General features: G+C 70.9%; 51 protein-coding genes, 1 tRNA gene and 1 pseudogene (2 of these 53 cut by a window edge). 20 read left to right on the top strand and 33 right to left on the bottom strand.

Features of this window, described 5'->3' with window-relative positions; translation table 11 throughout:
- The 6 genes from ACH4VO_RS22550 to ACH4VO_RS22525 all read right to left on the bottom strand — a co-directional run.
- Positions 1–799: the 5' portion of a questin oxidase family protein gene (locus ACH4VO_RS22550; RefSeq protein WP_360992167.1), read on the bottom strand. 212 nt of this gene lie to the left of the window's left edge; only the first 799 of its 1,011 coding nucleotides appear in the window; its start codon is at positions 797–799; the stop codon falls past the left edge of the window.
- A 124-nt stretch (positions 800–923) separates the two neighbouring features.
- Complete coding sequence (gene rbsD / locus ACH4VO_RS22545; protein WP_360992170.1) at positions 924–1,313, bottom strand: D-ribose pyranase; 390 nt, start codon at positions 1,311–1,313, stop codon at positions 924–926.
- Entirely contained in the window at positions 1,310–2,239 is a 930-nt protein-coding gene (locus ACH4VO_RS22540; protein ID WP_360992172.1) for a ribokinase, read from the bottom strand. The genes rbsD and ACH4VO_RS22540 overlap by 4 nt, the downstream gene beginning before the upstream one ends.
- Before the next feature lie 31 nt (positions 2,240–2,270).
- Positions 2,271–4,232 carry a substrate-binding domain-containing protein gene (locus tag ACH4VO_RS22535; protein ID WP_360992175.1) on the bottom strand — a complete coding sequence of 654 codons (1,962 nt, stop codon included), beginning with the start codon at positions 4,230–4,232 and terminating at the stop codon, positions 2,271–2,273.
- Positions 4,222–5,760 carry a sugar ABC transporter ATP-binding protein gene (locus ACH4VO_RS22530; protein ID WP_360992178.1) on the bottom strand — a complete coding sequence of 513 codons (1,539 nt, stop codon included), beginning with the start codon at positions 5,758–5,760 and terminating at the stop codon, positions 4,222–4,224. The genes ACH4VO_RS22535 and ACH4VO_RS22530 overlap by 11 nt, the downstream gene beginning before the upstream one ends.
- Complete coding sequence (locus ACH4VO_RS22525) at positions 5,757–6,782, bottom strand: LacI family DNA-binding transcriptional regulator (RefSeq protein WP_360992180.1); 1,026 nt, start codon at positions 6,780–6,782, stop codon at positions 5,757–5,759. The genes ACH4VO_RS22530 and ACH4VO_RS22525 overlap by 4 nt, the downstream gene beginning before the upstream one ends.
- A gap of 865 nt (positions 6,783–7,647) precedes the next feature.
- Between ACH4VO_RS22525 and ACH4VO_RS22520 the strand changes: the two genes are divergently transcribed.
- The 5 genes from ACH4VO_RS22520 to ACH4VO_RS22500 all read left to right on the top strand — a co-directional run bounded on the left by ACH4VO_RS22520 (position 7,648) and on the right by ACH4VO_RS22500 (position 10,992).
- The gene (locus tag ACH4VO_RS22520; protein ID WP_360992183.1) at positions 7,648–8,091 is read left to right on the top strand and encodes a hypothetical protein; all 444 of its coding nucleotides are present in this window, start codon (positions 7,648–7,650) and stop codon (positions 8,089–8,091) included.
- A gap of 240 nt (positions 8,092–8,331) precedes the next feature.
- Entirely contained in the window at positions 8,332–8,457 is a 126-nt protein-coding gene (locus ACH4VO_RS22515) for a hypothetical protein (protein ID WP_360992186.1), read from the top strand.
- A gap of 8 nt (positions 8,458–8,465) precedes the next feature.
- Positions 8,466–9,953 (top strand): SulP family inorganic anion transporter, encoded by a 1,488-nt coding sequence (locus ACH4VO_RS22510; RefSeq protein WP_360992189.1) that lies wholly within the window; start codon positions 8,466–8,468, stop codon positions 9,951–9,953.
- A 194-nt stretch (positions 9,954–10,147) separates the two neighbouring features.
- Entirely contained in the window at positions 10,148–10,768 is a 621-nt protein-coding gene (locus tag ACH4VO_RS22505) for a DUF2975 domain-containing protein (protein ID WP_360992192.1), read from the top strand.
- Complete coding sequence (locus ACH4VO_RS22500) at positions 10,768–10,992, top strand: helix-turn-helix transcriptional regulator (RefSeq protein WP_360992195.1); 225 nt, start codon at positions 10,768–10,770, stop codon at positions 10,990–10,992. The genes ACH4VO_RS22505 and ACH4VO_RS22500 overlap by 1 nt, the downstream gene beginning before the upstream one ends.
- Positions 10,993–11,222: 230 nt before the next feature.
- Here ACH4VO_RS22500 and ACH4VO_RS22495 read toward each other — a convergent pair.
- The 17 genes from ACH4VO_RS22495 to ACH4VO_RS22415 form a co-directional block, all read right to left on the bottom strand.
- A tRNA-Leu gene (locus ACH4VO_RS22495) sits at positions 11,223–11,310 on the bottom strand.
- 297 nt (positions 11,311–11,607) lie between these two features.
- Positions 11,608–12,672 (bottom strand): sugar phosphate isomerase/epimerase, encoded by a 1,065-nt coding sequence (locus ACH4VO_RS22490; RefSeq protein WP_360992198.1) that lies wholly within the window; start codon positions 12,670–12,672, stop codon positions 11,608–11,610.
- Between the two features lie 41 nt (positions 12,673–12,713).
- Positions 12,714–14,102 carry a nucleotide pyrophosphatase/phosphodiesterase family protein gene (locus ACH4VO_RS22485; RefSeq protein ID WP_360992201.1) on the bottom strand — a complete coding sequence of 463 codons (1,389 nt, stop codon included), beginning with the start codon at positions 14,100–14,102 and terminating at the stop codon, positions 12,714–12,716.
- Positions 14,099–15,274, bottom strand: a complete 1,176-nt coding sequence (gene eboE / locus ACH4VO_RS22480) for a metabolite traffic protein EboE (protein WP_360992203.1) — start codon at positions 15,272–15,274, stop codon at positions 14,099–14,101. Before eboE ends, ACH4VO_RS22485 begins: the two co-directional genes overlap by 4 nt.
- 3 nt (positions 15,275–15,277) lie before the next feature.
- A complete protein-coding gene (locus tag ACH4VO_RS22475) occupies positions 15,278–16,126 on the bottom strand; it encodes a TatD family hydrolase (RefSeq protein WP_360992206.1) in 849 nt (282 codons plus the stop codon).
- Complete coding sequence (locus tag ACH4VO_RS22470) at positions 16,126–16,749, bottom strand: EboA domain-containing protein (protein ID WP_360992209.1); 624 nt, start codon at positions 16,747–16,749, stop codon at positions 16,126–16,128. Before ACH4VO_RS22470 ends, ACH4VO_RS22475 begins: the two co-directional genes overlap by 1 nt.
- Positions 16,743–17,606, bottom strand: coding sequence for a sugar phosphate isomerase/epimerase family protein (locus ACH4VO_RS22465; RefSeq protein ID WP_360992212.1), 864 nt, complete (start codon positions 17,604–17,606; stop codon positions 16,743–16,745). The genes ACH4VO_RS22470 and ACH4VO_RS22465 overlap by 7 nt, the downstream gene beginning before the upstream one ends.
- Positions 17,603–18,874 (bottom strand): UbiA family prenyltransferase, encoded by a 1,272-nt coding sequence (locus ACH4VO_RS22460; RefSeq protein WP_360992214.1) that lies wholly within the window; start codon positions 18,872–18,874, stop codon positions 17,603–17,605. Before ACH4VO_RS22460 ends, ACH4VO_RS22465 begins: the two co-directional genes overlap by 4 nt.
- A gap of 209 nt (positions 18,875–19,083) precedes the next feature.
- The gene (locus ACH4VO_RS22455) at positions 19,084–20,202 is read right to left on the bottom strand and encodes an inositol-3-phosphate synthase (RefSeq protein ID WP_360992217.1); all 1,119 of its coding nucleotides are present in this window, start codon (positions 20,200–20,202) and stop codon (positions 19,084–19,086) included.
- Positions 20,203–20,292: 90 nt separating this feature from the next.
- A complete protein-coding gene (locus ACH4VO_RS22450; protein ID WP_360992220.1) occupies positions 20,293–24,003 on the bottom strand; it encodes a ThuA domain-containing protein in 3,711 nt (1,236 codons plus the stop codon).
- A gap of 732 nt (positions 24,004–24,735) precedes the next feature.
- Positions 24,736–25,740 (bottom strand): sugar phosphate isomerase/epimerase family protein, encoded by a 1,005-nt coding sequence (locus ACH4VO_RS22445; protein ID WP_360992223.1) that lies wholly within the window; start codon positions 25,738–25,740, stop codon positions 24,736–24,738.
- A 12-nt stretch (positions 25,741–25,752) separates the two neighbouring features.
- A complete protein-coding gene (locus ACH4VO_RS22440) occupies positions 25,753–26,985 on the bottom strand; it encodes a Gfo/Idh/MocA family oxidoreductase (RefSeq protein WP_360992226.1) in 1,233 nt (410 codons plus the stop codon).
- Positions 26,986–27,032: 47 nt separating this feature from the next.
- Positions 27,033–28,070, bottom strand: a complete 1,038-nt coding sequence (locus ACH4VO_RS22435) for a substrate-binding domain-containing protein (protein WP_360992229.1) — start codon at positions 28,068–28,070, stop codon at positions 27,033–27,035.
- Between the two features lie 54 nt (positions 28,071–28,124).
- Positions 28,125–29,165, bottom strand: coding sequence for an ABC transporter permease (locus tag ACH4VO_RS22430; RefSeq protein ID WP_360992231.1), 1,041 nt, complete (start codon positions 29,163–29,165; stop codon positions 28,125–28,127).
- Positions 29,162–30,685, bottom strand: coding sequence for a sugar ABC transporter ATP-binding protein (locus tag ACH4VO_RS22425; protein ID WP_360992234.1), 1,524 nt, complete (start codon positions 30,683–30,685; stop codon positions 29,162–29,164). The genes ACH4VO_RS22430 and ACH4VO_RS22425 overlap by 4 nt, the downstream gene beginning before the upstream one ends.
- A 305-nt stretch (positions 30,686–30,990) precedes the next feature.
- Positions 30,991–32,172, bottom strand: a complete 1,182-nt coding sequence (locus ACH4VO_RS22420; RefSeq protein WP_360992237.1) for an ROK family transcriptional regulator — start codon at positions 32,170–32,172, stop codon at positions 30,991–30,993.
- 235 nt (positions 32,173–32,407) lie between these two features.
- Entirely contained in the window at positions 32,408–33,358 is a 951-nt protein-coding gene (locus ACH4VO_RS22415) for a beta-ketoacyl-ACP synthase III (protein ID WP_360992239.1), read from the bottom strand.
- Positions 33,359–33,613: 255 nt separating this feature from the next.
- On the opposite strand from ACH4VO_RS22415, the pseudogene ACH4VO_RS22410 reads away from it, so the two are divergent.
- The 3 genes and pseudogenes from ACH4VO_RS22410 to ACH4VO_RS22400 all read left to right on the top strand — a co-directional run.
- A pseudogene (locus ACH4VO_RS22410) lies at positions 33,614–33,783 on the top strand (Fe-S-binding domain-containing protein); the annotation flags it as partial.
- Between the two features lie 5 nt (positions 33,784–33,788).
- Positions 33,789–34,637, top strand: a complete 849-nt coding sequence (fdhD, locus tag ACH4VO_RS22405) for a formate dehydrogenase accessory sulfurtransferase FdhD (protein WP_360992544.1) — start codon at positions 33,789–33,791, stop codon at positions 34,635–34,637.
- Between the two features lie 393 nt (positions 34,638–35,030).
- On the top strand, positions 35,031–35,546 hold the full coding sequence (locus ACH4VO_RS22400; protein ID WP_360992242.1) for a hypothetical protein: 516 nt from the start codon (positions 35,031–35,033) through the stop codon (positions 35,544–35,546).
- Positions 35,547–35,611: 65 nt separating this feature from the next.
- Here ACH4VO_RS22400 and ACH4VO_RS22395 read toward each other — a convergent pair whose 3' ends face one another.
- On the bottom strand, positions 35,612–38,911 hold the full coding sequence (locus ACH4VO_RS22395; RefSeq protein WP_360992244.1) for a DNRLRE domain-containing protein: 3,300 nt from the start codon (positions 38,909–38,911) through the stop codon (positions 35,612–35,614).
- Positions 38,912–39,546: 635 nt separating this feature from the next.
- Here ACH4VO_RS22395 and ACH4VO_RS22390 point away from each other — a divergent pair.
- Together ACH4VO_RS22390 and ACH4VO_RS22385 are read left to right on the top strand one after the other, a co-directional pair.
- Positions 39,547–40,131, top strand: coding sequence for a DinB family protein (locus tag ACH4VO_RS22390; protein ID WP_360992247.1), 585 nt, complete (start codon positions 39,547–39,549; stop codon positions 40,129–40,131).
- Positions 40,132–40,531: 400 nt separating this feature from the next.
- Positions 40,532–40,819, top strand: a complete 288-nt coding sequence (locus ACH4VO_RS22385; protein WP_360992250.1) for a hypothetical protein — start codon at positions 40,532–40,534, stop codon at positions 40,817–40,819.
- 140 nt (positions 40,820–40,959) lie between these two features.
- On the opposite strand, the gene ACH4VO_RS22380 is transcribed toward ACH4VO_RS22385, so the two are convergent.
- The gene (locus ACH4VO_RS22380; RefSeq protein ID WP_360992253.1) at positions 40,960–41,340 is read right to left on the bottom strand and encodes a helix-turn-helix domain-containing protein; all 381 of its coding nucleotides are present in this window, start codon (positions 41,338–41,340) and stop codon (positions 40,960–40,962) included.
- A gap of 122 nt (positions 41,341–41,462) precedes the next feature.
- On the opposite strand from ACH4VO_RS22380, the gene ACH4VO_RS22375 reads away from it, so the two are divergent.
- Positions 41,463–42,338 carry an NAD(P)-binding domain-containing protein gene (locus ACH4VO_RS22375; RefSeq protein ID WP_360992255.1) on the top strand — a complete coding sequence of 292 codons (876 nt, stop codon included), beginning with the start codon at positions 41,463–41,465 and terminating at the stop codon, positions 42,336–42,338.
- 93 nt (positions 42,339–42,431) lie between these two features.
- Here ACH4VO_RS22375 and ACH4VO_RS22370 read toward each other — a convergent pair whose 3' ends face one another.
- The 3 genes from ACH4VO_RS22370 to ACH4VO_RS22360 form a co-directional block, all read right to left on the bottom strand.
- Positions 42,432–42,641: a DUF397 domain-containing protein gene (locus tag ACH4VO_RS22370; RefSeq protein ID WP_360992258.1), complete on the bottom strand. Its 210-nt coding sequence runs from the start codon at positions 42,639–42,641 to the stop codon at positions 42,432–42,434.
- 111 nt (positions 42,642–42,752) lie between these two features.
- The gene (locus tag ACH4VO_RS22365; RefSeq protein WP_360992261.1) at positions 42,753–42,962 is read right to left on the bottom strand and encodes a DUF397 domain-containing protein; all 210 of its coding nucleotides are present in this window, start codon (positions 42,960–42,962) and stop codon (positions 42,753–42,755) included.
- Positions 42,944–43,786: a helix-turn-helix transcriptional regulator gene (locus ACH4VO_RS22360; RefSeq protein WP_360992264.1), complete on the bottom strand. Its 843-nt coding sequence runs from the start codon at positions 43,784–43,786 to the stop codon at positions 42,944–42,946. The genes ACH4VO_RS22365 and ACH4VO_RS22360 overlap by 19 nt, the downstream gene beginning before the upstream one ends.
- A gap of 175 nt (positions 43,787–43,961) precedes the next feature.
- On the opposite strand from ACH4VO_RS22360, the gene ACH4VO_RS22355 reads away from it, so the two are divergent.
- Both ACH4VO_RS22355 and ACH4VO_RS22350 read left to right on the top strand, forming a co-directional pair.
- Positions 43,962–44,255, top strand: coding sequence for a hypothetical protein (locus ACH4VO_RS22355; protein ID WP_360992267.1), 294 nt, complete (start codon positions 43,962–43,964; stop codon positions 44,253–44,255).
- Entirely contained in the window at positions 44,245–44,526 is a 282-nt protein-coding gene (locus ACH4VO_RS22350) for a hypothetical protein (RefSeq protein WP_360992270.1), read from the top strand. Before ACH4VO_RS22355 ends, ACH4VO_RS22350 begins: the two co-directional genes overlap by 11 nt.
- Before the next feature lie 39 nt (positions 44,527–44,565).
- Here ACH4VO_RS22350 and ACH4VO_RS22345 read toward each other — a convergent pair whose 3' ends face one another.
- Positions 44,566–45,438: a LysR family transcriptional regulator gene (locus ACH4VO_RS22345; protein WP_360992272.1), complete on the bottom strand. Its 873-nt coding sequence runs from the start codon at positions 45,436–45,438 to the stop codon at positions 44,566–44,568.
- A 123-nt stretch (positions 45,439–45,561) separates the two neighbouring features.
- Between ACH4VO_RS22345 and ACH4VO_RS22340 the strand changes: the two genes are divergently transcribed.
- Both ACH4VO_RS22340 and ACH4VO_RS22335 read left to right on the top strand, forming a co-directional pair.
- Positions 45,562–46,560, top strand: coding sequence for an NADP-dependent oxidoreductase (locus tag ACH4VO_RS22340; RefSeq protein WP_360992275.1), 999 nt, complete (start codon positions 45,562–45,564; stop codon positions 46,558–46,560).
- On the top strand, positions 46,557–46,961 hold the full coding sequence (locus ACH4VO_RS22335; RefSeq protein ID WP_360992277.1) for a nuclear transport factor 2 family protein: 405 nt from the start codon (positions 46,557–46,559) through the stop codon (positions 46,959–46,961). Before ACH4VO_RS22340 ends, ACH4VO_RS22335 begins: the two co-directional genes overlap by 4 nt.
- A gap of 128 nt (positions 46,962–47,089) precedes the next feature.
- Here the strand turns inward: ACH4VO_RS22335 and ACH4VO_RS22330 are convergent, their stop codons facing one another.
- From ACH4VO_RS22330 to ACH4VO_RS22320, 3 genes are all read right to left on the bottom strand, one after another.
- Entirely contained in the window at positions 47,090–47,494 is a 405-nt protein-coding gene (locus tag ACH4VO_RS22330; RefSeq protein ID WP_360992280.1) for a hypothetical protein, read from the bottom strand.
- A gap of 205 nt (positions 47,495–47,699) precedes the next feature.
- Positions 47,700–48,236 carry a DUF2231 domain-containing protein gene (locus ACH4VO_RS22325; protein ID WP_360992282.1) on the bottom strand — a complete coding sequence of 179 codons (537 nt, stop codon included), beginning with the start codon at positions 48,234–48,236 and terminating at the stop codon, positions 47,700–47,702.
- 334 nt (positions 48,237–48,570) lie between these two features.
- Positions 48,571–49,125, bottom strand: a complete 555-nt coding sequence (locus ACH4VO_RS22320) for an SRPBCC family protein (RefSeq protein ID WP_360992285.1) — start codon at positions 49,123–49,125, stop codon at positions 48,571–48,573.
- Between the two features lie 102 nt (positions 49,126–49,227).
- On the opposite strand from ACH4VO_RS22320, the gene ACH4VO_RS22315 reads away from it, so the two are divergent.
- Positions 49,228–50,133: a helix-turn-helix transcriptional regulator gene (locus ACH4VO_RS22315; protein ID WP_360992288.1), complete on the top strand. Its 906-nt coding sequence runs from the start codon at positions 49,228–49,230 to the stop codon at positions 50,131–50,133.
- A gap of 170 nt (positions 50,134–50,303) precedes the next feature.
- Complete coding sequence (locus ACH4VO_RS22310; protein WP_360992291.1) at positions 50,304–51,293, top strand: hypothetical protein; 990 nt, start codon at positions 50,304–50,306, stop codon at positions 51,291–51,293.
- A gap of 154 nt (positions 51,294–51,447) precedes the next feature.
- Here the strand turns inward: ACH4VO_RS22310 and ACH4VO_RS22305 are convergent, their stop codons facing one another.
- Complete coding sequence (locus ACH4VO_RS22305) at positions 51,448–52,479, bottom strand: bile acid:sodium symporter family protein (RefSeq protein ID WP_360992293.1); 1,032 nt, start codon at positions 52,477–52,479, stop codon at positions 51,448–51,450.
- 219 nt (positions 52,480–52,698) lie between these two features.
- On the opposite strand from ACH4VO_RS22305, the gene ACH4VO_RS22300 reads away from it, so the two are divergent.
- The 3 genes from ACH4VO_RS22300 to ACH4VO_RS22290 all read left to right on the top strand — a co-directional run.
- On the top strand, positions 52,699–53,592 hold the full coding sequence (locus ACH4VO_RS22300) for a LysR substrate-binding domain-containing protein (protein WP_398441224.1): 894 nt from the start codon (positions 52,699–52,701) through the stop codon (positions 53,590–53,592).
- A gap of 229 nt (positions 53,593–53,821) precedes the next feature.
- Entirely contained in the window at positions 53,822–55,621 is a 1,800-nt protein-coding gene (locus ACH4VO_RS22295; RefSeq protein ID WP_360992549.1) for a long-chain fatty acid--CoA ligase, read from the top strand.
- Positions 55,622–55,757: 136 nt separating this feature from the next.
- A protein-coding gene (locus ACH4VO_RS22290; protein ID WP_360992296.1) for an aldo/keto reductase crosses the window boundary here: on the top strand, positions 55,758–56,041 show its start. Its footprint extends 550 nt past the window's final position; the window shows 284 of its 834 coding nt (coding positions 1–284); it begins with the start codon at positions 55,758–55,760; its stop codon lies beyond the right edge, outside the window.

Genomic DNA, 56,041 nt, shown 5'->3' with positions numbered 1-56,041 from the left:
CTGTCCAGGCCACTCGCAGGCTCGGCACCCACAGGGCGCGCGGCAGTGCGGGCAGGGTGCGCAGCACGGCGTTGGGGGCGGTCGCCGCGTGGACGAGCATCGTGGGTTCGCCGTGGCCGTGGGTGGCATACCGGTGGGTGGCCGCCCGTACCAGTTCGGTGAGGCGGAGCCGGGCCACGTCGGGGTCCGTGACGTCGGCCGCCCACACCGGCAGGCCCGAAACCCGTCCGAGCCGGTCGGGGAAACCGCCGGTCCGGTCGGTGAGGGGCGTCACCGCGTCCAGCGCGGCGGCGGCACTGCCGGCGCCGGGCAGCGGGGCGAGGCCGGGCACGGGCCGGTGGCGGGCGGCCCAGTAGCCGAGCCCGTGGGCGAGTTCGTCCAGGCGAGGCCCGGTCTCCCCGCCGGCCAGCAGGGTACGTACGGCGTGGCCGACCCGGATCACGGGGTGGGCCGAGCCTCCGTAGATTCCGGGCAGGAGACGCGGCCACCACCGGGCGAGTACGTCGCGCCAGGGTTGCTCGGCGACCTCGCGGGAGAAGAAGCCGATCCAGTCGGCGGCCCGGCGCGGATCACCCAGCGCCGCCCGCCAGTCGGCGGCGATGACGGGCTCGGTGCCGGACGGGAACTCCTCCAGCCTGGGGGCGTACAGGTCCAGCCACCGGTGTACGGCGTGTGCCTGGCCTCGGGCCGCGAGTGACTCGACCGCCATCGGTGCGTGGTTGGTCAGCCGCCCGAGCCGTTCCGGTCCCGATGCGTGCAGTCGCTGAAGTGCCTCGTCGAGGGTTCCTGTCCGATCCATGACCAGGACGGTAGACGGGCCGCTGCCGCGGCGTAACGGGCAGAGGTCGTACGACCGGGTGCCCGCCCGTACCACCGGCGACGTAGGCCCCGTCGGCCGGCCGGACGTCGCCGGTGTGCGGCCGTCAGAAGAACACGCCGCACCGCAGCAGCACGTTCGCGTACGGTCTCGCCTCGCCCGTGCGCACCACCAGGCGGGCCCCGGCGGTGAGGGACTTGAGGGTCTCGTGGGGGACGTGGGTGAGGCCGGGGAGGCGGGCGGTCAGGAGGCGGGCCGTCCCGGGGTTCGCCTCCCGTACCTCGTCGGCCGCTATCGCACCCTCCACGACCAGTTCGTCCAGCAGGCCGTCCAGGACCTCCGCGAAGGACGGGACGCCGGCCCGGAAGGCGAGGTCGACGACGCGGGGGCCGGCGGGGATGGGCATGCCCACGTCGCAGACCAGTACGCCGTCGCCGTGGCCCAGTGCGGCCAGGGCGCCTGCCAGGTGGCGGTTGAGGATGCCTGACTTCTTCACAGTGCGGAGACCTCCTCCGCGGTCGGGAAGGACGCCTGCGCACCCTTCCTGGTGACGGCTGCCGCACCGACGCGGACAGCGAACGCGGCAGCCTCGGGGAGGTCCTCCCCCAGGCCGAGCCGCCAGGCCAGGGCGGCCGTGAACGCGTCGCCCGCTCCCGTCGTGTCCACCGCCTCGACCGTGGGGCTCGGTACGCGCACCGGGTCGCCCCCCCGGGTGTCGGCGACCAGGGCGCCGCCCGCGCCCAGGGTGATCACCACCGAGCGCGGGCCGAGCGCGGTGAGGTCCCGTGCCCAGGACTCGGGGGTGGCTCCGGCGCCCTCACCCAGCATGAAGCGGGCCTCGTGCTCGTTGACGACCAGCGGGTCGCAGGCGGCCAGCACCTCGGAAGGGAGCGGGGCCGGCGGGGAGGGGTTGAGGACGAGACGGGTGCCGGGCGCGAGGGTGCGTGCCGTCTCGGCGACCGTGTCCAGCGGGATCTCGAGCTGGACGGAGACGACCCGGGCGGCGGACAGCAGCGGGCCCGCCGCCCGGATGTCGTGCGGGGTGAGCCGGGCGTTGGCCCCCGGGGAGACGACGATGCTGTTGTCCCCCGAGGGGTCGACGGTGATCAGGGCGACCCCGGTGGGGGCTCCGCCGACGAGGACTCCGCCGGTGTCGACGCCCGCCGCCCGCTGCGATTCCAGCAGCAGCCGGCCGTGGGCGTCGTCGCCGACCCGGGCCAGCAGAGCCGTACGGGCTCCGAGGCGGGCGGCGGCGGCCGCCTGGTTGGCGCCCTTGCCGCCCGGGTGGACGACGAGGTCGGAACCGAGCACCGTCTCCCCCGCCGCGGGGCGGCGGTCGACGTCGACGACCAGGTCGGCGTTGGCGGAACCGACGACCAGGAGGTCGTACCGGGTGAGGGCGGAGTCCTCGTTCTCGTACATCAGTACTACTGCCTTCCGTGGGCCTGTGCGGTCAGGAGAAGTCGGCGACGTTCTGCCGGGTGACGACCTTGACCGGCACCTTCACCATGCTGTCGACCTTCTTGCCGTCGGCCGCCCGCACCGCGTTCTGCACGGCGATCCTGCCGAGTTCCTTCGGCTGCTGGGCGACGGACGCGTAGAGCGTGCCCACGGCGACCGCCTTCAGCCCGTCGGGGGTGCCGTCGAAGCCGACGACGGAGACGGACTTCCCGGCCTTGGAGCCGAGGGCCTTGACCGCGCCGAGTGCCATCTCGTCGTTCTCGGCGAAGACGCCGGTGATGCCGGGGTGGCCCTGGAGCAGGTTGGTCATGACGTCCAGGCCCTTGGTGCGGTCGAAGTCGGCAGGCTGGGTGGCCACGACCCTGATGCCCGGGTACGCCTTGATGCCCTGGGCGAAGCCCGCACCGCGCTCACGGCTCGCGGAGGTGCCCGCGGTGCCCTGGAGGACGACGATGTCCCCCTTGCCGCCGAGCTTGTCGGCGAGCGCCTTCGCGGCGAGCTTGCCGCCCGCCACGTTGTCGGAGGCCACGAGCGTGGCCGTGTCCGCCTTGTTGACGCCGCGGTCGGCGGCGACGACCGGGATGCCGGCCTTGTCGGCGCTGCGCACGGCAGGCCCCACGGCGTCGGAGTCGACCGGGTTGACGATGATGGAGTCCACCTGGGAACTCGTGAAGTTCTGCAACTGGTTGGCCTGCTGCGACGCGTCGTTCTGGGAGTCGGTGACCGTCAGATCGATCCCTGCGGCCTTGGCCTCCGCCTGGGCGCCCGCCTTCATCTGGACGAAGAAGGGGTTGTTCAGGGTAGAGAGCGACATGCCCACCTTGGTGGTGGTACCGGAGGAACCGGAGTTGAAGAAGGAGACCGCGGCGACGACGGCGGCCACGACGACCACCGCGAGGCCGGCCTTCGCGGCCCCCTTGCGCCCCGATCCCGGCGCCCCCGGTGAGGCGGAGCCGGTGGAGGCCGCGGCTCCCGAACCGGCCTTGCGGCGCAGGGTGTCCAGCAGCACCGCGAGGGCGATGACGACACCGATGACGACCTGCTGCCAGAACGCGGACACCGACAGGAGGTTGAGGCCGTTGCGCAGCACGGCGAGTATCAGGGCGCCGATCAGGGTGCCGGAGGCCTTGCCGACTCCGCCCGCGAGGCTGGCGCCGCCGATGACGACCGCGGCGATGGCGTCGAGCTCGTATCCCTGCGCGGCCTGCGGCTGGGCGGAGACCAGGCGGGAGGCGAGGACGATGCCCGCGACGGCGGCGAACAGGCCGGAGAGGGCGTAGATGGCCAGCTTCTGCTTCTTGACCCGCAGCCCGGAGAGCCGGGCCGCTTCCTCGTTGCCGCCGATGGCGTACATCGAGCGGCCGATGTAGGTGCGGGCGAGGATGAGCGCCGTGATCAGGCCCATCGCGATCATGACGAGGACCGGGACGGGGAGCCAGCCGCCGAGCGTGTCACCGAGTACGGAGACGGAGTCGGGGAAGGCGATCGGGCTGCCCTGGGAGATCACCAGGGACAGGCCGCGGGCGACCGAGAGCATGGCCAGGGTCGCGATGAACGACGGCAGCTTCCCGTACGCGACGAGTGCGCCGTTGACGAAGCCGCAGGCGATGCCGGTGGCGACGGCGAGGATGACCGCCAGCCAGACGGGGACCCCGGCGGACGTCGCCGACCAGGCGAGGACGGTCGCGGAGAGCGCGGCGACCGAGCCGACGGAGAGGTCGATGCCCGCGGAGACGATGACGAAGGTGACGCCGAACGCGAGGATGGCGGTGACGGCCGCCTGTACGCCGACGTTCAGCAGGTTCTGGGTGGTGAGGAAGTCGCCGGAGAGCAGCGACATCGCCACCAGGAGGACGACCAGCGCCGTGAGGGCGCCGTTGTCGAGCAGGAGGCGGCGGAGGGTGTGTCCGGCGCCGCCCGCGGCCGCCTTGCTCGGATGCGTGTCAGTGGCCACGGGGGCTCTCCTCTGCGTTCTCGGTGGGTGCGGTGGCGGACGGTGCGCTGACGGCGAGGGCCATCACGGCGTCCTGGGTGGCTTCGTGGGCGGTCAGTTCGCCGGCGATCCGGCCCTGCGCCATGACGAGGACCCGGTCGCTCATGCCGAGGACCTCGGGCAGATCGCTGGAGATCATCAGGACCGCGTGGCCGGAGGCCGTCAGCTCGTTGATGAGCTGGTAGATCTCGACCTTGGCGCCGACGTCGATCCCGCGGGTCGGCTCGTCGAGGATGAGCACACGGGTGTCCGCGAGCAGCCACTTGCCGATGACGACCTTCTGCTGGTTGCCGCCGGAGAGGGTACGGACGTGCTGGCCGAGGCCTGCCATCCGTACGCCGAGCTGCTCGGCGATCCCGGCGGCGGCCGTGCGCTGCCCCTTGAGGTCGACGAGGCCGGAGCGGCTCGCCGCGCGCAGGGTCACCAGGCCGAGGTTCTCCTGTACGGAGGCGTCGAGCACGAGGCCCTGGCCCTTGCGGTCCTCGGGAACGAGGCCGATCCCGGCGCCCATGGCGGCGGTCACGTCGTGCTTGCCGAGCCGCTCGCCGCGTACGTCGACGGTGCCGGCGTCGTACGGGTCGGCGCCGAAGACGGCGCGGGCCACCTCGGTCCGGCCGGCTCCGACGAGTCCGGCGAGGCCGACGACCTCGCCGGCCCGCACGTCGAAGCTGATGTCGTGGAAGACACCGTCGCGGGTGAGCCCGCGCACGGAGAGCAGCGGCTGTCCGGCTTCGGGCCGTTCGCGGGGGTACTGCTGGTCGATGCTGCGCCCCACCATCAGCTGGACGAGCTCCGGCTCGGGGGTCGAGGCGGGGACCTGGTCGATGCTCCGGCCGTCGCGCAGCACCGTGACGCGGTCGCCGAGGGCGGCGATCTCGTCGAGGTGGTGGGTGATGAAGACGATGCCGACGCCGTCCTCGCGCAGCTGCCGCACGATGCGGAACAGCTTGTCGACCTCCTCGGAGGTGAGGACCGCGGTGGGCTCGTCCATGATCAGCACGCGGGCGTCCAGGCTGAGGGCCTTGGCGATCTCGACCATCTGCAGCCGGGCGATGCCCAGTTCACGGATCCTGGTGCGGGGCGACACGTGCAGTCCGACCCGGCGCAGCAGCACCTCGGCGTCGGCTTCCATGGTCCGCCGGTCGATCATGCCGTAGCGGCGCGGCTGGCGTCCGAGGAAGATGTTCTCGGCGACCGTCAGATCGGGCACCAGGTTGAACTCCTGGTAGATCGTGGCGATCCCGAGCTTCTCGGCGTCCTGGGCGCCGTGGATGCGGACCTCCTGCCCCTGGGCGAAGATCCGGCCGCTGTCGGGGCGGTAGGCGCCCGAGAGCATCTTGATGAGGGTGCTCTTGCCGGCCCCGTTCTCCCCGAGCAGGACGTGCACTTCGCCGCTGCGCAGGTCGAAGTCGACGCTGTCCAGGGCAACGACACCGGGGAAGGTCTTGCGTACGCCTTCGATGCGCAGCAACTCCACTGACTCGCTCACACGTTGCTCCTCGGGTCGGGTGCGGGCAGGGCCGGCTCGCCGCAGGAGCTGCGTACGACGAGACGGGCGGGCAGGGTGACGGACTGCGGGGGCCGGCCCTCGACGATGTCGACGAGGGCGCGTACGGCGGCACGGCCGAGGTCACCGGTCGGCTGGGCGATCGCGGTGATCGGCGGGCCGGTGTGCAGGAACCACGGGATGTCGTCGAAGGCCGCGATCCCGATGTCCTCGGGGACGCGCAGGCCGCGTGCCCGGATGGCGTCGAGGGCGCCGAGCGCCATCAGGTTGTCGGCGGCGAAGACGATCTGGGGCGGTTCGGGAAGGGACAGGAAGTGCTCGGTCGCGCGCCGGCCGCTGGCCGCCTGGAAGTCCCCCTGGCCGATGTAGGCGCCGGGCAGCGCGAGGCCGTGCGTGCGCATCGCCTCGCGGAAGGCCTCGACACGCTCGTCGCCCGTGGTGGTGGCGGCGGGGCCCGCGATGATGGCGAGCCTGCGGTGGCCGAGGGCGTACAGGTGGGCGACCAGGTCCTGGATCGCCCGGTGGCCGTCGGCGCGCACGACGGGGACGTCCACCCCGGGCATCCAGCGGTCGACGAAGACCATCGGTGTGCCGGTGCGCGCGACGTCCCCGAGCAGCGGGGAGTCGCCGTCCGCGGGCGAGACGAGGAGCCCGTCGATCCTGCGGTCCAGGAGCGTGCGGACGTGGTGGTCCTGCTGCTCGGGCCGCTCGTCGGCGTTGCCGATGATCACGCTGTAGCCGAGGGCGCGGGCCTCCTCCTCCACGGAGCGGGCCAGCGCGGTGAAGTACGGGTTGAGTACGTCACTGATGACCAGGCCCAGCGTGCGGGTCTGGTCGGTGCGCAGCGAGCGGGCGACGGCGTTGGGCCGGTAGCCGAGGGCCTCGACGGCGGCGAGGACGCGCCTGCGCGCCCCGGGGCTGACGGAGGGATGACTGTTCAGGACGCGGGAGACCGTGGCGACAGAGACTCCTGCCTGGGCCGCGACATCCTTGATGCTCGCCATTTCCGGACCACCTCCTTGTGGTTTCCGCGAGCCTCGAAACCAGCGGATCAAGCCGTGGAATCGATTACACGGATGATTGGAAACGATTACACGGCTGAAAACAACCCCTGCTCCCGTGTCCGAGACCGGATCGTGATGGGCGGCTTCCACGCTCCCGCCGGGAGGCGGCGGGGCCGGTGGTGGTGCGGGGAGGCGGTACGGCACGCCCGCACAGGGGGCGCCGCGCGGCACGGCAGCCGACGGCGGCCCCATCCGCCCCGCGGCCCCAGGCTGCCGCAGGAGGAATCACACGGAGAGCCGACTGCGAGGAAAGGAATACGGACGCGGCCGTCACAGGAACTCCGCAATGCGTTAACCCCGCGGAAACGAACAGCTGCGGGAACAGCACCGGCGGACGATGACCGTCAGGGAATGGCCGTCGCATATCCGCGCGGGCGGACGGACGACTCCGGACGCCGTCCGCCCGGCACTCCCGGACTCGTACGCGACAAGGGAGGTGCGCCGGTTTACCGGAGAAGCCCGCCCGCTCCCCACAGTGCTTGTTCACGCCCCCTCGGAATCACCACAGCCGCGCCGATCGGACAGGTGGTCAGAAAGCGGCTCGAGACGGCGGAGGAGCACGGCGGGACAGCGACAGCGGCTGCTCAGAGGGGAGTTGAGAAGGGCTCGGCCACCCGGGGCCCGGACGCCACGGAGACGGGAAGGACATCGCCGACTGCAGGCTGCATACTCAAAGAGCGTGCGGCACAGTCGATTTCACTCATTCCACCGCCGAATTCCGGACTCTTCACACGAGGTTGTCCCGCCAGATGTTTCCCACCTGTTAGCGTCCAGGGAAAGAAGCGGAGTCCGGAAGGGGGCGCAGGTGCGAGATGCGACGGCCCGGTTCGTGTTCACGCTCCTGACCGCAATCCTGCTCGCCCTGCAATTCCCCGCCCCGTCCGCACGCGCCGAATCCGGCGCATCCGACGCATCCGCCGCATTCGCCCACCACACCCCCGCGTCCCCTCCCGTCCCTCCTGCGCACACGTACGCCCGCACGGACGGGGGTGCCCAGGAGACCGGGCGGGAACTGGTCCCGTGCGACATGCCGGCCGACGACGGCGGCTCCCACGGCCTGTTGTGCTCGCGGGACCGCCACCGCACGGCCGTCGGATCCGCCCCGGAAAACCTCTCCCGCTCCCTGGTCACAGACGCCGCCGGCGACCGGTCCGTTACCGCGGCACTCGTCGCCCCCGGCGAACCGTACGGGGCTCCGGGACCGTCGGTCTCCCCCTCCCCCGCCGTGCTCCAGGTCTTCCGCTGCTGAGCTGATCCGCGGCTCGCACCGACCCCGGCCCTCCCGCCCGGACCGCTCCTGGCCACCAAATTCGGGTGCCTCGCCTTCGCCGCGCTGTCACCCCTGATCCGCCCGGACCGAAGCCCCGACCGCACACGCCGCGCACCCTCGCGTGCGGCGTCGTGGGGCCATGCCGACGTGCCTGCTCCGCCTCCGTTCCCGTACGCACGCCGACGCGCACCCATCCGCGCGCCAGGAGGAACCACTGGTATGCACCCCCCCATCGCACACACCCAGCCGCTGCCCGAACAGGTCGCGGCACACCCCGGGCAGCGGCCCCTGCCGGCCCACGACACGCCCTTCGACACGCCCTTCGACACCGTGCGGACGCGGTGAGGGCCGGGATGGACCACCGCCTCGCATCGTCCCCTCTGCGGCACGATCTCGCCGCCTCCGTCGTCGTCTTCCTCGTCGCCCTGCCGCTGTGCGTGGGCGTCGCCGTCGCGTCCGGCGTTCCCGCCGAACTGGGCCTGATCACCGGCATCGTGGGCGGTCTCGTCACGGGCGTCATGCGCGGCAGCAGCCTGCAGGTCTCAGGGCCTGCCGCCGGTATGACCGTCCTCGTCTTCGAGGCGGTGCGCGCCTACGGGCTCGCCACCCTCGGGGTGATCGTGCTGGCCTCAGGGCTGCTGCAGCTCGTCATGGGCGCCCTGAGACTGGGGCGCTGGTTCCGGGCCATCTCCGTCTCCGTCGTCGAGGGCATGCTCGCCGGGATCGGACTGGTGATCATCGCGGGCCAGCTCTACGCGGCGGCCGGCATCAAGGCCCCGGCCTCCGGCCTGGACAAGGTGACGGGCCTCCCGGAGGCCCTGGCCGGGGCCGTAGTCAGGGCCGAAGCGCTCACGTCGCTCGCGGTGGGCGCCGGTACCGTGCTGGTGCTGGTGCTGTGGCAGCGGGCGCCCGCTCGGGTCAGGGCCGTCCCGGGCGCGCTGGCCGCGGTCGTACTGGCCACCCTCGCCTCGCTCGCCTTCAGCCTGCCCGTCGCCACGGTCGAGGTGCGGGGCCTGTTCGGCGCCGTCCAGCTGCCCGGAAGCGAGGCTCTCGGTCAGCTCGCGGACATCGGCGTGCTCGGGACCGTGCTGGCCTTCACCCTGATCGCCTCCGCCGAGAGCCTGTTCAGCGCCGCCGCCGTGGACCGGCTCCACGACGGGCCGCGCACCCGGTACGACAAGGAGCTGATGGCTCAGGGCGCCGGCAACGCCGTCTCCGGCCTGCTGGGTGCGCTGCCGCTGACCGCGGTCATCGTCCGCAGCTCCGCCAACGTCCGGGCGGGTGCCCGGACCAAGGCCTCCCGCGTCCTGCACGGGGTATGGCTGCTGCTGTTCGCGGCGCTGCTGCCGTCGGCCCTCGGCGTCATTCCGCTTCCCGCCCTGGCCGGGATCCTCGTCCACGCGGGCTGGAAACTGATCCCGCTGCGCACCGTCGCGGCCCTGTGGCGCGGACACCGGGGCGAGGTGCTGGTGCTCGTGGTCACGGCGGTCTCGATCGTGACGGTGAACATGTTCGAAGGTGTCCTGATCGGACTGGCCCTCTCCGTGGCCAAGACGGCCTGGGACGCGTCACACATCAGCCTGGACGTCGACGACGAGGGAGCGGGGCCCGTGCGGGCCCGGCTGTCGGGCAACGCCACGTTCCTGCGGCTGCCGAAGATACTGGACAGCCTGGAGGCCCTGCCGCAGGACCGGCCCGTCCAGCTGGATCTGGCCGGTCTCACCCACCTCGACCACGCCTGCCGGGTGGCGCTGGAGAACTGGGCGGCGCGGCACAGCGCGCCGGGCACGGAGCCCGTGCACCTGAGCGAACCGGCGACGGCGAAGGCCCCTTCCGGCTGATGCCGCCCACGCCCCGGCCGCGGACTCCGAGCCCGCGGCCGGGCGCGGGCCGGCTGCCGGGCTTCGCGCCACGGGTCCTTGAGATCGCCAGGGCGGACAGGCTCGCTGTGCAGGTACATCCCCTTGACCAGACGTATCGTTTTTCGATAATATCGATAAACAATACGCATGCTGCTGATCGACAGGGGGAGATCATGGGCGCCAAGTCCTGGTGGAGCCAGACCGACAGCCGGTTGCTGGAGGCGGCTCTGGGCCTGACTGTTCTGCTGGTCGGTGTCTTCGGAGTCCTGCTTCCGGCCCTCGGGGTGGCCGGTCTGACGGATCCGATGGACACCCGCGAGGTTGGGGTCGAGACGGCGGCCCGGGTACCGGGAACCGTGACCGACGCGGTGAAGGGGTACGGCATGACCCTCACCGGCACTCACCGGGCGGATCTCGTCCTCGCCGGCCCCGACGTGGGTCAGCGCCTGCTGCTCGCCCTGCCGGAGATCGTCGGCAGCCTGCTCCTGCTCCTCATCCTGGCCCTCCTTTTCAAGATGGCCCGGACCCTGCGCGGTGGCGACGTCTTCGTGCCGGTGAACGCCCGATACCTGAGCGTCATAGGACTCGCGGTGCTCGTGCAGGCACTCCTCGCCCCGGCTTTGACGGCGCTCACCACAGAAATTCTGGTGAGCGGTACCCCCATGGCCGAACAGGTCCCGTTCTCGGTCACGTTCACCGGGGAGTACGCACTGCTGGCTTTCCTCGTCCTGGCGCTGGGAGAAGTCTTCCGGCGCGGGACGACGCTGCGCGCCGATTCCGAGGGGTTGGTCTGATGCCACCGGAAGAGGAGCACCGGGTCCAGGTCCACCTGGACCGACTGCTGGCCGAGCGCGGCATGACCCTGTCCGAACTGGCGACCAGGGTCGGGGTGACGGTGGTCAACCTCTCCATCCTCAAGAACGACCGGGCGAAGGCGATCCGCTTCTCCACCCTCACCGCGATCTGCCGTGAACTGAACTGCCAGCCCGGCGATCTGCTCAGTGTCCGCAAGGACTGACCCTCCCCGGACGACCTGCACAGCGGGGGGTCTCGATCCGTCCCGTACGTCGCCGGCCGGACCACGGCAACCACGGGGTCGTTGCCGAAGGATCACGAAACCCGGCCTGTCATCCCTGGTCCGACCTGGAGATTCGCTCGGCTGTTGGTCACATGGTTGGTCACGTGGTTGGTCACGCCACAGCCTGACAAACAGAAAAACCCCACGTGAAGTGGGGTCTCTGCTGATGCTGGTGTCCGAGGGGGGACTTGAACCCCCACGCCCGATAAAGGGCACTAGCACCTCAAGCTAGCGCGTCTGCCATTCCGCCACCCGGACAAGGTGTCTGCCGTTCACGGGGCGTTCCCCGCGGCGACAAAGAAAACAATACCAGGGGTTCGGGGGCGCTTTCACCCGCGTTTCCCGTGGTCAGTGCGGTGCGCTCCGGTGCGGGTGGCCGACCGGGACGCGGTCGCGGCGACGTATGTACGGTGCGTGGCCCGTCGTGTACGCGGAGCACCTCCGACCGTCATTCCGGCAGGGGAGACCACTCCTGCCGCCGGCTGCGCCCGGCGCCCAGCGGTACGGAGGCCGTCGCCGGCCCCGTACCGCTGTGGCGCGGTCGTCCGCGGCGGGTCAGTCCCCGCAGCGGCCCTCGCGGAGCGCGTGCAGGTGTTCGCTGGACTTGCGGGCGAAGGCGAGCGACTCGACCGGGTTGTCGTGCTCGGTCTGCCAGTGGTGGTAGGTACGGCCGCGGTGCGTGCGGGTGGTGACCCGGCCGATGAAGTTCTTGTAGTCGATGTCCCCGTCCCCGACGTCCGTCATGCGGTAGCCGTCGCGGGTGGTGTCGTCCCTGGTGCCGTCCTTGACGTGGAAGAGGGGGTAGCGGTCGGGCTGCTTGAGTACGTAGTCGATGGGGTTGAAGGGCGCCGGGGTGCCATCCGCCCGCTTGCCGAAGCGGAACTGGGCGCAGAACGCCCAGTAGATGTCCATCTCCAGGTAGACCAGGTCGGGGTCGGTCTCGGCGAGCAGGACGTCGTAGAGGCGAACGTTCGGCTTGTCGGTGGCGAAGGAGAACTCCTCGGCGTGGTTGTGCTGGTAGAACTTCATGCCGCGCTTGCGGGCGGCGGCGCCGTAGGTGTTGAAGTCCTCGGCGGCCCGCTTCCAGCTGTCCACCGTGGAGCCGTAGCGGAAGGGCCCCGAGGCGGTGCCGATGTGCTTGAGGCCGAGCGCCTCGGCGTCGTCGAGGACCTTGGTGAGGTTCTGGGCGAAGGTGTAGGCACCGGGGTTGTTGTCGTCGGAGTAGCCGACGTGGCTGCCGATCGGGTTGAGCCCGTGGTCCTTGGCCAGCCGCTTGAGCTGGGCGAGGGTGAGGGGGCCCGCGGAGCCCTGGGTGTATCCGGCGAACTCGATCTCGTCGTAGCCGTACTTCTCCAGCTCGGCGAAGACGGGGGCGAAGCCGAGGGTGGAGACCTTGTCACGGAGGCTGTACAGCTGGATGCCGAGGCGGCCGGGCGGCAGGACGGGGCGGCCCTTGCCCCGGCCCTGGACGTCCTGAGCGCCCTGGACGCCCTGCGGGCTCGAGGCCTGCGCGGTGGCGCCGCCCAGGAGCGTGGCGGCGGTGGCACCGGCGGCGACACCCAGCACGTTGCGGCGGCTGAGCCTGTGCGCGAGCTCGGGGTCCTTCGGGGTGCGGCTCATGATCACGTGTCTCCCTGTCGGTGTGCGGGCGGTACGGATGGTCAGTGCAGTCCGGCAAGCTGGAGCAGCAGGGACTTCACTTCGGTGGCCTGGACTCGGCCGGTGAACGCGTGGGGGGTGGAGCAGAGGATGAGCGGACCTTCGTCGTCGCTCGTGGGCAGGCGGCCGTGGCTGCCGCGGATCGGTGCGGGATCGAGGGGCACGACCGCCATGCGGTAGCGCATCCCGAGTTTCTTGCGGGCGACCGCCGAGACGGCCTTGACCCGGACGTAGGGGTCCTGGGGGTCCATGAACAGCTCGACGGGGTCGTAGCCGGGTTTGCGGTGGATCTCGACGAGCTGGGCGAAGTCGGGGGCGTGGGCGTCGTCGAGCCAGTAGTAGTACGTGAACCACGCGTCCTTCTCCGCGACGGCGACGAGCTCGCCGGAGCGGGGGTGGTCCAGGTGGTGGGCCTTCTTGCCCGCGTCGTCCAGGAGTTGGTCGATGCCGGGCAGGTCCGCCAGGGCGGTCCGGGTCGCTTCGAGGTCCTCGGGTCGGCGTACGTACACGTGGGCGAGCTGGTGGTCGGCTACGGCGAAGGCGCGCGAGGCCATGGGGTCGAGGTACTCCATGCCGTCCTGCGTGTGGACCTCCAGCAGGCCCGCGCGGCGCAGGGCGCGGTTGATGTCGACGGGCCGGTCCACGCGGGTGATGCCGTACTCGGAGAGCGCGACGACGGTGCGGCCCTGGGCGCGCGCGTCGGCCAGGAGGGGGGCGACGGCGGTGTCGAGCGCGGTGGCTGCCCGGTGGGAGCGGGGGTCGTCGGGGCCGTAGCGCTGCAGGTCGTAGTCGAGGTGGGGCAGGTAGCACAGGGCCAGGTCGGGGGTGCGGGTGGCGAGGATGTGCCGGGTGGCGTCGATGATCCACTGCGAGGAGACGAGGTCGGCGCCGGGACCCCAGAAGTGGAAGAGGGGGAAGGTACCCAGCTTGTCGGTGAGTTCGTCGTGCAGGGCGGGGGGCCGGGTGTAGCAGTCGGGTTCCTTGCGGCCGTCGGCGTAGTAGACGGGGCGGGGGGTGACGGTCCAGTCGGTGTCGGCGCCCATGGCGTACCACCAGCAGATGTTGGCGACGGTGTAGCCGGGGTGGGCGCGCCGTGCGGCGTCCCAGAGCTTGTCGCCCTCGACGAGGCCGTTGTGCTGGCGCCAGAGGAGGACGTCTCCGAGCTCGCGGAAGTACCAGCCGTTGGCGACGATGCCGTGCTCGGCGGGGGTGGTGCCGGTGAGGAAGGTGGACTGGGCGGCACAGGTGACGGCGGGCAGGACGGTCGTCAGGGGGGCCTGGGCGCCGGCTCGGGCCATGGCCCGCAGGTTCGGCATGTGCGCGAGCAGGTGGGGAGTGAGGCCCACGACGTCCAGGACGAGGAGGGGGGTGGGCTGTGCGGTGGTGGTCACGGAAGCTCCTTCAGCCCGAGGTCGGTCAGGAGGTCGCGGGCGAGGGTGAGTTCGGCGGCGATGCCGTCGGCGAGCTGGGCGCGGGTGCGCGGACGCAGTGCGGCAGGGAGCGCCTGCCACGTGTACGTCTCGACCTCCAGGTGCCGGGTGAGGGGCGCGGGGCCTCCGACGAGCCGGGTCAGGACCGACCGGAGTACGGGGAGCGTGGAGGTGAGCGGGGGCGCGGGGGGCGCGTGCAGGGGGACGTGGAAGTGGGAGCGCCAGGGGGTGCTGTCGGGGAGGGCGCCGCCGGAGACCGCTTCGTCGAGGTCGTCGGTGCCGCGCAGGCCGGCCGCGGTGAGGGTGCGGGTCTGGTGCAGGAAGCGGGGCTCGGCGAAGGCGGCCAGGGCGGCGCGTACCTCGGGCAGGTGGGGGTGTTCCGCGTGCAGTGCCGCGGAGAGCTGGGTCTTGGCGACGGGTATGCCGGCCGCCCCCAGAGCGTCGAGCGCGGTGTCGGGGTCCTCGAAGGAGGTGGCGAGGTGGCAGGTGTCGACGCAGATGCCGATGCGGTCGTGGCCGACCTCGGTGAGGGGGCCGATGGCGTCGGCGGTGGTCTCCACCGTGCAGCCCGGTTCGGGTTCGAGGCCGATCCTGATCGACTTTCCGGTCAGTTCGGCGAGCGCGTCGAGTCGCTGGGCGAGGGTGGTGAGGGCCTTCCGCGCGGTGCCGGCGGCCGTCGGGTCGGTGGCGAACGGGGTGCGCCAGGCGATCGGCAGGGTGGAGATGGTTCCTTCGGTGACGTCGTCCGGGAGGAGCGTGGCGAGCAGCCGGGCCAGGTCGGTGGTGTGGGCGAGCCGCTCGGGGTCGGTCCAGTCCGGCTTGTACACCCGGTACTTGACCTCGTCGGCTCCGAACCCCTCGTACGGGAAGCCGTTGAGGGTGACCACTTCGAGGCCGCGGTGTTCGAGTTCGGTCCGCAGCGCGCGCAGGGCGGACGGATCGTTGACCAGGGCGCGGGCGGCGTCCTTGGCGAGCCAGAGCCCGATGCCGAGGCGGTCGCGGCCGAGCCGTCTGCGGACGGGCTCGCAGTGGTCGCGCAGCTGGGCCCGGACGCCTTCCAGGGTCTCGGCGGGGTGCACGTTGGTGCAGTAGGCCAGGTGGACGGTGGAGCCGTCGGGGTGGCGGAAGCGCATCGCTCACTCCCCGCCGCGGAGGATGGAGTTGCCCTCGTGGAGCGCGTCGGTGGCGGTGATGTCGAGCTGGAGCCGGCCGCTCTGCCCGTAGAAGGCGACGGGGTTGCGCCACAGCACCTTGTCGACGTCGTCCTCGTCGAATCCGGCCTTCAGCATGGTGTCGGCGACCTTGCGGGTCTTCAGCGGATCGCTCCTGCCCCAGTCGGCCGCCGAGTTGACGAGGATCCGGTCGGTGCCGTGCTCGCGCAGGACCGACACCATGCGGTCCTCGTCCATCTTGGTGTCGGGGTAGATGGAGAACCCGGCCCAGCAGCCGCTGTCGAGGGCGTCCCGCACGGTCGTCTCGTTGAGGTGGTCGAGCAGGACGGCCTCCGGGGCGAGGGCCGATTCGCGGACGACGTCGATGGTGCGGCGGAGCCCGGCGAGCTTGTCGCGGTGCGGGGTGTGGACGAGCGCGGGCAGGCCGTGGTCGGCGGCGAGCTGGAGCTGGGTGGCGAGGGCGGTGTCCTCGGCCGGGGTCATGGAGTCGTAGCCGATCTCCCCGACGGCGACGACGGAGTCCTTGACGAGGTAGCGGGGCAGGGCGTCCAGAACGGGGGTGCAGCGGGGGTCGTTCGCCTCCTTGGGGTTGAGCGCGAGTGTGCAGTGGTGGGCGATGCCGTACTGGGAGGCGCGGAAGGGCTCCCAGCCGAGGAGGGCGTCGAAGTAGTCGAAGAAGCTGGCCGGGGAGGTGCGGGGCTGGCCGAGCCAGAAGGAGGGTTCGACGAGGGCGCGGACCCCGGCGTCGTACATGGCCTGGTAGTCGTCCGTGGTGCGGGAGGTCATGTGGATGTGCGGGTCGAAGATGCGCATCAGGACTCCTCCGTGGGGGCGGGGACCGGGTCTGTGAGGGCGAGGACGGTCTGCAGGCCGTCGGGGACGGTGCGGCCGGCGGCCGTGCGCTCGGCGGCGAAGTCCCGCAGCATGCGGGCCAGTTCTGCGTCCCCGCAGGCGCGTTCGCCGAGCCGGTCGACGGTCTCGACGGGGACCTCGGTGAAGAGGCACTTGAGGACGGCGTGCCGCCAGCCGTGGGCGTCGAGGTGGGCGGCGGCGTACGGGCCGACGGCGGCGGCGACCAGCCGGGTGTCGTTGGTGCGCAGGGCGTCCTCGACGAGGGGAAGCGCGGCGGGTCCCAGGTCCAGCCGGTGCAGGGTGAGGAGGACGGCACGGCGCTCGGCCGCGGTGCCCCGCTCGTAGAGCCTGGTGACGGCGGGCAGGCCGGCGCGTGCCTCGACGAGCAGCAGCGCGCGTACGGAGTCGGCGTGTTCGAGTCCGCAGTGCCGTCCCGCCGAGGCGAACCGCAGCTCCCAGGGCGGGGTGCCGCTGTCCGCGCCGGGGTGCGCGGCGGCGTGTGCCGCCTCGGCGAGTGCTTCGTCGAGCCAGGCCCTGGCCGCGCCGCGGAGCCGGTCGTCGAGTTCCTTGCGGTCGCTCAGCACGGTGCGGCTCCGTCCGTCGCCCGTGCGGCACGGCGCAGGAAGCCGATCGAGTCCCGGGCGAGTTCGGGCCCCGCGTGGGAGTGGCGGGGCAGTTCGACGACGGTGAGTCCGGTGTAGCCGGTGGCGTCGAGGGCTTCGAGCACCGGCGGGAAGTCGATCTCGCCGTCACCGAACGGCAGGTGTTCGTGGACCCCTCTGCGCATGTCCTCGATCTGGACGTGGCGCAGCCAGGGCGCGGCCTCCTTGACGCAGTCGGCGGGCGGGGAGGGTTCCAGGCACTGGCAGTGGCCGATGTCGAGGGTGAGCCCGAGGGGTTCCGGGTCGCCGAGCAGGATGCGCAGGTGGTGGAAGTCGGCGAGCGTGGCGAGCAGGTGGCCGGGTTCCGGCTCGACGGCCAGGGGGATGCCGGCGCGGGTGGCGGCGTCCAGTACGGGGGTGAACGCCTCGGCCAGCCGTTGCCAGGCGGTGTCCTCGGTGGTGTCGGGCGGGGTGATGCCGCTGAAGCAGTGCACGGCGTGGGCGCCCAGGTCGGCGGCCACGTCGACGGCCCGGACGAGCAGGGCGGTGCGGGCGGCACGGGCGTCGGGATCCGGGTCGAGGAGGGAGGGGCCGTGCTTGCGCCGGGGGTCCAGGACGTAGCGGGCGCCCGTCTCGACGGTGACGCCGAGACCCAGCGAGCTGAGCCTGCGTGCCACGTGGCGGGTGCGCGCGGCGAGGTCGGGGGCGAGGGGGTCCAGATGCATGTGGTCGAGGGTCAGCCCGACGCCGTCGTACCCGAGGCCGGCGAGGAGTTCGAGGGCGTCGTCGAGGCGGAGGTCGGTCAGGCCGTTGGTGCCGTAGCCGAGGCGGAGGCTCATGTGGGGCTCACCTTCCGTGCGAGCTTCCGGGCGAGGGGGACGAGTGCCATGGCCGCGAGTCCGCTGAGCGGCGCCCCTGCCTTCACGGCCAGGGCCGCCTGGAACGGGATCATGGCGCGGATGCCGCCGCCGACGGCGCGCTGGGTGAGGGGCGGGGAGGGGTTGAGGGCGGCGTGGAGGAGGGGGGCCGCGGCGGTGCGCAGGTAGGCGGCGGCGAGGGCGGTCCGCAGGAGCCGGTGCGCGGTGGCCGCGGGTCTCTCCCCCCTGCCGGGCGACGGCGGTGCGGGCCGGTCGCGGGCGACGGCGGCGCCGAGGGCGGCGGTGGCGGCGAGCGCCGCGAGGGGCGCCGCGGTGGAGCCGCCCCGGGCCTCGTGGCGGGAGACCTCGGTGACGGCGTAGGTGTGCGCGCCGAGCAGCAGGGCGGCCCGGACGGGACGTGCCGTCGCGGAGACGGTGCGGCGCGGGATCCTCACCGGGCCCGTCCTTCCGGTCGCGGCGGGGACTCCCACCGTTCGCCGGGTCCTCGCGGCCGGGCCCCTGGCGGCCACCGGGCCCGCGGGAGCCGGCTTCCCGGCCGTACCGGCCGTACCGGCCGTGGTCGCGTTGCCCGCCCTCGTTGCGGTAGCCGCCGTCGTAGCCGTAGCCGACGCTCCGGGTGTCCCCGCCGCGGCTGCCCGGCCCGGGCCCGACGCCCCGGCCGGAGCCGCTGCGGCCGGTGTCCTCGACCGCCCCGTCGCGGCCGCACCGAGCAGCAGGTCGAGGGAGCGGGCGGTGGCCATCGCGGCCGGGCCCAGGGAAGTGTGCTTGAGACGCAGGTCGTAGGCCCAGACGGTGGCCGCCAAACCGGATGCCACCGCCAGGGCGGGCCGGCCCGCGCGGGCGGCCAGGGCCAGGCCGGCCGCGGTAAGGACGCCCGCCGCAGTCAGCGCGGCCGCGGGGGTGACGCGGCCGGAGGGGATCGGGCGGTGCGGCCGGTCGACGGCGTCCTCGTCGCGGTCCGCCCAGTCGTTGAGGGCCATCCCCGCCTCGTAGAGGCACAGCGACGCGCCGACGGCCAGCGCGGTGCCCCGGTCGGGCCGCCGGCCGGCGGCGGCGGCCCCGGCCAGGGCGTCCCCGGGAACGGTGAACAGCGCGGACACCCTGAGGAGTTCCGCCCAGGCGCGCGCCTCCCTGCGGGTGCGGGGCCTGTCCGGTGCGGGCGCAGTCCCGCCCGTACCGGACAGGCTGTACGGGGCCGCCTCGCGGCGGGTGCCGAGCAGTCCCGGCATCCCGGTCGCGGCGGTCAGGCCGTGTTGCGAAAGTGGTGTCGTCTGCCCGGAGGGCGCGTTCGGCGACGTCCGGTGCGTGCAATCGCACGACGGAGGGTCGTCCCGATACCGGGCGTCTCTGGATGATCCCGTCAACGCGGCGAGTACGCGTGCCAGACGCCGCGGGGCCGACGGGGCCTTCGCACCATGGCCGAGCAGGCGCAGCGGGTTCACCGGCCGTCCCGCAGCCGCTCGGCGAAGCCGAGAAGGGCCGCGTACTGCTCGGACAGCCCGGCCGGCCCACCGTCCGGGTCCTTGAAGTAGAAGCCGAGTTCGGGGCGCGGCCCGGCCAGACCGATGGCGTGGGCGCGGGCCAGCAGCCGGGCGAGGTCCAGGACGAGGGGGGCGGCCAGGGCGGAGTCGCAGCCCTGCCAGATGGTCTGGAGGATCATGCGCGAGCCGAGGAAGCCGTCGAAGGCGACGTGGTCCCAGGCGGTCTTCCAGTCCCCCATCGCCGGTACGTCGTCGATGTGGACCTCACCCTCCGGGGCGGTGCCCAGCGTGTCGGCGAGCACCCGTGCCTTGCCGGCGTTCTTGGCGGCGGCCGCGGCCGGGTCGGCGAGCGCCGCCCCGTCGCCGCCGCCCAGCAGGTTGGTGCCCGACCAGGCCCGTACGGGCAGGGCTCGCTGGACGAACATCGGGGCGAGCACGGAACGGAGCAGCGTCTGGCCGGTCTTGCCGTCGCGTCCGGCGTGGGGAAGTCCGCCGGAGCGGGCGGCGTCCTGGAGGCGGGGGCTGTGCAGCCCCGTGGACGGGGTGAAGTTGACGTACGGGCAGCCGGCGCGGAGTGCCGCCGCCGCGTAGAGGGAGCTGGCGGGCAGGCGGGTCTCGTCGTCGCCGGGGGCGGGCTCGGTCGAGGCGACGTTGACGACGACGGTCCGGACCAGTGCGTGGCGTCGCGCGAAGTCGTCGAGGTCGGCCGCGAACGCGGTGATGAGCTCCTCGTCGGTACGGGTGTCTCCGGGCAGGGGTCCGCCGGTGCGTATCTCCGCGTCGGCGGCGGCGAGTTCGGCGCCGGCGGCGGAGGGCAGCCCGTGCGGGAGGACTCCGCCGGCCGCGAGCGCCTCGGCCCGCTTGGGCAGTGGGCAGTCGAGGGTGTCGTGGCCGCCGAAGACGAGGGAGGTCAGGGGTGGCAGCCCGCTGTCGGCGAAGGCCGGTGTCTCGGTGGCCATGCCGGTCGCCGGGTGGAGGCCCGCAGCGATGGCTGCGCACCCCGCGGTGGCGGTGGTGGCGACGGAGCCGCGTGCTCCGATGAACCAGACTCCGGTACGAACGGCCTGTGCGGTCACGGACTGCCTCCCTGGGGGATGGGAACGGAGTGGAGGACGGTGGGCGGGGCAGGGACACTGCCCCGCCCACCGCCGGCAGAGGCGGCCGCCCTACGTCGAGGGCAGCTCCTTCAGCTGGATGTTGCGGAAGGACACCTGGTCGTCGGCCCCGTGGTTCTGCAGGCCGATGTAGCCGTCCTTGAGGCTGCGGACCGGATCGGTGTTGGTGAAGTCGTTGATCTTCACTCCGTTGAGGAAGACCTGGAGACGTTCGCCCTGGACCTTGATCTCGTAGCTGTTCCACTGGCCGGGCGGCCGCAGGACCTGGTCGCGGGCCTTGATGTCGGCCGACTTGAAGGTGTAGACCGCTCCGGTGGTGCGGTCCGGCGCGTCCGTGGCGTCGATCTGGACCTCGTAGCCGTTGTTCACCGCGGACCACGGGTCGTCGGACGCCGGGAAGCCGACGAAGACACCGGAGTTGTCGTCACCCGCCATCTTCCAGTCCAGCTTCAGCGAGTAGGACTTCAGCTCCTTGGCCTGGTAGGTCAGCAGGCCCATGCCGCCCACGGAGCGCAGTTCGCCGTCGACGACGTCGAACTTTCCGGGGCCGGCCTGCTTCCAGCCGTCGAGCGTCTTGCCGTTGAAGAGCGAGCGGTAGCCGGTGTCGGGCTTGCAGTCGGCCGCCACCTGGCCGGCCGCGTAGCGCAGCCCGCCCAGCAGGTGCTGGCGCATGGCCGGTTCGGTGTACGACTCCTTGGTGTGGCCGAGTCCGGTGTAGAAGGAGCGGCCGCCCTGGTAGGCCTGGCACCAGGAGATCGGGTGGTCGCCCTTCATGGTGCCGCCGGTGTAGCTGGTCTCGTCGAGCGTGGCCAGCACCTGGGCCTTGTCTCGGGGGTTGGTGCGGTAGTTGTACCACTCGTCGGTGCGGTCCCAGGCCTCGCCCAGGTGCGCGGTCGCGGGGTGGTCGTGGTTCTCCACCCGGACGGTCGCGGGCTGGATCTGCGGGTGCGAGGCGAAGTAGGCGCCGACGAGTCCGCCGTAGAACTCCCAGTCGTACTCGGTGTCGGCGGCGGCGTGGACGCCCATGTAGCCGCCTCCGGTGGCCACGTAGTTCTCGAACGCCTTCTGCTGGTCGGCGTTGAGGACGTCACCGGTCGTGGAGAGGAAGACGACGGCGTCGTAGCGTGCCAGGTTGCTGGTGGTGAACTGGCCGGCCTCCTCGGTGGAGTCGACGGTGATGTTGCTGTCCTTGCCCAGCTCCTTCAGCGCGGTGATGCCGGCCGGGATCGAGTCGTGCCGGAAGCCACCGGTCTTGGAGAAGACCAGGACGCGCTTGGCGGTCCTGTCGACCGGGCTGTTGGAGAGGGTGAAGTCGTCCACGTCGTAGAGCGCTCCGTCGCCGCCCTTGAAGACCAGGTAGAGCTGGGTCGCCTTCTTCGGGACGCCGCGCAGCGGTACGTCGATGTCCTGGAAGGTGTCCCAGCTGCCGGTCACCGGGATGGGTGCCGAGCCGAGGATCGTGCCGGTGGGAGATCCGGTGCGCACCTCCAGGAAACCTCCCGCGCCGGCGGAGGAGGTACGGGCGGTGAGCTTGGTGCTGCCGCTGAGGATGTACGGGGTGAAGGAGATCCAGTCTCCGTTGTGGATGTCACCGACGGTCCGGCCGCCGTGCGCGCTCGTCTTGCTCGGCGTGGTGATGCCCGAGGAGGTGTCGTAGTGCTCGGCCTGCCGGTGGCGCGGCTGGAGCTTCGCCTGGTCACGGCCGGTCAGCGCGGCCTGGCCGCCGCCACCGCCGTCGGTGTACGAGGCGGAGATACCGCCGTAGATGTTGGCGTTCGGGTCGTGCCCGCCTTCCATCCGGGTCTTGACGGTGCCTTCGCAGCCGTGCTCGGTGGTGATGTCGTGCCCGTGGCTGTCGTGGCCCAGGGTGAACTTGACCTCGACCTTGGAGCAGTCGACGGTGCCGTCCTCCGGGTCGGTGACGGTCACTTTGAAGGGCACCTCGTCACCGAACTCGAACATCTGGCCGTCGGAGGGGAACTGCATGGTGACGACGGGAGCGGTGTTGCCGACGGTCACGTGCACACTGGCCGATCCGGTGCGTCCCGTCGGGTCCTTGGCGGTCACCGTGGCCGTGTAGGTGCCGTTCTTCTTGTACGTGTAGGAGGGGTTGGCGGCCGTGGACTTCCCCCCGTCGCCGAAGTCCCACGCGTACGTCAGGGCGTCACCGTCGCCGTCGGTGGTGCCGGCCGAGGAGAAGTTCACCCGGAGCGGGGCCACGCCGGACGTCTTGTTCGAGGTGGCCTCGGCGACGGGTGAGCGGCCGCCGGTGGCGTTCTCGATGCGGTAGAGCGCCGAGTGCTCGTCACCGCCGAACCAGGAGAGCCCGTAGTCCAGGACGTACAGCGCCCCGTCGGGTCCGAACGCCATGTCCATGATCTGGGTGCCCGACCACGGGATGTCGCTGATCGACTGGACGGTGCCGTCGCCGTCCTGCTCGACGCGCTTGATCCACTGCCGTCCGAACTCACCGGCGAAGAAGTCCCCGTCGTACGCCTCGGGGAACTTGACGGGCGAGTCGAGGCCGGCGTCGTAGTGGTAGACGGGTCCGCCCATCGGGGACTCGGAGCCGGTACCGAACTCGGGGACGGAGCCGCCGTCGTACGGGATCCAGGCGGGCTGCGCGGGCGGCAGGTCGGCCAGGCCGGTGTTGTGCGGCGAGTCGTTCTTCGGCGCCGCGCAGTCGAAGGCAGGCCCGGACGTCTTCGTCGCGAAGTCGTAGTCCCGGTAGGCGTCGTTGTCGCCGGTGCAGAAGGGCCAGCCGAAGTTGCCGGGCTTCGTCACCCGGGCGAACTCGACCTGTCCGGCGGGTCCGCGGTTCGGGTCGGCGGCGCCCGCGTCGGGGCCGTAGTCACCGACGTACAGGATGCCGGTGGCCTTGTCGACGCTGAAGCGGAAGGGGTTGCGGAAGCCCATCGCGTAGATCTCGGGGCGGGTCTTGTCGGTGCCCGGCGCGAAGAGGTTGCCGTCCGGGACGGTGTACGAGCCGTCGTCGGCGACCTTGATGCGGAGGATCTTGCCGCGGAGGTCGTTGGTGTTGCCGGAGGTGCGGCGGGCGTCGAAGGCCGGGTTGCGGTCGGGCCGGTCGTCGAGGGGCGAATAGCCGTCGGAGGCGAAGGGGTTGGTGTCGTCGCCCGTCGACAGGTAGAGGTTGCCCTCGGCGTCGAAGTCGATGTCGCCGCCGACGTGGCAGCAGATGCCGCGCGAGGTCGGTACGTCGAGGATCTTCTTCTCGCTGGCGTTGTCGAGGGTGCCGTCGGCCTTGAGCACGAAGCGGGAGAGGCGGTTCACGCCGTCGAACTTGGCGAAGTCGGCGGCGGTGCCGTTCTCGGGGGCGTCGCCGGCCGGAGTGTCCAGCGGGGGCGCGTAGTAGAGGTAGATCGCCCGGTTCTCCGCGAAGTCGGGGTCGATCCCGACGCCTTGGAGGCCTTCCTCGTCGTGCGAGTAGACGGGGAGGGTGCCGGAGATCCGGGTGTTGCCGGCGCTGTCGGTTATTCGCAGCTCGCCGCTGCGCGAGGTGTGCAGCACGCTGCGGTCGGGAAGCACGGCCAGCGACATGGGTTCGCCGGTCTCGGCGGCGCCCTTGGCCAGGGTCACCTGCTGGAAGTCCTCGGCGGCCGTGTCCTGTGCGGCCGGCGAGACCGGGGCGTCGGCCGCGGTGGCGGGCGAGGAACCGAGGGTGAGGGTGGCGGCTGCGAGCAGTCCGCCGGTGAGAAGTGCGAGTGCTTTTCGGGCGCGGAGCCGTCTGCTGCTTCTGTGCACGTGCGTCCTCCGGAAGGTGCCGGTTGTTCGGGCTGGTGCGTTCTGCCGTTCGGCGCGGGGACTGCCGCGCTCGCCACCGGGGGCCGGTGAGCCCCTGGTGACGCGAGTCATCTTCTGTACACGTAGGGGGACCGTAGCGGGGTTCGTCCGAGACGGAAAGCCCTTGTGCGGGTTGTACGTTGACCTTTTCCCTGCTGCTGGACAAAGCCGGTCCGGGGCACGCCGAACCGGCCCGCGGGACCGCCCCACGGGCTGCGGACGGGGCAACGCCCCCGACCGGACTCCCGGAGCCGCAGACGACGCGCGGGACCCGTACAGCTCCCCGCGCCGCATCCAGGCCGGCGGGGCACCATGCAGCTCGCACCACCGCATCCGGCCCCGCGCCACCACATGCAGCTGGCGCAACCAGATACGGGCCAGCGCCACCACATCCGGCTCGCGCCACCACATCCGGCCTCGCGGACCACTCCCAGCTCGCGCAACCCCATCCGGCCCCGCAAACCACTCCCAGCTCGCGCAACCCCATCCGGCCCCGCAAACCACTCCCAGCTCGCGCCACCACATCCGGCCTCGCGGACCACATCCCGGCTCACCGAGCCACATCAAGCCCCGCCGGCGATTGAGGCGCGGGGTCCGGGGCAGAGCCCCGAAAACCAGCCCCGCCGGCGATTGAGGCGCGGGGGCGACGGGGGCGGAGCCCCCGGAAGGGGGCCCGGGGGCTCCGTCCCCGGTCTACTCCCCGCCCCCGAACGCCGCGTCGAACGACGCGCTCGGCGGGTCGAAATCGAACCGCTTGAGCGAGGCCAGCGCCTCCGGCGCCCCCGTCAACCGGTCCATGCCCGCGTCCTCCCACTCCACCGAGACCGGCCCCTGGTACCCGATCGACCGGAGCATCCGGAACACGTCCTCCCACGGCACGTCTCCGTGCCCGGCCGAGACGAAGTCCCAGCCCCGCCGGGGGTCGCCCCACGGCAGGTGGGAGCCGAGACGCCCGTTGCGGCCGTCGAGGCGCTTACGGGCCTCCTTGCAGTCCACGTGGTAGATCCGGTCCCGGAAGTCGTACAGGAAACCGACCGGGTCGAGGTCCTGCCACACGAAGTGGCTCGGGTCGAAGTTCAGCCCGAACGCGGGGCGGTGGTCCACGGCCTCCAGGGCCCGGTGAGTGGTCCAGTAGTCGTACGCGATCTCGCTGGGGTGCACCTCGTGCGCGAAGCGCACCCCCTCCGCGTCGAAGACGTCCAGGATCGGGTTCCACCGCTCCGCGAAGTCCTCGTACCCACGCTCGATCATGTGCGGGGGGACCGGCGGGAACATGGCGACCAGGTGCCAGATCGAGGAGCCGGTGAAACCGATGACGGTGTCCACGCCGAACGCGGCCGCCGCGCGGGCGGTGTTCTTGATCTCCTCGGCGGCCCGCCGGCGCACGCCTTCGGGTTCCCCGTCCCCCCAGATCCGGGCGGGCAGGATGCCCTGGTGGCGTTCGTCGATCGGGTTGTCGCAGACGGCCTGGCCCACCAGGTGGTTGGAGACGGCGAAGCACTTCAGGCCGTACCTGTCGAGCAGCTGCCGCCGCCCGTCCAGGTAACCGGGGTCGGCCAGCGCCTTGTCGACCTCGAAGTGGTCTCCCCAGCAGGCGAGTTCGAGACCGTCGTAGCCGAAGTCCCGGGCGTGCCGGCAGACCTCCTCCAGGGGCAGGTCGGCCCACTGGCCGGTGAAGAGGGTGAAGGGGCGGGGCATGCGCACGACCTCCTAGAGAGGGACCGGGGTGAGTACGGAGTTCTTGGCGGCGCTCTCCTCGACGGCGGCGAGCACCCGCTGCACCTGGAGGCCGTCGGCGAACGAGGGTACGGGCGCCGTCCCTTCGGCGATCGTGCGCACCACGTCGCGGGCCTGGTGTACGAAGGTGTGCTCGTAGCCCAGCCCGTGGCCCGGCGGCCACCACGCCTCCAGGTAGGGGTGCTCGGGTTCGGTGACCAGGATCCGGCGGAAGCCGGCGGAGGCCGCGGGCTCCGTGTGGTCGTGGAAGGAGAGTTCGTTGAGCCGCTCCAGGTCGAAGGCGAGCGAGCCCCGCTCTCCGTTGATCTCCAGCCGCAGGGCGTTCTTGCGGCCGGCCGCCATCCGGGTCGCCTCGAACGAGGCCAGCGCGCCGGAGGCCAGCCGCCCGGTGAACAGCGCCGCGTCGTCGACGGTGACCGCGCCCCGCGCGGCGCCGTCGGCGGCGCCCGTGAGCCCGGCCGTGGTGCCGGCGAGCACGGGCCGTTCCCGTACGAAGGTCTCGCTCACCGCCGACACGCCGACCAGCAGCTCCCCGGCGAGGTACTGGGCGAGGTCGACGATGTGCGCCCCGAGGTCCCCCAGCGCTCCGGAACCGGCGTGCTCGCGTTCCAGCCGCCAGGTGAGCGGCGACTCGGGATCGACCAGCCAGTCCTGGAGGTAGGTGGCCCGTACGTGCCGCAGAGGGCCCAGCCGGCCCTCCGCGATCAGGGAGCGGGCGTATGTGATGGCGGGCACCTTGCGGTAGTTGAAGCCCACGATCGCCACCTGGCCGCGGGCCGCCGCCCGCTCGGCCGCAGCGGCCATGGCCTCCGCCTCGGCGACCGTGTTGGCGAGCGGCTTCTCGCACAGCACGTGCTTGCCCGCCTCCAGCGCGGCGATGGCGATCTCCGCATGGCTGTCGCCGGGGGTGCAGATGTCGACCAGCTGCACGTCGTCCCGGGCGATCAGGGCGCGCCAGTCGGTCTCCGCCGCAGCCCAGCCGTGCCGGGCGGCGGCGGCTTCGACGGCCGTACGGTCGCGTCCGCAGATCGCGGCGAGAGCGGGTCTCACCGGCAGGTCGAAGACGTGTCCCGCGGTCCGCCAGCCCTGTGAGTGGGCGGCTCCCATGAACGCGTATCCGACCATGCCGACGCCGAGTGCCGTCGTCGGCCCCCCTGCCGGCGGCGGTGCCTCGGTCTCCTGCTCCGTCTCTTCCCTACGGGCCATGCGGGCTTCCTCCTCGTCGGTGGTTCGGTGGCGGCGGTGGGGCGGGATCAGCTGAAGCCCGTCGGCAGGTACTGGTCCACGTTCTCCTTGGTGACCACGGCGGAGTACAGGGTCAGGGACGTCGGGATCTCCATCTCGGAGAGGCCGGCGATGCCCTTGCTCTGACCGAGGGCGCGGGCCAGGTCGATGGCGGACGCGGCCATCGTCGGCGGGTACAGCACGGTGGCCTTCAGGACGCTGTTGTCGGCCTTGATGGCGTCCATCGCGGACTTCGCCCCGGCGCCGCCGACCATGATGAACTCGTCCCGGCCCGCCTGCTGGATGGCGCGCAGGGCGCCCACGCCCTGGTCGTCGTCGTGGTTCCACAGGGCGTCGAACTGCTTCTGGGCCTGGAGGAGCTGGGCCATCTTGGCCTGACCGGACTCGACGGTGAAGTCGGCGGCCTGACGGGCCACCAGCTTCACGTTGGGGTAGTTCTTCAGCGCGTCGGCGAAGCCCTGGCTGCGCTGCTTGGTGAGTTCGAGGTTGTCGATGCCCGCGAGCTCGACGACCTTGGCTCCGGCCTTCCCCTTGAGCTGCTCGCCGATGTAGTGACCCGCGTTGAGCCCCATGCCGTAGTTGTCACCGCCGACCCAGCAGCGGTACGCCTGCGGGGAGGCGAAGACGCGGTCCAGGTTGACGACGGGGATGCCCGCCTTCATGGCCTCCAGGCCCACCTGGGTGAGTGCCTTGCCGTCGGCGGGCAGGACGACGAGGACGTCGACCTTCTTGTTGATGAGGGTCTTGACCTGGCCGATCTGGGCGGCGGTGTCATTGGAACCCTCGGTGATCTCCAGGGTCACCTCGGAGTACTTCTCCGCCCGCGACTTGGCGTTCACGTTGATCGCGTTGAGCCAGCCGTGGTCGGCCTGCGGTCCGGCGAATCCGATGGTGACGGGGGTGCCGGGCTTGTCGTCGGCGGCGGGCTGGTTGTTCGCGGCGGTCGCCTTCTCCTTGGGCTCGTTGCTGGTGCAGGCGGTGAGGAAGGCTCCCGCGGAGACGGCCGCGGTGCCGAAGAGCAGTCCTCTGCGGCTGGTTTCTGGCATGGCTGTCAAACCCTTCATCCGGTGCGTGGGACAAGGAACGGCGGGGGAAGCGGCTCAGGTCTCGCCGTGGCGCGAGGTGCGGCGCTGGACCAGGACGGCGGCGACGATGATCGCGCCCTTGGCGATCTGCTGGACATCGCTCTGCAGATTGTTGAGCGCGAAGATGTTGGTGATCGTGGTGAAGACCAGGACACCGAGTACGGAGCCGACGATCGTTCCGCGGCCCCCGCTCAGGAGCGTGCCGCCGATGATCGCGGCGGCGATCGCGTCGAGTTCGTACAGGTTGCCGTTGGTGTTCTGGCCCGACCCGGACAGGATGATCAGCATGAAGGCGGCGATGCCGCAGCACAGGCCGGAGAGCAGGTAGAGGTAGAGCCGCTGGCGGCGTACGTCGATGCCGGCGAGCCGGGCCGCTTCGGCGTTGCCGCCGACCGCGACCGTACGGCGTCCGAAGGTCGTCCGGTTCAGGATCAGCCAGCCCGCGACGGTGACCGCGGCGAAGACGAGGACGAGCGGCGGGATGCCGAGGACGTAGGCGTCCGGCAGGCCCAGATCGAGGACGGACTGGACCGTCACGATCTGCGTCTTGCCGTCGGTGATCTGCAGGGCGAGCCCGCGGGCGGAGGCGAGCATCGCGAGGGTGGCGATGAACGGGACCATGCCGCCGTACGCGATGAGCAGCCCGTTGACCAGGCCGGCGGCCAGTCCCACGACCACGGCGGTGAACAGGATGCCCGCGAAGCCGTACTCCTGGGTGGCGAGGGTGGTCGCCCAGACGGAGGCGAGGGCCACCATCGCGCCGACGGAGAGGTCGATGCCGCCGCTGGTGATGACGAAGGTCATGCCGACGGTGACGACCCCGATGACGGAGGCCTGCGTCAGGATCAGCTGGAGGTTCCCGGTGTCCAGGAAGGCGTCCGGTTCGGTGAAGCCGCCGACGGCGACGAGGACGGCGAGGACGCCGAGCAGTGACAGGTTGCGGACGTCGGCACGCAGACCGAGTGTGCGCGGGCCGCCGCCCTGTCTCGAGGGCGGGGCGGCCGGTTTGGTCAGGTCCGGCCCGTGGTGCTGCGCCGACGGTGCGGGCTGTGTCATGACGTCGGGCTCCCTTCCATGACGAGGTCGAGTACGCGGTGCTCGTCGAGCTCCCGGGCGTCGGCCGTGTGCACGACCCGGCCTTCGCGGAGCACCAGCACCCGGTCGGCGAGGCCCAGCACTTCGGGCACTTCGCTGGAGACGAGCAGAACGGCGAGGCCTTCGTCGGCCAGCCGGCGGATCACGGCGTAGAGCTCGGCGCGTGCGCCGATGTCGACACCGCGGGTGGGTTCGTCGAGCAGCAGGACCCGGCAGCCGCGCAGCAGCCAGCGGGCCAGGACCGCCTTCTGCTGGTTGCCGCCGGACAGGGTGCGGACGGCGGCGTCCGGGTTGTCGGGCCGCAGCGAGAGTTCGCGGGTGGCGGCCCTGGCCGCCTTGCGCTCGGCTCCCCGGTCGACCCAGCCGGCGCGGGCGAAGCGGGAGAGCGAGGAGACGGAGACGTTGCGGGTGACCGACTCGGTCAGCAGGAGGGCCTGCGCCTTGCGTTCCTCCGGCGCGAGACCGATCCCCGCGGCGATGGCGGCCCGGACGCTGCCGGGGCGCAGCGGTGTGCCGGCGACGGTCACACGGCCCGTACTCGGCTTGCGGGCCCCGAAGACCGTCTCCAGGATCTCGGAGCGCCCCGAGCCGACGAGGCCGGCGAGGCCGACGATCTCTCCGGGCCTCAACTCCAGGTCGAAAGGCTCGAACTCCCCCTTACGGGAGAGGCCTTCGACGGTGAGTACGGGGTCCGCGGTGTCGGGTAGGCCGGACGCGGGCCGCGGGGGGAAGACGTGCTCGACGGTGCGGCCGGTCATCAGGGCGACGATGTCCCGGGTGGGGGTGGACTCGGCGGGGAGCCCGACCGCGACGGCACGGCCGTCCTTGAGGACGGTCACCCGGTCGCCGATGCGGCGGATCTCCTCCAGCCGGTGCGAGATGTAGATGACGGACACGCCTTCGGCGGCGAGGCCCTCGACGGTCCGGAAGAGGTTGGCCACCTCGTCGGGGTCCAGCGCGGCGGACGGTTCGTCCATCACGATGAGCTCCACCTCGAGCGAGAGGGCCCGCGCCATGGAGACGATCTGCTGCTGTGCCGCCGAGAGGTCACCGACCGCGCGTCCGGGATCGATCTCCGGGTGGCCGAGGCGTGCGAGGAGAGCGGAGGCCCCGATCTCGGCCACGCCGGTGCGGACGACGAAGCCGGCGGTGGTGAATTCGTGGCCGAGGAAGATGTTCTCAGCCACGGACAGGTTCTCGACCAGGTCGAGTTCCTGGTAGATGGTGGCGATGCCCATCCGCATCGCGGTGATGGGCGAGGAGAGCTGGACGGGTCTGCCGCGCCAGGTGATGGTGCCGCCGTCGGGCTGGTGGGCCCCGGCCAGCACCTTGATGAGGGTGGACTTGCCGGCGCCGTTCTGACCGAGGAGGCAGTGGACTTCGCCGGCCTGCACCTCCAGGTCCACGCCGTCGAGGGCGCGCACACCGGGGAACGATTTGGTGATGCCGGACATCGTGAGCAGGGGTGGTTCTGGTGCCATGACGAATCCCCTCGGCGAATGGGGTCTCCCCTTGCTCGGGCGGAGCCGAGAATGCGGGGAGGGCCGGTGAGCGGGCAGGGCGCAGTGCCGGCGGTGCCGTACTGCTGACGGAACTGCTGGTGGGCTGTGCGGGGGTGCGGGTGGTGCGGTGCTCGGTACGGGCTGCTTACGGAGACTGCTACTGCGGAGGCGGTGCTCGGTAGAGGCTGCTGCGGGGCGAGGACGGCTTACGGAGACTGCTGCGGGTGGGGCTCTGGACAGGGCTGCTAGGGGAAGGCTGCGGAGAGCGCGTGCCGGCCCGGACGTCAGGCCGGCGAGAACAGGTGGTCGCTGATGAGCCTGGCCGCGCCGGTCACTCCGGCGACGGGCCCCAGCTCACCGAGGACGATGGGGAGGTTTCCCGTGGCCAGCGGCAGGGACTGCCGGTAGACCTGGGTGCGGATGCTGGCCAGCAGGTTGTGGCCGAGCCCGGTCACCCCGCCGCCGATCACGACGAGGCCCGGGTTGAAGAAGCTGACGAGTCCCGCGATGACCTGGCCGACCCGGTTGCCGCCCTCGCGGATGAGGTCGAGCGCGGTGGCATCACCCGCCGCCGCGGCGGCCGCCACGTCGACGGCCGTGAGCTTGCCGGCCGTCTCCAGCCGGGCCCCGAGCTCCGGTGACAGGCCGGCGCGGGCCGCGTCCTCGGCGTCACGGGCGAGGGACGCGCCGCTGAAGTGGGCTTCCAGGCAGCCCCGGTTGCCGCAGGCGCAGGGGCGCCCGTCGGGTTCCACCTGGATGTGACCGATGTCGCCCGCGCTTCCCGTCGTCCCGCGGTAGACCTCGCCGCCGACGACGATGCCGCAGCCGATACCGGTGCCGATCTTGACGCAGAGGAAGTCGCCCACGGAACGGGCGACGCCCGCGTGCTGCTCCCCCATCGCCATCAGGTTCACGTCGTTGTCGACCATGACGGGACAGCCGAGTTCCTGGCTGAGCGCCTCCCGGACCGGGAAACCGTCCCAGCCGGGCATGATCGGTGGTGCGACCGGGACGCCTTCGGGGAAGCGGACCGGTCCCGGTACGCCGATGCCGGCGCCGTCGAACCCCTCGGCGAGCCCGGAGGCCCGGAGCTTGGCCGCCATGGCCAGCACCTGTTCGAAGATGGCGACGGGCCCCTCGCGTACGTCCATGGGGTGGTTGAGGTGTCCGAGAACCTCCAACTCGGCGTTGGTGACGGCCACATCGACGGAGGTGGCGCCGATGTCGACGCCGAGGAAGCGCAGTTCGGGTGCGAGCCGGATGTTGTGCGACCGGCGTCCGCCGCGGGAGGCGGCGAGGCCGTCGGCCACGACGAGTCCGGTCTCCAGGAGACGGTCCACCTCGACGGCGAGCTTGGACCGCGAGAGGTCGATCTGGTCACCGAGCTGCGCACGGGAGTTGGGCCCGTCGTCGCGCAACAACCTCAGCAGTCGCGCCTGGTGCGTGTTCGCGGGTCGTGCCGTCATGCGTCTCACGCGTCCCTCCCCGCCACATCGGCCAGTCCGTCGGGCTTTCGAGGGGAACGTAGCAGCGGTTTACCCGAGTGGGAAGAAGTTGCGCAGGAATCCGGTCCAACTTTCTCCACACTCAGGACAAAGGTGCGCCCCGGCGGCCGTCCCAGGGCCCGGGCACGCGAAAGGCCGGGGCTCGCGCCCCGGCCTCCGGGAGGGGGCACAGCGAGAGCAGCCGCCCGAACCGCACTCAGGGGCAGCGGATGACCTGTCCGGCGTAGGAGAGGTTCCCGCCGAAGCCGAAGAGCAGGGCCGGAGCACCGCTCTCCACCTCACCCCGCTCGATCAGTTTGGACAGCGCCATGGGGATCGACGCGGCCGAGGTGTTGCCGGAGTCCACCACGTCCTTGGCGATGACCGCGTTGACCGCTCCGATCTTCCTGGCGACGGGTTCGATGATCCGCAGATTGGCCTGGTGCAGGACGACGGCCGCGAGATCCTCGGGCGTGAGACCGGCACGCTCGCAGACCGTCCGGGCGATCGACGGCAGCTGCGTGGTGGCCCAGCGGTAGACGGACTGCCCCTCCTGCGCGAACAGCGGGGGCGTGCCCTCGATCCGTACGGCGTTGCCCATCTCGGGCACCGAGCCCCACAGCACGGGGCCGATCCCGGGCCGGTCCCCCGAGTCCGGCTCGGCGGTGACGACGGCGGCACCGGCTCCGTCCCCCATGAGGACGCAGGTGGAGCGGTCGGTCCAGTCGACGATGTCGCCCATCTTGTCGGCCCCGATGACCAGGGCACGGGTCGCCGCACCCGCCCGGATCGCGTGGTCCGCGGTGGCCAGCGCGTGGGTGAACCCGGAGCAGACGACGTTGATGTCCATCACGGCGGGTGAGCGCATGCCCAGGCGTGCGGCGACCCGGGCCGACATGCTCGGCGAGCGGTCGATCGCGGTGGACGTGGCGACGAGGACCAGATCGATGTCGGCGGGCAGCAGGCCGGCCGTTGCGAGGGCCTTGGCCGCCGCGTGTGCCGCCAGTTCGTCGACCGGCTCGTCGGGGCCTCCCAGATGCCGGGTCCTGATGCCGACACGACTGGTGATCCACTCGTCACTGGTGTCGACCATGGCCGCAACGTCGTGGTTGGTGAGGACCTTGGCGGGCTGGTAGTGGCCGAGCGCCACGACACGTGAGCCGGTCATGTACGGGTTCCCCTCGCTACGTATGGCAGGAGTTCACCAGTCTTGGTTGCTACCGCTCGGTACAGAGGCACGTAACCCGACAGGAATCCGGCCCCAGGCTTGGAGCGTCCGGGACAGCCCTCCGGGAACTTCCGCCGGGACGTCTCAGAACGACACGGCAGCACACTCACCGTCACCACCCTCGACCCGATTCCGGGCATCGTGCGGGCAATACCGTCGACGTGCCACGCTCGCTCGGCTCTCTCACCCCGATGGACGAGGACGTCACACGTCTGCGCCTCCTCCGGCGCCGGGTGCGACGTCACCCTCCACGTGCAGGACGACGGGACCGTCAAGGCCACCTCGCCCCATGACCACCGGTGACCCATGGCAATCTCTGTATCAAGGGCCGTTTCGGCTTCCACCACGTACAGAATCGGGATTGACGGCTATGGGACGGGTCACCGAGCGTCGCCGCACCATCCGCATCCGGGACGGGGCCGTCACCACCCGCCCCGACACCCTCGTCGCCGAGGAGCCCCTGGAGATCCGGCTGAACGGCAGGCCGCTCGCCATCACCATGCGCACCCCGGGCGACGACTTCGCGCTGGCGGCGGGCTTCCTGGTGAGCGAGGGCGTGATCGGTGCGGCCTCCGAGGTGCAGTCGATCGTGTACTGCGCCGGGGCGACGGCGGACGGGGTCAACACCTACAACGTCGTGGACGTGAAACTCGCACCGGGCGTCGTGGTCCCCGACATCACCCTCGAACGCAACGTCTACACCACGTCCTCCTGCGGGCTGTGCGGCAAGGCCAGCCTGGACGCCGTCCGCACCACGACCCGTCATCCGGTCAGCGACACTCCCCCGGTCCGGGTGACGCCCGCCCTGCTCGCCACCTTGCCCGACCGGCTGCGCGCGTCACAGCGCGTGTTCGACCGGACCGGGGGCCTGCACGCGGCGGCGCTCTTCTCGGCGGAGGGCGAGTTGCTCGACATCCGGGAGGACGTCGGCCGCCACAACGCGGTGGACAAGCTGGTCGGCCGGGCCCTGACGGACGACCGGCTGCCCCTCTCCCGGGCGATCCTGCTGGTGTCGGGGCGCGCCTCGTTCGAACTGGCGCAGAAAGCGGTGATGGCCGGCATTCCGATGCTCGCCGCTGTCTCCGCACCGTCGTCGCTGGCCGTGGACCTCGCGGCCGAGAGCGGACTGACCCTCGTGGGCTTCCTGCGGGGTCCGTCCATGAACGTGTACGCGGGTGACCACCGCATCGCCCTGGAGGCGCAGGCGGGCCGGGGCTGAAGCGTTCCGCCCGCTGCACGGGCCGGCGGGCCGTCAGGCGGGGAGCGTTCCCTGCGCCGGCCGGGTCACGTCGCGGCGCGACGTACCGGGGCCCGGTCCGCCGGACAGGTGCCGAGCGCTGCCCGGCGGAGTGGCCGTGCCGCCGACCCAACGCGTCCGGCACCAACCACTTCACCAAGTCCGTTTGCACGGCTCAACGAGCGATCACGCCATGGGAAGCGGCGTCTGACTGCGGGCACCCACGACCAGCCGGCACCCCACCGGCTGGTCCCGCACTCCACACGGGCTGAGCGGCGACGAATGGCTCCGTGGGCCTTTCGAAGTCCTCGACCAGGTCGGCAGGCGCCGGGCATTATGCTGCTCGCGACTCAACGAATCACGTGTGAGGTAACGATGAGCAGGCTGCTGGATTTCTACGAAACCACGGTTTCCCCAAGCTACCGCATCTTCGGTCTGGTCGACACCAGTGTCGATACGTACGCACCCCATGCGGATCGCTCACAATGGCTCCTATCTGCCCCTGGCATGGTGTATCTACAGGTGCCGCCCCAGGTTATCCGGGCGTGCGTGCGGTTGGAGAGTTGGTCAACTGTCCCTCTGCCGGACGAGGAGGAGTGGTCCGGTACGGAGGAGGTGGAGGTGGAGCTTCCCGGCGGTGACCTCGCCTTGGAAACCATCGACGGCGGGCAGAAGGAAACCCCCCTGATCCTGCCCTCGTCCGGCTTGTATCGGATGCGATGGCAATGGATATTCAATCCTGCAGGCGGTGCTTTCACCTCTCCACTGGCGGAAATTCGCGAGCCCCTGCCCATACCCCTGAGACACGAGGAGAAACTGAACGACGCGGATCAGTACTGCCTCGTCCAAATCTGGCGCATCACGGCCGGTGAAGACATCGTGAAAGAGTAAGGGAAATGCGGGGACGCTCCGATGGAGCGGCCCCGCATGACGACCATTCGAGACCGGAGGTCCGGTCAGTCGCCGATGACGACTATGAACGGGTCATGACTGAGAATCCGGTCGTTGTCGTACCAGGCGCCGAGACGCCGCCCGGCCTCTTGATTCTCGTCTGAGTCGATGTAGCGGACGGAGAAATCGTCGCGGTATGCGTCTCCCTCGTACTGGTAGCGCGCGGCCCCCTGATAGCTGGAGGCGAAGGGGAACTCGTCGCAGTCGCGTCGCTCTCCCGCCGTGGGCCGGCCCGGAACGGCGGCGTTGTTGCAGGTGGAGGAGACCACGGAGCGGTTGGCGTCGTAGCGCGCCTGCTCGTTCAACCCGAACCCGGGCACGAGGCGGTGCATCGGATTCAGGGCACTCCCGCCGGGCAGCTTCTTGTCGCTCTTCGTCGGATAAGTGCTGCTCGGGTCGTCCAGAGCGTCGCCGATGTGGTCGGCGACAGCGGCGACTCCGATGTACGGCTCCACGGGAGCACTCGGATCGGACGTGTCGCTGCGGTCGTAGCGCAGGGCAGGCGTCGCGTCGGGGAAGACGGAACCCACCTTCGCCCGCACGTTGTAGGCGGCGCTGTCGAAGCGAACCTCCCCCTGCTCACCCTCGGAAGGAATGACCTGGGAGTACCCCGGGATCGTGAACCTGAGGACCGGAGTGAACAGACCCGTGGCTATCTGATCGCCGTTGGCGACGTCGGGCAGCCTGGGCGCCAGCGACCAGAGGTCGAACTTCGTGTCACCGTTGTACTTCCACTGGCTGGGCGAGTCACTGCGGCCGGTGTACACGCCAGGCTGGCAGGCGTCCTCCGCCGTGGGGCTGCCCGGTACCCCGATGTCCCAGTCTCCCTCGCACTCCAGTTTCGCTTCCAACTTGGCGCCTGCCTTGTTGAAGTCTCCGCTGGAGAGGAAAACATCCACATTGAAATCGAATTCGGCGAACCGGGTCAGCGTGCTGTCACCCAGACCGCCGATCTGTCCTCGCCCGATGAGGGTGTTGGTCGAGATGAAGGCGCCCTGGAGGTAGCAGCCGGGGGGCCAGAGGCCGCACCTGATCGCCGGCATGACCGTCAGAGTCTCCTGGCAGTACGAGAACCTGTTCTTGATCCACCCCGATGCGTTGTCCGAGTCGTCGGCGTTATGGCACTCGTCGACGTCGGCGATGTACTCATAGGGATCCTGGCCGTTGTTCTCGGGCTTGCGGCCGCGAGTGAAGCGCTGACTGGGAACGGTGTAGGTGCGCTCCCAGGCAGCCATCGTCCCGACGGTCGGCCCCTGTGCCGTACCGCCCGCGGCACTGTCGGAGGTACCGGACGTGGCTGCGGCAGGCTGCTCAGCGGACGGACCGGTACGCGGCTTGATGCCGAGCGCGTCCAGATTCCCGTCCCTGTTCAGGACTTGCTCAACCGGAGCGGGGTCGGCGATCAGCGCAGGATCGTTGATCGTGTAGGTGTCGCCCGGCTGAAGACTGGTGGGGACGCCGGCGGCGGCGGTCTCCACGACGAACGTCCGCCACGGGGACCATCCCAGGTTGTAGTGGGTGCCGTCGTAGGCGTTGGTGCGGAACTTGTACATCTTGCCGTCGGCGAGCTGCCCCTCGGGGACCGTCACGGTGGCCCACTCGCCGGGTGTGACGAAGTCGGACACAAGCACGCCGTCCCCGGCCGGAGTCGTGATCGGCGTGTTGGTTTCCGCGTCGTAGACCTGGAAGCTACCACTGACCTTGTCGCCGTCCGCGTCGGTGAACTGGTCCCTCAGCGTGGGTGTGAGGGTGCTGACGGCCCACACACCGTTGTAGGTCTTGAAGGGCGGACCAGCTTGCTGCGCTGTTCCGTCGGAGGGACGGTAGTTGTAGGTCACGGTCAGCTTCGGCTGGTTCGCGGTCGCGTTGCCGGAGTTGACGCGCTTCCAGGCACGGGTGTCGTCCGTCTCCGCGCGCAGACCCATGTAGCCGCGGGTCGCCTTCGCGGAGGCCCAGGTCTGCACGAGGGTGTCGACGTCTGCGTTGATCCAGCCGTCGGGCTGTGTGGCGGTACAGTCCGGGTTGCCGCGGGTCTGGGTCGAGGAGTGGTACTGCTGGTTCCAGGTGGGCTGGTTCGTCCAGCGGGACGAGGTCGACGCCGCGGTGGTGTCCCATACGGTCCATGCCTGGGCGGCGCAGTCGATGTTGCCCGAATGAAAGTTCCACAGCGCCAGGTTCGTATCGATGATCAATGCGTCCTGGATCGGCGTGGTGTTCCAGTGGACGAAGGACCGGGCCACGCGGGTGGTGCCGTCGGCGTTGGTGGTGCCGGGGTTACCGAAGTCGAGTTCGGTGTCGGCCGACCAGTCGACTGTTTCACCGCGCTGCACGTAGGTGTCGAAGGTGGACGCCAGGGCGGAGGTCGAGGGGTCAACCGTGACCGGGTACCGGGTCTTGGGGCTGGCGAGGAACTCCGCGCTGGGCGTGACGACCAGGTCGATGCGGCCGGTTCCCTTGTTGACGACCTTCATGGCGACGCGGGACCGGCGGGTGTGCTCGCCTGACCGCTTGTCCACCGAGGCGTCCCACATGACGGGGGCGGGCATCGTCGCGCGCCGCTCACCGGTCTCGGCGTCGGTGAAGGTCACCGAACCGTCCTTGTCCGCCTTGGCCTTCAGCCCCTTGGCCTTGACCGGCAGAGTGTACGAATAGGCGCCGGAGGGCCTTTCGTTGATCTCGACGTACTGCTCAAAGCCGGTCCGCGTCGCCTCGACGATGACGTCGGCGCCCGGTACGGCCTCCGGGTAGCGAGCAGTGGTGCCGTCCAGCTCCGGCGCAGGAAGACCACCCTTCCACTGCAGCGTCACAGCCTGCTCACCACTGCCCAGCGTGACGAGATCACGGGGGGCGGCGTCACGGGCGGCGGCCTGCGACCGCGGCGTGGTGCCGCCCTTGCCGGCCAGGCGCAGCCCGTTGGGATGCTCCTTCGCCTTCACCGTGCCGTCACCGGCCCTGGTCAGCGTGGCATCGACCTTGCGCCACGCACCGGCCCGCCACACCCTCTCGGGTCCGGAGGTCAGCTCGGTGGTAAGAGTGCCGTCGGGGTTGGCCACGGTGTACGAGGTGGCCGTCGTCTCGTCAGAGGCGACGACCTTCTTGCCGGTCTTCCGCGCCTCGAGTCTCGCCCACTCCTTCGAGCCCTTGGGGTGGCGAGCTGCCTTCTTGGCGTCGGCCTTGCGAGCGTCGGCCTTGCGAGCGTCAGCCTGGTAAGTCTGGACGGCTTCCGCAGACGTGCTGCGGTCAGGGCCAGAAGCCGCAGCTGCCTGGCCCGTGATGGCGATCCCCGCCTCGGCGATCAGCAGCAACGCGGCTGCTGCCGCAACTCGTCTGCCCCTTGTGCGTCTTGCTGGGGTGGATCGTATGGATGGCGACACGAAGTGCAGTGCCCTTCCTCATGGTTCAACTCAAACGTCCGTGCGGAGTCGCACGAACAGGAGGACCCTGACAGGAAACGCAATGCCCCTGAAGTTACTTTCAGGACATGTGCATCAGTCAACTAAACGAGAGATAGGCGCGCATGGCATGTCGGGACGCACGTGATCAAACGTCAGGTAGATCACGTCGAATCCTTCGGCCTCACAAGCACGGATGAGGACACGTGCGGAGGGAAGAATCCGGGCCCTGCTTGGCCTGTGGCCTCACGTGACGTGAGGGGGAGATCGAGATGTCCGATAGGGGGCATTCCTCGCCCTGAGCGGCAAAGCGGAGCTGTGGAGAGAATGCACCTCATGGCGGAGGCGACCTGAAAGTGGCGCTAACTCTCCCTTGCCGCAGGGTGTGTGACGCGGTATAAGCCCAAGAGGTCGTCACCCGTGGCACGTTTCGCAGGCTTCTTGTAATTGCTCAGGGTGGCGGCCGTAGCCGTCCTCGGCTATGCCAGTCGTTGGGACCACGTAAGGAGTCTTGAGACCACGAGCAGCCCATGGCAGGCTCGTGGCGCATGATCGATCAATTCGCCAAGGACAACCTGCACGGGAGACTGCGGCGGGACCGCAAGGCACTGCTCTGGAAACTCGAGGGTCTACCCGAGTACGACGTTCGCCGACCTTTGACGGCGTCGGGGACCAACCTCCTCGGCCTGGTCAAACACGTGGCCGGCGTCGAGGCACGGTACTTCGGCGAGGTCTTCGACCGTCCTTCTCCGGAACCGTTGCCCCGGTGGCAGGACCATGACGGCAGCGACCTGTGGGCGACCGAGGACGAGACGCGCGATCAGATCGTCGGCTCCTACCGGCGCGCGTGGGAACACTCGGACGCGACGATCAACGAGCTTCCCCTCGATGCCCCCGGCCACGTGCCGTGGTGGACGGAGCCCTATTCCCACACGAACCTGTTCGCCGTCATGGTCCACGTCCTCGGTGAGACCAACCGGCATGCCGGGCACGCCGATATCCTGCGCGAAGGCGTCGACGGCCGTACCGGGTTGCGCCCTGAACATGAGGTGCAGATCGATGAGGCAGCCCGCGCCGCCTATCACGCGAGGATCGAGCGGGCTGCCAGGTCAGCCGCATCAGTCGAAGCATAGAAGGCTGCGCCGAGCGATCTGATGTTCGCCATGGTGCCGGACCGTGGGTCCTGACCTGTCGAAGCATCTGGTCCCCGATGAGCGCTGGGGGCTGGCTGCTCCGTTACTGCCGTCGTTCGCGGCTCGACCGCAAGGTGGTGGGACGGCTCATGCCGCAGTCGGCGCAGCGGGCCGTCACGAGAGGCCGAGGCCGATGCGGCCGTCGCTCCGTCCCTCACCGCGGACGAAGGGCGACCGGCCGCCGGCGAGGTCCTGCGGCCGGGGCCGCTCGCTGTGCCGCAGTTGGCAGACCGTGACCACCCGTGCCACGTCGGCAAAGCCGTCCGGACACCGCAGCCTCTTCGTGCGCGTTCTCGCGACGGCGGGCCACCGGTGGCGATCCGCGTGAGAGCATGCGTCCATGAGCAGCGACCTGGAAGTGAGCGCGCTGGCGATCAACGTCACGATCCCGCAGCCGCTCCGCTGGACGGACACGCGACGCGGTGAGGCGTTCGAGCTGAGCACGCTCAACGTCCGGCTCCTCCCGGACGGCCACCTCGCCGTGAAGGCCTACGGCCGGCCGGTCGCCGGCGGCCGGGGCGCCTACGTCTCGTTCCCCGTGCCCGACCAACCCGAACTGGCGGCACTGATCGCCGACGCCGCCGACCGCGCCGGTGCGTTGTGGGCCGCCCACCTCGGTCTGAACTGAGCCCTTCCGTCGGCCCAGAAGGCGCACGGGGACCGTCCGGGGCGTCACCTCCGCGGCAGGCACGGTGCTGGATCGTCCCGCGTGACGCGCGTGCGGGTGCGCGTCGGGTCATGCACGGCACCCGGTCCACGAGCGGCCCGCTACGGTCGCCGCACCGCCGTAGCCTCGTCGACGGAGACCTTCTCGGCCCCGATCCGTCCCGCACGTGCGGTGCCCCACGCCCCCAAAGGCGCCAGGGCGGCGTTGAGTGATACGCCGTGTTCCGTCAGGGAGTACTCGACCTTCGGAGGCACCTCGGGGTACACCTCCCGGTGCACGAGCCCGTCCTCCTCCATCTCCCGCAAGTGCTGGATCAACATCTTCTCGCTGACGCCCGGCAGACCGCGCCGGAGCTGGGCGAACCGGCGGGTCCCGTAGTGGTGCAACTCCCAGAGGATCAGCGGCTTCCACTTGCCGGCGACCACGTCCATCGCCGCGTCGATGCCGCAGACGTAGGGACCACGTCGCGCTGATGCTGCCATCCGTCCCCTCCCCGAGGTACTTACCCGGGGGTGAGTACCCGACTAATTAGTCCGTACTGGCCAACTCTACTGGCCCTGGGGAGGATTCAGCCGTACGACGAACACGAGGGGAACCCCGGACAATGACAACCGACAACAGCTTCCAGGTGAGTGTGCTCGGGCTGGGAGCGATGGGCAGCGCCCTCGCCGGCGCCCTGATCAAGGCGGGACACGGGACGACCGTCTGGAACCGGTCACCGGAGAAGGCCGAGGACCTCGCCGCGCAGGGCGCCGAGGCCGCCGCCACGGCCGGCGACGCGGTCCGGGCCGGCCAACTGGTGATCGTGTGCCTGCTGGACCACGCGTCGGTCCGCGAGGTGCTCGACCCGCTCACCGGCGAACTGACCGGACGCACCCTGGTCAACGTGACCACGACGACACCGGCGCAGGCCCGGGAGATGGCCGACTGGGCCGCACGGGCCGGGATCACCTACCTGGACGGCGGCATCATGGCCGTCCCGCAGATGATCGGCCTTCCCGGGGCGTCGGTCCTCTACAGCGGATCGGCCGAAGCCTTCGACCAGCACAGGTCGCTGCTCGAACTGTGGGGAACCGCGACCTACTTCGGTGAGGACCCCGGGCTGGCCTCCCTGTACGACCTCGCCCTGCTCGCGGGCATGTACGTCATGTTCGCCGGCTTCATGCACGGCGCCGCCATGGTCGCACCGGCAGGAATGACGGCCCGCCAGTTCGCCGCCATGGCCGCACCGTGGCTGACCGCCATGACCGGCGCCCTCGACGGGCTGGCAGCCGTCGTCGACGGTGGGGACTACACCGTCGAAGGGCAGCAGAGCCTCGAGTTCTCCAGCCTCGGGGACCTGCTGGACGCCAGTGCCGCACAGGGCGTCAGCACCGAGGTGGTCGCCATGGTGCAACGTCTGATCCGACGCCAGATCGACGCGGGCCACGGGGAGGAGGGCTTCTCCCGCATCATCGAGAGCATCAGACAGCCGGTCTGACGCGATCCGGGCCCGCTGTGGGCTCACTCGGAACCACAAAGGCCCTTCCCTGACCGGTCATCGGCCAGCGAAGGGCCCTTGTGCGCGCAGCTTTCAGGCCCTGAACGCCTCGCCCTTCACGGCGGCCACGAAGGACGCCCAGCCGTCCGCCGAGAACGTGAGCGCGGGGCCCTGAGGGTGCTTGCTGTCGCGTACGGGGACGAGGGCGGCGACGTCGTCGGACACCTCGATGCAGGCGCCGCCGTCCGAGTTGCTGTAGCTACTTCTCCGCCAGGACACGCTGCTCAGGTCGAGGGATCGCACGTCACTTCCTCCGACAACCGCGGGATGAACGTGGACGAGGTATCGGCCGAGCCCGCACCGGGCGCGGGGACGACCAGCGTTGACAGCGGAGCCCTCTCACGTGTGGGCCACTCAGGCGCCCATCGCCCCGTGCTTGACCGCGACGACGAACGACGACCAGCCGTCCGCCGCGAAGGTAAGCGCGGGACCGTGCGGGCACTTACTGTCACGCACCGGGACGACACCCGGGAAGGCGTCGGAGACTTCTATACATTGGCCGCCATCAGAGTTGCTGTAACTGCTCCTACGCCAAGCAGCAACACTCAGGTCGAGGGATCGCACGGGATTTCCTCCAACAGACACGAAATGTGCTTACGCGACTCGCCTGGGGACAGTGCCAAGTCGCGGACGGAATCGTACATTTGCTGAAGCTCCTCAACCTGCCGAGATGCCTCGAACAGGTTGCCGTGGGTGGCACTCTCCACGTACGCCACCGTACGCCCCTCGGCCACCCGCAGGAACATCACGTCAGTACTCGACAAGCTGTGCGCACCGGCACTGTGCGGCAGCACTTGCACGACCGTCCGCGCCCTCTCGGCCATGTTAAGAAGATGCTTCAGCTGCTCCCGCCACGCACTCGCCTCCCGGAGTGGCGTGCAAAGCACCGTCTCGGACAGGAGCGAGCGGAAGTGCGGCGCTCCCCCGCCCTCAAGTAGCTCGCGCCGCGTCAGTCGAGCCTTCACCTGCTCCTCGATCTCTTCCCCGTCGAGTTGCCCAGCCGCGAGTACTTCCCGTGCGTAAGCCTCCGTCTGCAACACTCCCGGCAGTACCCCCACCGCGAAGTGCCAGAGGCTCGTGGCCTCCGCCTCCAGGGCCATGTACCGCCGGTACCGCTCCTTGAACTGCGTCTGGTCGCTGACAGCCAGCTCCCACAGAGCCAGCAGCAGCCCCGGCGTCCCGTAGTACTGGTCGAGCGCCTGCACGACCTCCGGGCCGCCGACCGTCTCGCCCTTCTCCATCTTCCCGAACAACGACCAGTCCCAGCCCAGCCGTTCGCCCAGCTGCCGCAGACTGTCGCCGCGCGCGGTGCGCAGCAGCCGCAACTCCTCCGCGAACCGTGCGCGTGGTTCCCTGCTGCGGCCCGTGACCGCCCGCCTCGTCGGCATCGACCCTCCGTGGAACGTGTGGAACGTGACTCACCTGCCGGGGAAGCACATCCCGCCCTCGGTGTGTCGCGCTCCCGGCCGGGCCACTCTCGTAGCGCAGCCCTCACCCACCGTAGTCACAGGCGTGGGGGCCGGCGCAGGAGAACCCGTGCATGACCAACCGAAGGAAGTCACCATGACGTCACCGTCGCAGAAGCCACCGCTCCCCCGTAGGGCCTGCCGGTCGGAGCACCCGGAAACGGCCGGGATCCAGGAGGCCGTCGACGCGCGGGACGCCCTCGCAGCCGCACTGAGCGAAGCCGGTGTCCAATTGCCCGCGATGGATGTCCGTACCCCGTGGCCGGACACGGACGGCGGTGACGAGGGGCGGGCGGCCCGGTACGCCTTGGTCCATCTCGGCGTCTGTTCCGCCCCTGTGGCGCACGCCCTGGCTGCCGTGATCAGGGTCGGGGCGGCAGGTGGCCGGTGACGGTGTGCCCCCTCTCGGGGTGGCCGTGCACGACGAGGGGAGCGGCCGGGTGGGGCTGGTGACGGGCCATGAGGGCCCGTACGTCCAGCTCCGCCCGCTCGGCGGCGGCCTCGAGTGGGACGCGGACCCGGCACGCGTACGCCCGGCCCGCCCGGCCGAGCTGCTGAGCGCCCGCGTCGCCGACGCCAACGCCCGCAGCCGCACCGGCCTGGGACTCGGCGGCGTACGGAGTGCGCCGCGCGCACACGGGGAGGAGGACGGCACCCGGTGACTGCGGCGAGCGTGGGCACCGGAAGTCGGCCGGTCCCGGTCAGGCCGCCGGGGTGGTCAGGACGGCCTCGGCCGCCCGCCGGAGACTCCCGATCATCGGATTGGCGTCGCCCTTGCGGCTGGCCAGGACGACCTGGCTGGGAGGAGCGCCCACGACCGGCACGGTGACCAGGTCGGGACGCAGGGAGCTACGCCGGTCGCCGACCGGCAGCACGGCGATCGCCCGGCCGCTCGCGACGAGTTCGAGCTTGTCCTCGTAGCTCTCGGTCGGCGGAACGCCGGCTCCGAGGAGCCGGTAGGAAGTCCAGTCCGAGGTCTCGAACGCGCAGGGCGCCGCCTCCTCGCCGGCCAGTTCCTCCGCGCTCACCGACGCACGCCCGGCCAGGGGGTGACCGCGCGGGACCACGAGCACCCGGGGCTCCTCGTACAGCGGGACGGTGGACACGTCGTCGGCGAGCGGCAGCGGCGCCCGCGCGATCAGGGCGTCGACGCGCCTGTCGGACAGCGCCCCGACGTCGCGGCAGCTCAGGTGCCGGGTGGCGATCTCGGCGTCCTGGTAACGGCTGCGGAGTTCCCGTACGACGTGGGTGATCACCAGGTCTTCGACGTAGCCGATGGTGATGCGCCCGGTCTCGGCTTGTTCACGCACGGCCAGCTCGGCCTGGTGGGCGGCCTGCAGCAGGGCTTCGGCCCGGGGGAGGAACGCCTGGCCGGCCGGGGTGAGCCGGGCGCCCTGGGGCACGCGGTCCAGCAGCCGTGCGCCGAGGTGCTTCTCCAGCCGTTGGATCTGGCGGCTCAGCGCCGGCTGCGCCACGTGCAGGGCGGCGGCGGCCCGCCCGAAGTGCTGGTGCGCCGCCACCGCGGTGAAATAGCGCACCAGCCGGAGTTCCAGGTCCTGGCCGAGATCGTTCACCTTTCCAGCGTACGCGCCATGCTGTTTCGGAATGATCGGGTTGCCGTACAGGTCTTGGACGACTGCGCTGTCGTGGGCCTTGACTGGAGGAGCAAACGTTTCCCCGAGAAAGCGACAGGCGCGATGAAGGCGATCCAGTTCCACGAAGCGGGCGGCCCGGAAGTACTGCGGTACGAGGAGGTGCCGGTGCCCGAGATCGGCCCGGGCGAGGTGCTCGTCCGGGTGCACGCGGCGGGCATCAACCCGCCGGACTGGTACCTGCGTGAGGGGATGAAGGTCATGCCGGCCGAGCTGAGGCCGGCGCTGGAGTTCCCCCTCACCCCGGGAACGGACATGTCGGGCGTGGTCCAGGCGGTCGCTCCGGATGTGGCGGACTTCGCCGTAGGGGACGAGGTCTTCGGCATGCTGCGGTTCCCCGGGTTCGACGGCCGGACGTACGCGGAGTACGTGGCCGCGCCGGCCTCGGATCTGGCGCGCAAGCCGGACGGCATCGACCACGTGCAGGCGGCCGGGGCACCGATGGCCGTGCTCACGGCCTGGCAGTACCTGATCGATCTCGGCCACGACGTGCCGTCTCCTTTCACCGGCCAGGTGCACCGGCCGGCGCCGATCACGCCGGGGATGACCGTGCTGGTCAACGGGGCCGCCGGTGGAGTGGGTCACTTCGCGGTGCAGCTGGCGAAATGGAAGGGGGCGCGCGTCATCGCGGTGGCCTCGGGCCGGCACGAACAGTTCCTGCGCAAGCTCGGCGCCGACGAGTTCATCGACTACACCAGGACGCGGGCCTCGGACGTGGTCAGCGGTGTCGACCTGGTGATCGACACCGTCGGTGGCCCGGACAGTTCCCGCTTCCTGGCCGTGCTCAAGCGCGGCGGGACCATGCTTCCGGTGTTCTTCGCTCAGTACGACCCGGAAGAGACGGCGAGTCTGGGCATCACGGTCTCGAACATCCAGGTGCGTTCCAACGGCCGCCAACTCGCCCAGATCGGGAACCTGTTCGCCGAGGGCACGCTCCAGGTCGGGGTGGACAGCACCTACCCGCTGCCCGAGGCGGGCAGCGCGCACGCGCGAGCCGCACAGGGGCACATCCAGGGCAAGATCGTGCTGACGGTGGCCTCATGATCGCCGAGCTCCAGCAGGCGGTGGCGACGTACGCGTATGCCCTGGACGAGCTGGATGTGCCGGGCCTGGAAGCGGTCCTGACCGAAGACACCACCTGGACCTTCACCACGCCCGGACAGGGAGTGCTCGGCCCGGTCACCGGACGCGCGGCGGTGCTCGACTTCATCCGTGCCGGGCACATGGCCCAGACCGGAAGGGTGCGGCACCACCTGGGCAATGTCGTGGTCACGAGGGCGGAAACCGCCATCGCAGAGGTGCGGGCCTACCTGATGCAGACGAGGAACACCGGCGAGAGCATCCAGGTCCTCTCCACCGGGGTCTACACGTTCGTCCTGCGCCTGTCGGACGACAGATGGCGGATCGCCGACCTCACCCTGGCACTGGACAACGCCTTGGGGTGAAACCCACCAGGTGGCCTACGGAACCCTGGGCGTGGGCGACACGCTGTTCCACGGCAGGGCGGCGACAGCCGCGAGCGGTCCGCACAGCACCACCACCGGGCCGTTCCCCCGTCCACGAGGACGCGATCTCAACGGCGGTGGTGCCCGTGCCACCTGTCCCGGTGCTGTGCGGCCGGCCGATCGCCGGTCGCCGGCCCGGGATGCGCGTCCTCGCGCTCCGAATTCGCCTCCGGGTCGAGCCGGCTCGCAGGGTGCAGCGCCTCTTCGGAGTACCGCGTGGCGGCAATCGCTTCGACCGTCTGCGACTCCGTGAACGTCTCGGAGCCCGGGATGTGGGGCACGAAGCCCATGAGGACGCCGTCGCGCAGCACCTGGGCATCGAGCCCGCCCCCACCGACCGACCACAACGCCTCGCTGCCGTCCGGGATGACGACACGGATTCCGAACTCGTCCACACCCTCGTCGGCACGGTGGGCCATGACATTCCGCGCGCGCAGTACGGCAACGATGCGGTCGATTCGATCGGGTTCCACCGCAGTGCACCTCCATCGTCCCTTCTCGGACGAAATAGACCCATACGTGCCTTATTTTTTTATCGTACTGCTCCTGCTCACCCCGGGTACGACAGTGGCGGCCTCCCCGTCGCTCTCCTGGGCACGGCATGACGCCGGGCGTTCAGCGGGCGCGCCCGGGCAAGGCGGGTATCGCCGACGTCACCCGCGTCGCGGTTCCGAGGCGTCATGCGTTCGTGACTGCTCGCCCACCGGGCTGCGAGGAGACGCCGGCCCCCCAGGTCGCCTTCGCGCCCGAGTCGCCGATGCGGTAGACCTGCACGACCGCGCCGACCGCCACCACGAGCGAGAGCAGGATCGCGGCGACCCGCAGCCAGGGGCTGGGCTTCCTGCCCGTGCCGCGCGGGCCGTCCGCGCCAGCGGCGGAGGGCAGGTACGCCCAGCGGTAGGCCGCCCAGAGTGCTGTGGCCATGACGAACAGACCCACCGCCCAGGGCAGGAGTTCGTCACCCATCTCCGTGTGCCGTTCCACCAGCGCGTTCTCCTCCGTGCGTTCCTGCAGCCATTCCCCTGCGTTGGTGGCGAGAGGAACGGTGATGAGGGCCACCAGCGCCAGGACGGGCAGGGCGAGACCGAATCTGCGCATCACCTGCGGGAAGATCGCACAGGCCACCAAAGCCAGCGCGGCAAGCGGCACCAGCACCACCACGAAGTGGACGAGGAAGGGATGTGCGGGGATTCCATTGATCTGCGTGGGGCCCATCAGGCAACTCCTTCGGAAGACGCAGGTCACGGCAGCACTGCCCGTGCTGCCGTGCTGTCGCCGCACCTGCCCTACGGCGGCATAGGGGAAGCGGGGTCGCTCACCGTCACCTTTCTTCCTGACCGACGCGGAGGAGTAAACCCCGCGCGAAGGCACATGGAGGTACGCGTCAGATCCCCGCCGCCCACTCCGCGGCCGGCCACCCCGTCCCCTCCCCGCGTCCACCACCGTCGGCACGGCTGCCTCGCGGACGTCTCCATGACACGGGACGGTCCGCCGCCCGTGTGACGGCACTCCGTACAGTCCGGTACCGATGGTCGAGCGCTCCGGGGGATCAGTGGGACGGGTGGCCCGATACCCATTCGGCCAGGGCGAGCAGCGTGGACTCCGCGCTGTCGGCCATGTGGTCGCGCAACGCCTGGATCTCCTCGGGTGTGCCGCCCAGGACCGGGTCGGTGCGCAGCAGCTGCCAGGACTGCTCGACGACGGTGCCGGTGCCCTGTTCGCCGAAGTGCCAGCTCCAGCGCACGATGCCGTCCTCGGCTCCGCCGACGACGAAGGCGAAGGCGGTACCCGGATCCGCCCGCACCACCTGGGAGCGTGTGACCCATGAGCGCCCGTTCCGGTGGTTGCGGCCGCTGAACCAGGCGCCGGCCCACGGACCGTCGCCCGGCGCGTAGAGCACATCGTCGGCGCTGGGGCTCCAGGTCTCGATCAGCGACACGTCGCTGATGAGGCGGTAGACGGCGTCCGGTGGCGCGTCGACCCAGCACCGCCGGGTGAACGCGAGGGCAGTCAGGTCGAGCCCGGCGAGCGTGGACGGCGGGTCGGGGGTGTTCGGGTCGATAGCGGCACCCATGGATTCCTGCGGGGAGTGAGGAAGGGACATGCGGCTCATCCTGCGGCCTGCCGCCGGGGTCAGCCTGACCCCACGGATCCTCACCCCGACAGGGTGGGGCACGGGTGAGGGGCGATGCGCATACTCGTGAACATGAACAAGAACGGGCAGCTCGCGGATTTCCTGCAGGCCCGCCGGGGCCGGCTGCGACCCGACGACGTCGGGCTGCGGACCTACGGTGAGCGGCGCCGGGTACCGGGGCTGCGGCGGGAGGAGCTCGCCCTGCTCGCGGGCATCAGCGCGCCGTACTACACGCGGCTCGAACAGGGCCAGTCGCACAACGCCTCACCCGAGGTACTCGACGCCCTGGCGGGCGCCCTGCGGCTGGACGCGTCCGAGCGGGCTCACCTGCACGCACTGTCCCGCGCGCCGAGAAAGGGCCGGCCCGCCCCCCGGCCGGTTCCCGAACACGTCACCGGGGCGACCAAGGCGCTGCTGGTGGCACTCGGGGACACACCTGCCCTCGTGATGGGACGCCGCAGCGAGGTACTCGCCTGGAACGCTCAGGGACATGCGCTGTTCGCCGGACATCTCGACCCGGCGGCCCCGGATGACCCACGGCGGCGGCCGAACATGGCCCGGCTGGTGCTTCTCGACGCGCACACCCGTGGCCTGTACGCCGACTGGCCCGCCAAGGCGGGGGCGGTGGTGGGCAACCTGCGCCTGACCGCCGGCCGCTACCCCGACGATCCGCTGCTGGCAGCACTGATCGGCGAACTGACGATGTCCAGCCCGGAGTTCGCCACTCTGTGGGCCGACCACCGGGTCCTGGCCTGCGACGTCGCCGCGTACGACATGCGCCACCCCCTGGTCGGAGCACTGACCGTCACCCAGCAGACGCTGCAGAGCCCGCAGGGCGAAGGCCCGGCGATCGTGGTGGCCACAGCCGCCCCGGACTCCCCCGCGGCCAGCGCGCTGGCCCTGCTCGCCCACGCCACCACCCCCCGGGAAGACCCCGTGGCCCGCCCCGGGCGCAGCGCCGACACCCCCACCGCCTGACCCCCACCCCCAAGCCCCGCCGCCGAACTCGGGCCCCAGGCCGCTCTCTGCGCCTCCCCTCGGCGGCGCGTATCCCACCTCCCTCGCAATCCCCCTTCATGACCAGGGCGCCGCGCCGCGGCTCCCGCATGCCCGAAAACCCCTGAACACCCGGAACGGACGAAGGAATCATGTCCAAGCGAAGCGTCAAGATCACCATGTCGGCCGTCGTGACGGCCGCCACCGCCCTGACCGCAACCGTCCTGACCGCGGCCGGACCGGCCGGCGCGACGCCGCCGGCCGCGCGGCCGCTGAGTGAGGTGCGGATCGCCGCCCACTTCGACCTGTCCGCCGGCCAGATGCCGGAGAACGTCACGCTGCTGCCGGACGGCAGCGCGGACGTCACCTTCGCCGCCGCCCGCCAGGTCGCCCGGATCACCCCCGGAGGCACCACGCGCATCCTCGCCACGCTGCCCGCCCCCGCCGACGGCGGAGTCCACACCCCCGTCCTCGGATTCGCCCTGACCACCGGCATCGCCCGCACCTCCGACGGCACGCTCTACGTGCTGTACGCGACCGGCACGGCCGACCTGACAGGGCTGTGGCGGCTGCGCCCCGGACACGCGCCGCAGCGTATCGCCGCGCTGCCGGCCACCGGCCTGCCCAACGGCCTGGCACTGGACCCGCACAGCAAGCGCCTTTACATCACCGACTCGGTCCTGGGCACGGTCTGGACCGCCCCCACCACCGGCGGCACACCCACCGCGTGGTCCACCGCCCCGACCCTCGCCTCGACGGGCTTCCTCGGAGCCAACGGCGCGAAGGTGCACGACGGCGCCCTGTGGGTGACCAACCTCGACCAGGGCACCCTCCTGCGCATCCCGATCGGCCCGGGAAACCGCGCCGGCACCCCGCAGGTCAAGGCATCGGGCCTGGTCGGCATCGACGACTTCACCTTCACCGGCCATGGCGACGAGGCCCTCGCCGCCCTCAACGGCCCCAACACGGTCGTACGGATCTCCTCCGACGGCACCGGCACCACCGTCCTGGACGCCACGGACGGACTCCAGAACCCCACCTCCGTCTCGCTGCGCGGCAACGACGTGTACGTCCTCAGCGCCGCCTACACCACCGGCACCGACCCCAACCTGCTCCGCGCCCGCCTGCACGACCACGGCTGAGCGGGTCGCGGCCCACAGGCTGCCGAACCCACGGCTCCGGCCCACATGCGGTGACGACCTGGCTCACCCCGGCCGAGGCCCCGCACCGGGCGAACGCCTCGTGTCCGGGGCCCTGGTCGCGCGGCGGCGCGGTGCACCACATGCCCGCCACGGCTCAGCTCAGTGCCTCCGACGGCGTGTGCCGGACCGGGGCAGCCGGCAGGGGGTCGCGGGAGCGGCGTTCGGCGATCACCGCGCAGACCATCAGCTGCATCTGGTGGAAGAGCATGAGCGGCAGCACCGCGAGGCTCGCGTGGGCGCCGAACAGGACGCTCGCCATCGGGAGCCCCGCGGCAAGGCTCTTCTTCGATCCGGCGAACTGGATCGCGATCCGGTCCCCCCGCCCGAAGCCGAGCCGCCTCGCCCCGTACCAGCTCAGCGCGAGCATGAGGGCGAGCAGTACGGCCTCGGCGGCGAGCAGCGCGCCGAGCCGGAGCGGGGTGACCTGGTGCCATACGCCGGCGACCATGCCCTCACTGAACGCCGCGTAGACGACGAGCAGGATCGAGCCCCGGTCGACGTACCCCAGGGCCTTGCGGTGCCGCGCGACGAAGCCGCCCACCCAACGGCGCAGCAGCTGACCGGCGAGGAAGGGCACCAGCAACTGGAGGACGATCTTCACCAGGGAATCCGTCGAGAAGCCTCCCGCGCTGCCGCCGAGCAGGAGGGCGGCCAGCAGCGGGGTGAGCAGGATGCCGGCGAGGCTGGAGAAGGAGCCGGCGCAGACCGCCGCGGGGACGTTGCCACGGGCGATCGAGGTGAAGGCGATCGACGACTGGATCGTCGAAGGGACCAGGCAGAGGAAGAGGAACCCTTCCTGGAGCTGCGGGGTCAGCACGTACGGGACGAGCCCCCGGCTCGCCAGCCCCAGCAGCGGGAACGCCACGAAGGTGCAGGCCAGGACGGTGAGGTGGAGCCGCCAGTGCTTCAGCCCGTCCAGCGCCTCGGCGGTGGACAGGCGCGCCCCGTACAGGAAGAAGAGGAGGGCGACCGCCCCGGTGGACGCGCCGCCGGCCACGTCGGCGCCGATTCCGGAGGCGGGCAGCAGGGCCGCGAGCACCACCGTGCCGATCAGCGCCAGGATGTACGGGTCGGCCGGCAGCCAGGAAGGCGGCGCCGGGATGCGGCGGGTGGGGCGGCGGCTCATGTGCTTCGTGCTCTCTCGGTGGGGTCGTGCACGTGCCTCGGCGTCGTGCCCTGCCTCGGCGGTTCGTGCCCTTTGTTTCGGCGGGTCGTGCCCCGTTCGCGGCCCGGCCGGGCCCTCCCCATCGTGCTCCGGAGCCAGGCGATCGGGAATCCCGTACATCCCTCTGACTGTCATCACGTCACGCGATAGCCGTGGCGCGCGCGGGATAGCCTGCCGCTCATGTACGACCCCGTCCAGCTCCGCACCTTCCTCGCCGTCGCCCAGACGCTCAGCTTCACCCAGGCCGCGCACCGGCTCGGCGTCCGGCAGTCCACGGTCAGCCAGCACGTGCGCCGCCTGGAGGCGGAGGCGGGCCGGCAGCTGTTCAGCCGGGACACGCACCGGGTGGACCTCACCGAGGACGGCGAGGCCATGCTCGGGTTCGCCCGGACGATCCTCCAGGCCCACGAGCGGGCCGCCGCGTTCTTCGCCGGGACGCGGCTGCGCGGGCGGCTGCGCTTCGGGGCCTCCGAGGACTTCGTCCTGACCCGGCTGCCGGAGATCCTGGAGTCCTTCCGGCGCGAGCACCCCGAGGTCGACCTCGAACTGACCGTGGAACTGTCCGGCACGCTGCACCAGCACCTCGCGGCGGGCCGGCTGGATCTGGTACTGGCCAAGCGGCGGAGCGGGGACACGCACGGCGAGCTGGTGTGGCGGGACGCGCTGGTCTGGATCGGGGCGCCACGGCTGCGCATCGATCCGGAGCGCCCGCTGCCGCTGATCGCCTTTCCGCCGCCGGGCATCACCCGGGCCCGTGCGCTGGAGGTACTGGAGGAACACGGCCGGTCCTGGCGGTTCGCGTGTACGAGTACGAGCCTGAGCGGCCTCGTGGCGGCGGCCCGCGCCGGCCTGGGCGTGATGGCGCACACCCGGGGGCTGATCCCGCCGGGACTCGTCCCGGTGACCGCCAGAGCGGGGCTGCCCGACCTCGGTGACGTGGACTTCGTCCTCCTGCACGGCCGACGCAGGGCCGCCGCGAAGGAAGCGGCCGGCGCCCTGGCGGCGGCCGTGCTCGCCGGCGCGGACCGGCTGCACCGGGGGCCCGCCGGGCCCCCGCCGCCGGAGCCTGGGTAAGAACGGCGTACAGATTCGGTGGAGATTCCGGCGCCGCCTACTTACCCCAAAGTCAGAAGTGCGCCCGAGCCTTGCCCATCTGGACCGATATTCCATGGCCGGCCTGTGCAGATGTGACGTTTTCCGGAGACTTCGGACCCTCCCGCGGCCGCCCCGCGTGGGGTAGCGTCGCGGCGCTGTGCGGAGCGCCACAAGGAGCAGGTCATTGCGCGAGTTCACTGTCCCACCCCTGGCCGCCGCCCCACACGCCGGTGGTCTCGCCGATACCGTCTTCGATCAGGCCGAGGACGATCCGCACCGGGTCGCTCTGGGCCGCAAGGGTGCGGACGGACGGTGGCAGGACGTCTCCGCGGCCACCTTCCGCGACGAGGTCCTGGCCCTCGCCAAGGGGCTGATCGCGCACGGGGTCAGGTTCGGCGACCGGGTCGCCCTCATGTCCCGCACGCGCTACGAATGGACGCTCTTCGACTTCGCGCTCTGGGCGGTGGGCGCCCAGTCGGTACCGGTCTACCCGACGTCATCGGCCGAACAGGTCCTGTGGATGCTGCACGACGCCCAGGTCGTGGCCGTCATGGTCGAGCACGAGGACCACGCGATGACGATCGGCTCGGTCATCGACCGGCTTCCGCAGCTCAAGCGGCTCTGGCAGCTGGACGCGGACGCCGTGTCCGAGCTCGTCGAGGCAGGCGGCCGGATCGACGACGAGGTGGTGCACCGGCACCGGCGCGCGGTGACGCCCGAGTCGGTGGCGACCGTCATCTACACCTCGGGCACCACCGGCCGCCCCAAGGGCTGTGTGATCACGCACGCCAATTTCATGTTCGAGGCGGACACCATGGTCGGCCGCTGGCACCCGGTGTTCCACTCGAAGTCGGGTGAGGAGGCCGCCACACTGCTCTTCCTGCCCCTGGCCCATGTCTTCGGCCGCATGGTGGAGATCGCCGCGCTGCGGGGCCGGGTGAAGCTGGGCCACCAGCCGGAGCTGTCGGCGAAGGCGCTGATGCCGGACCTGGTGGCATTCCGGCCCACCTTCATCCTGGCGGTGCCGTACATCTTCGAGAAGGTCTTCAACGGCGCCCGGCGCACGGCTGAGTCGGAGGGCCGCGCCAGGCCGTTCGACAAGGCCGTCGACATCGCGGTGGCCTACGCGGAGGCGCTGGAGGCGCGGTCCTTCGGTACGGGCCCCGGCCCTTCCGCCGGGCTGCGGATGCAGCACCAGTTCTTCGACAAGCTGGTCTACAAGAAGGTCCGCGAGGCGATGGGCGGCCGGGTGCGGCACGCGATGTCGGGCGGTTCCGGCATGGAACGGCGGCTGGGCCTGTTCTTCGCCGGTGCGGGCGTCGCGGTCTACGAGGGGTACGGCCTCACCGAGACGACCGCCGCGGCGACGGCCAATCCGCCCGAGCGCACCCGCTACGGCACCGTCGGCCGGCCGATCCCGGGTTCGACCGTGCACATCGCGCAGGACGGGGAGATCTGGGTCCACGGCGCCAACGTCTTCTCCGGATACCTGGGCGCACCCGAGGCCACCGCCGCCGTGCTGCAGGACGGCTGGCTCGCCACCGGTGACCTGGGCGCCCTCGACGACGACGGTTATCTGACGATCACCGGGCGCAAGAAGGAGATCCTGGTGACGTCGGGTGGTAAGAGCGTGTCCCCGGCCGCGCTGGAGGAACGGGTGCGCGCGCATCCGCTGGTGGCGCAGTGCGTCGTCGTGGGCAACGACCGGCCGTACATCTCCGCACTCGTCACCGTCGACCAGGAGTCGGTCGACCACTGGCTGATCATGCAGGGCAGGACGCCGATACGGGCCGCCGCCCTGGTGCGCGACCCCGACCTGGAGATGGAGGTGCGCCGGGCGGTGGTGGCCGCGAACACGGCCGTCTCGCAGGCCGAGTCCATCCGGACGTTCCGCATCCTGGCCCACCCGTTCACCGAGGAGCACGGGTTGCTCACCCCGTCGCTGAAGCTGAAGCGGAAGGCGATCGAGACGGCGTACGCCGCCGAGATCGACGCCCTCTACCGCTGAGTGTCCGGCACATTCACTGACGGGGCACCAGATACATCCTCCCCGTATCCGGAACCCTCCCGCAGGCGGGAATGTGTGGGCTCCACCGATCGTTGGCCTGGGGAGTAGCAACCCACGACGTAAGGATCGACCGCTCGTGAGCAAGGTCCCCTCCCTGACCCTGAACAACGGCCTCGAGATGCCGCAGCTCGGCTTCGGCGTCTGGCAGGTGCCGGACGACGAGGCGACGACGGCCGTGACCACGGCCATCGAGTCCGGGTACCGGAGCATCGACACCGCCGCGATCTACGGGAACGAGGCGGGCACCGGCAAGGCCCTCGCCGCCTCCGGTGTGCCGCGCGAGGAGTTGTTCGTCACCACCAAGCTGTGGAACGCCGACCAGGGCTTCGACTCCACGCTGCGCGCCTTCGACGCCTCGCT

The sequence above is a fragment of the Streptomyces sp. NPDC020780 genome (assembly GCF_044334475.1).
Taxonomy (GTDB): Bacteria; Actinomycetota; Actinomycetes; order Streptomycetales; family Streptomycetaceae; genus Streptomyces.
This window is presented reverse-complemented; position numbering and strand designations above follow the sequence as displayed.

Excerpts from the sequence above, each read along its gene's own strand:
- ACH4VO_RS22325 (WP_360992282.1), bottom strand. The coding sequence starts at position 48,236 with ATGGGCCCCACGCAGATCAATGGAATCCCCGCACATCCCTTCCTCGTC.
- ACH4VO_RS22400 (WP_360992242.1), top strand. The coding sequence starts at position 35,031 with ATGAGCAGGCTGCTGGATTTCTACGAAACCACGGTTTCCCCAAGCTAC.
- fdhD (WP_360992544.1), top strand. The coding sequence starts at position 33,789 with ATGGGACGGGTCACCGAGCGTCGCCGCACCATCCGCATCCGGGACGGG.
- ACH4VO_RS22460 (WP_360992214.1), bottom strand. The coding sequence starts at position 18,874 with ATGCCGGGACTGCTCGGCACCCGCCGCGAGGCGGCCCCGTACAGCCTG.
- ACH4VO_RS22385 (WP_360992250.1), top strand. The coding sequence starts at position 40,532 with ATGAGCAGCGACCTGGAAGTGAGCGCGCTGGCGATCAACGTCACGATC.
- ACH4VO_RS22340 (WP_360992275.1), top strand. The coding sequence starts at position 45,562 with ATGAAGGCGATCCAGTTCCACGAAGCGGGCGGCCCGGAAGTACTGCGG.
- ACH4VO_RS22425 (WP_360992234.1), bottom strand. The coding sequence starts at position 30,685 with ATGGCACCAGAACCACCCCTGCTCACGATGTCCGGCATCACCAAATCG.
- ACH4VO_RS22300 (WP_398441224.1), top strand. The coding sequence starts at position 52,699 with ATGTACGACCCCGTCCAGCTCCGCACCTTCCTCGCCGTCGCCCAGACG.
- ACH4VO_RS22310 (WP_360992291.1), top strand. The coding sequence starts at position 50,304 with ATGTCCAAGCGAAGCGTCAAGATCACCATGTCGGCCGTCGTGACGGCC.
- ACH4VO_RS22415 (WP_360992239.1), bottom strand. The coding sequence starts at position 33,358 with ATGACCGGCTCACGTGTCGTGGCGCTCGGCCACTACCAGCCCGCCAAG.
- ACH4VO_RS22420 (WP_360992237.1), bottom strand. The coding sequence starts at position 32,172 with ATGACGGCACGACCCGCGAACACGCACCAGGCGCGACTGCTGAGGTTG.
- ACH4VO_RS22430 (WP_360992231.1), bottom strand. The coding sequence starts at position 29,165 with ATGACACAGCCCGCACCGTCGGCGCAGCACCACGGGCCGGACCTGACC.
- ACH4VO_RS22355 (WP_360992267.1), top strand. The coding sequence starts at position 43,962 with ATGACGTCACCGTCGCAGAAGCCACCGCTCCCCCGTAGGGCCTGCCGG.
- ACH4VO_RS22465 (WP_360992212.1), bottom strand. The coding sequence starts at position 17,606 with ATGAGCCTCCGCCTCGGCTACGGCACCAACGGCCTGACCGACCTCCGC.
- ACH4VO_RS22305 (WP_360992293.1), bottom strand. The coding sequence starts at position 52,479 with ATGAGCCGCCGCCCCACCCGCCGCATCCCGGCGCCGCCTTCCTGGCTG.
- ACH4VO_RS22490 (WP_360992198.1), bottom strand. The coding sequence starts at position 12,672 with ATGAGCCGCACCCCGAAGGACCCCGAGCTCGCGCACAGGCTCAGCCGC.
- ACH4VO_RS22335 (WP_360992277.1), top strand. The coding sequence starts at position 46,557 with ATGATCGCCGAGCTCCAGCAGGCGGTGGCGACGTACGCGTATGCCCTG.
- ACH4VO_RS22375 (WP_360992255.1), top strand. The coding sequence starts at position 41,463 with ATGACAACCGACAACAGCTTCCAGGTGAGTGTGCTCGGGCTGGGAGCG.
- ACH4VO_RS22315 (WP_360992288.1), top strand. The coding sequence starts at position 49,228 with ATGAACAAGAACGGGCAGCTCGCGGATTTCCTGCAGGCCCGCCGGGGC.
- ACH4VO_RS22390 (WP_360992247.1), top strand. The coding sequence starts at position 39,547 with ATGATCGATCAATTCGCCAAGGACAACCTGCACGGGAGACTGCGGCGG.
- eboE (WP_360992203.1), bottom strand. The coding sequence starts at position 15,274 with ATGCGCTTCCGCCACCCCGACGGCTCCACCGTCCACCTGGCCTACTGC.
- ACH4VO_RS22475 (WP_360992206.1), bottom strand. The coding sequence starts at position 16,126 with ATGCGCATCTTCGACCCGCACATCCACATGACCTCCCGCACCACGGAC.
- ACH4VO_RS22320 (WP_360992285.1), bottom strand. The coding sequence starts at position 49,125 with ATGTCCCTTCCTCACTCCCCGCAGGAATCCATGGGTGCCGCTATCGAC.
- ACH4VO_RS22500 (WP_360992195.1), top strand. The coding sequence starts at position 10,768 with ATGCCACCGGAAGAGGAGCACCGGGTCCAGGTCCACCTGGACCGACTG.
- ACH4VO_RS22360 (WP_360992264.1), bottom strand. The coding sequence starts at position 43,786 with ATGCCGACGAGGCGGGCGGTCACGGGCCGCAGCAGGGAACCACGCGCA.
- ACH4VO_RS22515 (WP_360992186.1), top strand. The coding sequence starts at position 8,332 with ATGCACCCCCCCATCGCACACACCCAGCCGCTGCCCGAACAGGTCGCG.
- ACH4VO_RS22440 (WP_360992226.1), bottom strand. The coding sequence starts at position 26,985 with ATGGCCCGTAGGGAAGAGACGGAGCAGGAGACCGAGGCACCGCCGCCG.
- ACH4VO_RS22445 (WP_360992223.1), bottom strand. The coding sequence starts at position 25,740 with ATGCCCCGCCCCTTCACCCTCTTCACCGGCCAGTGGGCCGACCTGCCC.
- ACH4VO_RS22505 (WP_360992192.1), top strand. The coding sequence starts at position 10,148 with ATGGGCGCCAAGTCCTGGTGGAGCCAGACCGACAGCCGGTTGCTGGAG.
- ACH4VO_RS22435 (WP_360992229.1), bottom strand. The coding sequence starts at position 28,070 with ATGCCAGAAACCAGCCGCAGAGGACTGCTCTTCGGCACCGCGGCCGTC.
- ACH4VO_RS22525 (WP_360992180.1), bottom strand. The coding sequence starts at position 6,782 with ATGGCGAGCATCAAGGATGTCGCGGCCCAGGCAGGAGTCTCTGTCGCC.
- ACH4VO_RS22540 (WP_360992172.1), bottom strand. The coding sequence starts at position 2,239 with ATGTACGAGAACGAGGACTCCGCCCTCACCCGGTACGACCTCCTGGTC.
- ACH4VO_RS22510 (WP_360992189.1), top strand. The coding sequence starts at position 8,466 with ATGGACCACCGCCTCGCATCGTCCCCTCTGCGGCACGATCTCGCCGCC.
- ACH4VO_RS22380 (WP_360992253.1), bottom strand. The coding sequence starts at position 41,340 with ATGGCAGCATCAGCGCGACGTGGTCCCTACGTCTGCGGCATCGACGCG.